Origin of the sequence: Rhizobacter sp., assembly GCA_019635355.1 — a bacterium.
In the GTDB taxonomy this organism is placed as follows: Bacteria; Pseudomonadota; Gammaproteobacteria; order Burkholderiales; family Burkholderiaceae_C; genus Rhizobacter.
The window spans coordinates 4,482,758-4,539,544 of the sequence record JAHBZQ010000001.1; the positions used below are offsets into that span (position 1 = coordinate 4,482,758).

A 56,787-nucleotide genomic window follows, 5' to 3' on the forward strand; every position below is an offset into this window, starting at 1 on the left:
AGGCCGCGGTCTGGATGCGCAGGCCATCGGCAATTGGTGCCGCCAGATGGCCGCGCTCGCGGGGCAGGGTCGCGAGGTCGTGATGGTGTCCAGCGGGGCGGTTGCCGAAGGCATGAAACGCCTCGGCTGGGCTGCACGCCCCAAGGAGATCCATGAGCTGCAGGCAGCGGCGGCCGTGGGGCAGATGGGGTTGGCCCAGATTTACGAAACCCAGCTGCGCCACTACGACATGGGCAGCGCGCAGGTGTTGCTCACGCATGCCGACCTGGCCGATCGCGAGCGCTATCTCAATGCGCGCTCGACGCTCTTGACCCTGCTGCGCCTGAAGGTCGTGCCAGTCATCAACGAGAACGACACGGTCGTCAATGACGAGATCAAGTTCGGCGACAACGACACCCTGGGTGCCTTGGTGGCCAACCTCGTGGAGGCCGATGCATTGATCATCCTCACCGACCAGAAGGGCCTGTATTCAGCCGACCCGCGCAAGGACCCTAACGCGCGCTTCATCCATGAGGCCGAAGCTGGCACGCCGGAGCTGGAGCGGATGGCTGGAGGCGCGGGTTCGAGCATCGGGCGTGGCGGCATGATCACGAAGGTGCTCGCCGCCAAGCGCGCCGCGAGCAGTGGCGCGTCGACCGTGATTGCCTGGGGGCGTGAGCCCGATGTGCTGCTGCGCCTCGCCGCCGGTGAAGCCATCGGCACTGCGCTCACGGCCTCGACCGCCAAGCTGGCCGCGCGCAAGCAGTGGATGGCCGATCACCTGCAGCTTCGCGGTGCCGTCGTGATCGACGACGGCGCGGTCGCCAAGCTGCGCGATGAAGGCAAGAGCCTTCTACCCATCGGCATGGTCGAGGTGCAAGGCGAGTTCGTGCGGGGCGACGTGATCGCTGTGCGCGACAAGTCGGGCCACGAGATCGCACGTGGCTTGGCGAACTACGCCAGCTCAGAGGCCCGCCTGATCGCTCGCAAGCCGTCGAGCGAGTTCGAGCGTCTCCTCGGGTTCACTGGTGAACCCGAGATGATCCACCGCGACAACCTCGTCCTCGCCTGACGGTCAGGACGACGCCGGCTCCGGCGGCCCGTTTTCGTCGAGCGGCGCCGTGTTGGTGTTGCCGGCATCGTCTCGATGGTGCGGCCGCATGCCGGAGCGCAGGTAGCGGTTGTGGTGGTTGTTGCGCGGCAGGAAGCGCGCAAGCTCCGTCAGTGCCATCTGGTACACGTCGCGCTTGAACTCGATCACCAGGTCGAGTGGCACCCAGTAGTCGTTCCAACGCCAAGCGTCGAACTCGGGGTGGTCGGTGGCGCGCAAGTTCATGTCGCTGTCGCGACCCATCAGCTGCAACAAAAACCAGATCTGCTTCTGCCCACGGTAGTGCCCGCGGGCATCACGTCGAATGAAGTGCTCCGGAACTTCGTAGCGCAGCCAATCGCGGGTGCGTGCAACGATGCGAACGTGCTCGGGCGTCAGCCCCACTTCCTCGTGGAGCTCGCGGAACATCGCCTGCTCAGGCGTTTCGCCGTATTTGATGCCCCCTTGCGGGAACTGCCAGGAGTGGGTGCGGATGCGCTTGCCCCAGAAAACCTGGTTCTTCGTATTGAGCAGGATGATGCCGACGTTGGGTCTGAACCCTTCTCGGTCGAGCATAATCAACCTCAAATTCTTTAATTGAATTCATTATTGCACCGGCTTTGCGGGAAGTGTCCCCGCGGGTTTCCCCAGCCCTGCCGTGCAAACCTCCGCTTTTCCCCCGTTTCTTGCCCCGGTTTCCCGCTCATGAAAGCTTCTCAGTTTTTCATTTCCACGCTCAAGGAAGCGCCCGCCGACGCCGAGGTCACGAGCCACAAGTTGATGATGCGTGCCGGCCTGATCAAACGGCTCGGCGCGGGTATCTACAACTACATGCCGATGGGTTTGCGGGTGATCCGCAAAGTCGAAAACATCATCCGCGAGGAAATGAACCGGGCCGGCGCCGTCGAGCTTCTGATGCCGGTGGTGCAACCGGCCGAGCTGTGGGAAGAAACCGGTCGCTTCCAGAAGATGGGGCCCGAGTTGCTGCGCGTGAAAGACCGGCATGAGCGCGACTTCATCATCCAGCCGACCTCGGAAGAGGTGATCACCGACATCGCCCGCCAGGAGCTGCGCAGCTACCGCATGCTGCCGAAAAATTTCTATCACATCCAAACGAAGTTCCGTGACGAGCGCCGCCCGCGCTTCGGTGTGATGCGCGGGCGCGAGTTCACGATGAAGGATGCGTACTCGTTCGACCGCGACGTCGAAGCCGCGGGCAAGAGCTATGACGCCATGTACGCTGCCTACGTGCGCATCTTCGAGCGCATGGGGCTGGTGTTCCGTGCGGTGGCCGCTGACACGGGCGCGATCGGTGGAGACCGTTCGCATGAGTTCCAGGTGATTGCCGACACCGGCGAAGACGCCATCGCCTACTGTCCGGACTCCGACTACGCCGCCAACGTCGAGCTGGCCGAGGCCTTGCCCCTGATTGCTCAGCGCGGTGCGGCAACGCAGGCGCTGGCCAAGACGCCGACGCCGGGCAAGAGCACCTGCGAAGACGTGGCAGAGCTGCTCAAGCTGCCGCTGTCGCAGACAGTGAAGTCGCTGGTGCTCGCCACCGACGAGAAGAACGAACACGGCGAAACGCTGAAGACCACCGTCTGGCTCTTGCTCGTGCGCGGGGACCACAGCCTCAACGAGGTGAAGGCCGGCAAGATCGATGGATTGAAGGAAGGCTATCGCTTCGCGACCGCCGCCGAGATCGACGATCACTTTGGCTGCAAGCCCGGCTACCTCGGGCCGATCGGCCTGAAGAAGCCGGTGCGCGTCATCGCCGATCGCACGGTGGCGGCGATGAGCGATTTCGTCTGCGGAGCCAACGACGCCGACTTCCACTACACCGGCGCCAACTGGGGCCGTGACCTGCCTGAGCCTGACCTGGTGGCCGACATCCGCAATGTGGTTGAAGGCGACCCTTCTCCCGACGGCAAGGGCAAGCTCGCCATGCAGCGCGGCATCGAGGTTGGACATGTGTTCTACCTCGGCACCAAGTATTCGAAGGCGATGAATGCCAGCTACCTTGACGAGAACGGCAAGCCGCAGCTGCTCGAGATGGGCTGCTACGGCATCGGTGTCACGCGCCTGCTGGGTGCGGCCATCGAGCAAAGCCACGATGAGCGCGGCATCATCTGGCCGGTCTCGATGGCTCCCTTCAGCGTCGTGCTGTGCCCGATCGGCTACGACCGCTCCGCCGAGGTCAAGGCTGCTGCCGACCGTCTGCACGACGAACTGCAGGCGCAGGGGGTCGATGTGATGCTCGACGACCGCGGCGAGCGCCCGGGCGCCATGTTTGCCGACTGGGAGTTGATCGGCGTGCCGCACCGCGTGGTGCTGTCCGACCGTGGCCTGAAGGAAGGCAAGGTGGAATACCAAGGGCGTCGCGACGCGCAGGCCACTGCCGTTGCCGCCGCCGATGTGGGTGCCTTCCTGAAAGGCCGGCTCGCGGCATGAGCGTGACGCGCGGGCTGTGCCGGCGGCAGCTGCTCGCCGCAGCAGCCTGGCCGGCCCTGGCGCTCGTGCCTCCCGTGGCCCGGGCCGGCGCACAGGTTGAGGAGCCGATGGCGGATGCGGTGCGCTCTGCCTTGTCGGCGGCGATTGCCAACAGCGCGCCACCGAAGCCGGTGTTCGACAACATCGAAGAGCGCCTCGCCTACCTGAAGTGGCTCGGCGAGATGAGCAACCGGCTGAAGAAGCGCAAGGCAGAGCATGTGGCGCGCGTCGAGTTCCTCGAGACGGTCTGGTACGAGAGCATCCGCGCGGGGCTCGAGGCATCGCTGGTGCTCGGGGTGATCCAGGTGGAAAGCGGCTTTCGCAAGTACGCGATCAGCCGTGTCGGCGCGCGGGGCTACATGCAGGTGATGCCCTTCTGGGCGCGGCTGATCGGCGATGGCGATGCGGCGCGCCTCTTCCACATGCAGACAAACCTGCGCTTCGGCTGCGTGATCCTGCGCCACTACCTCGACCGCGAGCGTGGTGACCTCTACATGGCGCTCGGTCGCTACAACGGCAGCCGTGGGCGACCGGAGTATCCGAACCTCGTGTTCGGTGCGCGCAAGGCCTGGGCCTTCAAGCCGGCCTGAACCTGCCGTTCAAAGCCCGGCCCACGGCTTGGGGTGCGCTTCGGTGACGCCGAGCAGGGACAGCACGCGCTCCACCGAGTCGTCGACCACGTCATCGAGCGTTGAAGGCCGGTGATAGAACGCCGGCAGCGGCGGGAACACGATGCCGCCCATCTCGGTCACGGCCGTCATGTTGCGCAGGTGCGCCAGGTTGTACGGTGTCTCGCGGGCCAGCAGCACCAGGCGGCGCCGCTCCTTGAGCGTGACGTCGGCGGCGCGGCTGATGAGGTTGTCCGACAGGCCGTGGGCGATCGACGCGAGCGTCTTCATCGAGCAAGGTGCCACCACCATGCTCTCGACCGGGAACGACCCACTCGCAATCGCAGCGCCCACGTCGGCCGGGTTGTAGGCCGTGTGGGCCAGGGCCTCCAGCGCCTTGCGGTCCAAACCCAGCTCGTGGTGGGCGTTCAACACACCGGCCGGGCTGATGACGAGGTGTGTCTCGCGGCCGGCGGCCTTCAGGCGCTGCAGGAGCCGCTGCCCGTACACCGCGCCGGTGGCGCCGGTGATGGCGACGACCACGCGGCCGGGCGCAGGAGCGGTGGCCAAGCTCAGGCCTGGGTGCCCAGGACCTGCTGCAGTTCGCCGGCCTGGTACATCTCCATCATGATGTCGGAGCCACCGACGAATTCGCCGTTGACGTACAGCTGCGGGATGGTCGGCCAGTTGGCGTATTCCTTGATGCCTTGGCGCACGCCTTCGTCTTCCAGCACGTTGAAGGTCTTGAGGTCGCTGACGCCGCAGGACTTGAGGATCTGCACCGCTCGGCCCGAGAAACCGCACTGGGGAAATTGCGCCGTGCCCTTCATGAAGAGCACCACGCGGTTGGACTTGACGAGGTCGTCGATGCGTTGTTGAACGTCGCTCATGGTGGTGGTGAGCCGGCCGGCGGCCAGCGAAATCAAATGGGGATAGGCGAGGTTATACGGCAAACCGACCAGGCCGGAGCCTGCCGCGCCACAAGCCCACGCGACTCAGAACGAATAGGAGACGCCGAGTTGCAGGAGCGGCGCAAACCGCAGGTCGCGCACGGTGTCGTCGAGGCTCGATGAGGGGGCTGATTTGCCGAAGCGGGTGGTCGAGCGCGACAGGCCCATCAGGCCCACGTCGGCCGACAGGCCCCAGCCGCCCTTGCTCGACCAACCGGTGTAGCCCAGGCCCAGGTAGGGCTGGGTGCCGGCGTCGCTGCCGTCACCGGCGATGCGCCGGTCGAGCAGCGAGGGGCTGCTCCAGACGGAGCTGCGCGCGCCGAGCAAGACCCCGCTGGTCGCGCGCCAGCCGCCGGATTTGCCGAGCCAGGGGCGGCTCAGGTAGTAGTCGCCCATCAGGCTGAGGGTGTTGACCTTGTGCGGCTCGGCGTCGCCGACGCTCGGGTCGCCGCGTGCAGGCGCGGTGGTGCCGATGGCCAATCGGGCCTTGAGCCCTTCCCAGGCTTGCGCCTGGCTTTGCGGCGTCGCGTCACTGGCGTGCGCGCCTGCTGCCCCGAGACACAGGGTCAACATGGTGAGCCAGTGGAAGAAGGGCGAGCGCATGGCGGCGAGAGACGAACGGGCTGGAATGAAAGTCATGCTACGCCCGTTGCCGGGGGCTTGGTAGCCTCTTACGCCATTTGGTGGAGGCTCAGGCTGGGGGGTGTGCAGCAATGCCGCAACAGTGGCCAGCCGACTGTCTCCTTAGGACCACTGTCCACCGCTGCAACGGCCGATCCCGGCGAGGTCGCAGCGGGTCTCGACGCTGCCAAAGCCGGCAGCGCTCAGCAGGTCGCAGACGGGCTTCGCCTGGTCGTGGCCGTGCTCCAGCAGCAGCCAGCCGGCGCTGGACAGGCGGGACGGGGCGCCCGCGACGATCGTGCGCAGCGCGTCGAGGCCGTCGGCTCCCGAGGTGAGCGCCAGCGTGGGCTCGTGGCGCAGCGCCGGCAGGTGCTCGTCGCCAAGCGCGATGTAGGGCGGGTTGCTCACGACCAGGTCGAAACGCTCGCCTTCGAGGCCCTGCCACCAGTCGCCGAGCCGAAAGCGGATGTCGAAACCCAGGCGTTGTGCGTTGCCCGCGGCCACCTGCAGCGCGGCCCCGCTGGCATCGACGGCGGTGACGATGGCCGCCGGGTGACGGTGCTTGAGCGCGAGTGCGATCGCGCCGCTGCCCGTGCCGAGATCGAGCACGCGAGGCGCGTGCGGGCCTGACTGCAAGAGCGACAGTGCCCAGTCCACCAGGGTTTCGGTGTCGGGCCGTGGGATCAGCACAGCAGGGGTGACCTGCAGCGTCAGGCCGTGGAACTCCTTCTCGCCCGTCAGGTAGGCCAGTGGCTCGCCGGCTGCGCGGCGCTGCATCAAGTGCTCGACCTGCTGGCGCTCCGGCTCGGTCAAGAGGGTGTCGTCGTGCGCCAGCAGCCAGCTGCGCGGGCGTTGCAGGACCTGCCCGACGAGCAGCTGCGCGTCGAGGCGATCGACCCCCATCTCGCGGGCCCGGGTCAGCGCGACGGCGATGCTGCTCACAGCCCCCGCCCTTCCAGCTCGGCCAATTGCTCGGCGGCCCGCGCGGCCTGCAACGCGCCGATCACGTCGTCGAGCTCGCCTTCCATGATGGCCCCGAGCTTGTAGAGCGTGAGGTTGATGCGGTGGTCGGTGAGCCGGCCTTGCGGGAAGTTGTAGGTGCGGATGCGGTCGCTGCGGTCGCCGCTGCCGATCAGGCCCTTGCGGGTGGCGGCTTCCTTGGCGGCGCGTTCACTGCGGTCCTTCTCGCGCAGGCGCGCGGCGAGCACGGCCAGGGCCTTGGCCTTGTTGCGGTGCTGCGAGCGGTCGTCCTGGCATTCGGCGACGATGCCGGTGGGCAGGTGGGTCACGCGGATGGCGCTGTCGGTCTTGTTCACGTGCTGGCCGCCGGCGCCGCTCGCGCGGAAGGTGTCGATGCGCAGGTCGGCCGGGTTGAGCTGGATCTCTTCCGCCTCGTCAGGCTCGGGCATCACGGCAACCGTGCAGGCACTGGTGTGGATGCGGCCTTGCGCCTCGGTGGCCGGCACGCGCTGCACGCGGTGCCCACCCGATTCGAACTTGAGCCTGGCATAGACGTCGTCGCCCTCCATGCGCAGCACCACTTCCTTGTAGCCACCGAGGTCGGAGGTGTTCTGCGACATCACCTCGCTGCGCCAGCCTTGGCGCTCGGCGTAGCGCAGGTACATGCGCAGCAGATCGGCCGCGAAGAGCGCCGACTCGTCGCCGCCGGTGCCGGCGCGGATTTCGATGAACGCGTTGCGGCCGTCGTCCGGATCGCGTGGCAGCAGCGCCGTCTGCAGCTCGCCGTGCAGGCGGGCCAGGTCGGCTTCGGCGCTGGCGATTTCTTCCTGCGCCATCTCGGCCATCTCAGGGTCGGCGAGCATCTCGCGCGCCGAAGCGAGATCGCGCTCGCGCTGCTCGTAGTGGCGGAACCGTTGCACCAGCGATTCGACCTCGGCGTGCTCGCGCGTGAGGCTGCGGAAGCGGTTCATGTCGCTGGCGATCGTCGGGTCGGCTAGCGTGGCGTTCAGCTCTGCCAGCCGCATCGCGAGGCGTTCGAATTGCTGGCGCAGGGTGTCTTTCATGGAGGCTCCGGAAACGGGGGCGGTCGGAGCGGGTGCGCCCGCCATGTGCGGGCAGCCGGGCGCTCCACCAGGGCGGTGGGCGCAGCGTCGCTAACGCTTGGGGTCGAGCGGCTTGTCGTCCAGCGGGTCGTGCACGCTGCCGCGCAGGAAGAGACGCGACACCGTCTGCGCGAGCGCCGGGCGATGCACGTCGTCGGCGGCATGCAGCTCGGCCAGCGCGCCGTGCAACATCTTCTGCGTGAGGCCGCGCGAGAGCGCTTCCAGCACCGCGTCGATGTCTTCGCCCTTGGCGAGCAGTTTGCGCGCGCGGGCGATCTCGGCGGCACGCCAGTCGTTGGCCTGCGCGTTGAGGGCCTGGATCAGCGGCACGGCATCGCGCTGGCCCAGCCAGTGCACGAAGCTCTGCACACCGCTTTCGATGATGGCCTCGGCCTGCTGCACGGCGGCCTGGCGTTTCTCGCCCGCGCTCTGCACGAGCGCCGACAGGTCGTCGACGGTGTAGAGGTAGACGTCGGACAGGCGCGAGACCTCGGGCTCCACGTCGCGCGGCACGGCCAGGTCGACCATGAACATCGGGCGGTGCTTGCGGGCCTTCAGCGCGCGTTCGACGGCACCCAGGCCGATGATGGGCAGCGAGCTCGCGGTGCACGAGATCACGGCATCGAACTCCGCCAAGCGCGAGGGCAGGTCGGCCAAGCGCAGCGCTTCGGCGCCGAAGCGGCCGGCGAGCTTTTCGCCGCGCTCGAGTGTGCGGTTGGCGACGGCCATCGCCTTGGGCTGGCGCGCGGCGAAATGCGTGGCCACGAGTTCGATCATTTCGCCTGCGCCCACGAAGAGGACCTTCGTGTCGCGCAGGTCTTCGAACAGTTGCGAGGCCAGTCGCACCGCCGCGGCGGCCATGCTGATGGAGTGGGCGCCGATCTCGGTCGAGGTGCGCACGTCCTTCGCGACGGCGAAGGAGCGCTGGAACATCTGGTGCAGCGTGGTGCCCAAGGTGCCGGCCGTGCTGGCCTCACGCACCGCCTGCTTCATCTGGCCGAGTATCTGCGGCTCGCCCAGCACCATCGAGTCGAGGCCGCTCGCCACGCGGAAGGCATGGCGCGCGGCGGCGCCGCCTTCGAGCACGTAGGCGTGGTGCATCAGCTCATGGCTGGCCACGCCGCCGCGGGCAGCCAACCAGTCCACCGCCGACGTGACGAGGCCGTTCTCGGCCGCGCAGTACAGCTCGGTGCGGTTGCAGGTGGAGAGCAGGGCGACCTCGGGGCCGCCGGTTTTGCCGGTCACACGCTGGCGGAATTCCTGCAGCGTGGGCGCGAGCTGCTCGAGCGTGAACGCAAACCGGCCCCGCAGATCCAGCGGGGCCGTGGTGTGGTTCAGGCCGAGGGTGAAAACGCTCATGTTTTCGAATTATAAAATTCCAAGCAATTTTGCGGGTTTGTCGCCCGTCAGACCTGGAGCGTGACGCAATGGGCGCCTTGGATGCGCTGTGGCATTTCTTGAATTTCCTCGCGCCGGCCGCCGGGGTGGGTGTCGTGGCGGCATGGGCCGCGAAGGTGTTCTGGTGGCGTGAGCTCAAGGGCGTGTCCGGCTGGCGCATGGCGGCGTGGGCGGTGCCGGCGTCCGCACTGGTGCTCATCGCCGGCCTGCTGTGGCATGGGCAGGATGGGAAGATGAGCACCTACGGTGCGATGGTGATCGTCTGCGCCCTGGCCCTGTGGTGGGCCGGCTGGAAGGAGCGCCGTTAGGCCGCCGCTTCAAGCCTCGGCCAGTGCCGCGCTTTCACGCGTCGCCACTTCGGCCCGCAGCGAGTGCGGGTAGGCCTCGGTGATGGTCACGTCGATCAGCTGGCCGATCAGGCGCGGCTGGCCTGCGAAGTTGACGATGCGGTTGCACTCGGTGCGGCCCATCAGCTCGTTCGCGTCCTTGCGTGACGGGCCTTCGACCAGGATCTTCTGCACCGTGCCGACCATCGCCTGGCCGATGCGGCGCTGATTGGCCTCGATCACCGCCTGCAGGTGCTGAAGGCGCTTCAACTTCACCTCTTGCGGCGTGTCGTCATGCAGCGCGGCAGCCGGCGTGCCGGGTCGCGGGCTGAAGACGAAGCTGAAGCTGCTGTCGAAGCCGATGTCGTCGATCAGCTTCATCATCTTCGCGAAGTCGTCTTCCGTCTCGCCGGGGAAGCCGACGATGAAGTCGCTCGAGAGGCTGATGTTGGGCCGCACCGCGCGCAGCTTGCGCACCGTGCTCTTGAACTCCATCGCGGTGTAGCCGCGCTTCATCGCCATCAGGATGCGGTCGCTGCCGTGCTGCACCGGCAGGTGCACATGGTTCACGAGCTGAGGCACACGGCCGTAGGCATCGATCAGGCGCTGCGAGAACTCGTTGGGGTGGCTCGTGGTGTAGCGGATGCGCTCGATGCCGGGGATCTCGGCCACGTACTCGATGAGGAGCGCGAAGTCGGCGATCTCGCTGGTGTCACCCATCTTGCCGCGGTAGGCGTTGACGTTCTGGCCGAGCAGCGTCACTTCCTTCACGCCCTGGTCGGCGAGGCCGGCCACTTCGACCAGCACGTCGTCGAAGGGGCGCGAGACCTCTTCGCCGCGGGTGTAGGGCACGACGCAGTAGCTGCAGTACTTGGAGCAGCCTTCCATGATCGACACGAAGGCGGTGGCGCCTTCGACGCGCGCCGGTGGCAGGTTGTCGAACTTCTCGATCTCCGGAAAGCTGATGTCGACCTGCGGGCGGCGCTCGTGCCGGCGCTGCGCCAGCATCTGCGGCAGGCGGTGCAGCGTCTGCGGGCCGAACACCACATCGACATACGGCGCGCGCTCGATGATGGCCGCGCCTTCCTGGCTGGCCACACAGCCGCCCACGCCGATCAGCGTGCCCTTGGCCTTCAGGTGCTTCACGCGGCCGAGGTCGCTGAACACCTTCTCCTGCGCCTTCTCGCGCACCGAGCAGGTGTTGAAGAGGATCAGGTCGGCTTGCTCGACGTCGTCCGTCGACTCGTAGCCTTCGGCGGCGTGCAGCACGTCGGCCATCTTGTCCGAGTCGTACTCGTTCATCTGGCAGCCGAAGGTCTTGATGAAGACCTTCTTCGGGGTCGGGCCCTGCATGACGAGCCTCCTCAGGGCTTGACCCAGGCCTGCGCGGCCGGGTCGAACTGCCATGCTTGCGCCTCGGCCAGCGTCTCGGGCCAGGGCTTGCGCGCGATTTCTTCCGGGCGCAGCAGCCACACGTCCTTGATGAGGCCGGTGGTGTTCTCGAAGGTGTAGTTGACCGTCGCCTTCACGTTCACCGCCTCGCCCGACATGACCAGCATGTTGTTGAGGCCGCGGATGCGCGCACCCGGTGCCAGCTGGGCTGGCTTGCCATTGAGCAGGACCTGCGGCGGTGCGCCGAAGGTGATGACGCCGCGCAGGGCGTTTTGCGGGAAGTTGCGCTGCACTTGCGCGGCAGCGGGCAGGGCGAAGGCGATTGCAGCAGTGGCAACGGCAAGACAGCGGTACATGGTGTTGATCCAGTGGCTGTGAAGAGGTGGATTGTGGGAGGCAGGCCCACCAAAGACAACGGCTCCGGGCCGTGATGACCGGGAGCCGCAGGGTAGAACTGATTTGGTGGCGCTTCAGGGATTCGAACCCCGGACCTGCGGATTATGATTCCGTCGCTCTAACCGACTGAGCTAAAGCGCCTGAGCCGCGCATTATAGCCATCACTCGCAGGGCCTCTGTCACCTGCGCACACTCCCACCCATGTTCAGCTTCTTCAAGAAAAAGCCGCCGGCTGCGGAGGCGCCGCCGCCCGCACCCGCCGCACCCGCGGTCGAGCCGCCTCCTCCACCGGAACGCGCGAGCTGGCTCGACAGGCTGCGCGGCGCAGCCCCCGCACCAGCGCCCTTGGCCGAGTCGCCGGTCGTCGCCGCGGAAGCGCCTGCCGTGCCTGCGCCGGAAGAGCGCGCCAGCTGGCTCGACAAGCTGCGCGGCGGCTTGCGCAAGACAGGCACGAGCATCACCCGCGTCTTCACCGGCACGCAGATCGACGATGCGCTGTACGAGGATCTTGAAGAAGCGCTGCTGATGTCCGATGCCGGCGTCAAGGCGACCGAGTTCCTGTTGAACGACCTCAAGCGCCGCGTGAAAGACGCACGCGCCACCGACCCGGCCGCGGTCAAGGGGCTGCTGGCCGATGCCATCGCCGACGTGCTCAAGCCACTGGAGAAAAGCCTCGAGGTCGGTCGCCATCAGCCCACGGTGATGATGGTCGTGGGCGTGAACGGCGCCGGCAAAACCACCAGCATCGGCAAGCTCACGCGTCACCTGGCCGACAGCGGGCAGAAGGTGCTGCTGGCGGCGGCCGACACCTTCCGCGCCGCGGCGCGCGAGCAGCTGGCCGTGTGGGCCGAGCGCGCCGACCGGCCCGGTACGCGGCAGGCGGTCGACATCGTGAGCCAGGAGAGTGGCGACCCGGCGGCTGTGAGTTTCGATGCGGTCGTCGCCGGCAAGTCACGCGGCTGCGACGTGGTGATCGCCGACACGGCCGGCCGCCTCACCACCCAGGCTCACCTGATGGACGAGCTGAAGAAGATCAAGCGCGTGATCGGCAAGGCGCAAGGCGATGCGCCGCACGAGGTGTTGCTGGTGGTCGACGGCAACACCGGCCAGAACGCCCTTTCGCAGGTGAAGGCCTTCGACGACGCCTTGCAACTCACCGGCCTCATCGTCACCAAGCTCGACGGCACGGCCAAGGGGGGTGTGCTCGCCGCAATTGCGCGCGAGCGGCCGATCCCGGTCTACTTCATCGGTGTGGGCGAGAAGCTCGAAGACCTGCAGACCTTCGATGCGCGTGAGTTCGCGCAGGCTCTGTTGAGCTGATCAGCGGATCGAGGGGCCGCCGCCGCGCTGCGGTATGGGTGGCAGCGGTGCCGCTGCGCTGTCCATTTCGTCAAACCAGGTCGACGATGGCGGATCGTGTTGCTCCATGCCGTCGTCGTCGACGACCGCCGCAGCCGGGATGCGCTCGACGGCCGGTGCGCGGCTCGGGGCCACGGCCACGGGCCGCATCGCCGCCGTGGCCGCTGGCGCAGTGGCGGGGGCTTCCACCGGCATGCCGAGGATCGCGTTGCGAGCCCCGGTCGCGTTGGGGATCGCATCTTCACGCCACACGTGCAGCGGAATCTCGGCGGCCTTCAACACACGGTCCATGCGCGCGTGGCGTTGCCGGGTGCTTTCGTTTTCCTGGGCTTCGGGGGCGCGGATGTCGACGATCGCGATCACCTGCGAGACGCTGTCGCACACCACGAGGTCGCCGCACAGCACGCCCACGCGGCGCAGCCATTCCGAATATGAGTGGCGTGTGGGCACTTTGAGGAAGCGCGCCAGCGGCACCTGCGCCAGGATGATGTGCTCCGGCAACCCGGCCCGGAGCGCCGCATAGGCCTTGCGTTCGGGGGTGGTCATCACGCGTGTGGCCTGCGGGTGCCAAGACATCAGCGTGTCCAGGCCTTCCATCGAGCGCACCTTGTTGTTGCGGCGGGATTTGCTGTCGTCAGCACGCTTGGCGCGCTTCTGCCACAACACCCACCCCAGCGCTGCCAGCAACAGCAGCCCGCCGACGATCAACAGCATGTCCATGTCATCACTAACCCGTGTTCGCGAACACTGACCATATCTGGCCGGCCGGGAGCGGTCAACTCGCCCATGCTGCGCCGCACCAGCGCAGCCACGGTCCGCGAGGGATCAGCGCAGGCCGCCGGGGCCGCCCATGCCCTTCATGCCGCCCATGCGCTTCATCATCTTCATCAGGCCGCCGCCTTTCATCTTCTTCATCATCCCCTGCATCTGGTCGAACTGATTGAGCAGACGGTTGACGTCTTGCACCTGTACGCCGGCACCGGCGGCGATGCGGCGCTTGCGGGTGGCCTTGAGCAGCTCGGGCTTGCGGCGCTCGAGCGGTGTCATCGAATTGATGATGCCTTCCATGCGGCGCACGTCGCGCTCGGCACGGTCCATGTCGGCCTGGCCGATGTTCGCGGCCTTGCCGCCCGTCATCTGGGTGGGCAGCTTGTCCATGAGGCCGGAGAGGCCGCCCATCTTCTTCATCTGGCTGATCTGGGCGAGAAAGTCATTGAGGTCGAAGTTGTCGCCCGACTTGAGCTTGTCGGCGAGCTTCTGCGCGGCGGCAACGTCGACGCCCTTCTGCACTTCTTCGACCAGGGCCACGATGTCGCCCATGCCGAGCACGCGGCCGGCGTGGCGCTGTGCGTCGAAGACTTCGAGGCCGTCGATCTTCTCGCTGACCCCGGCGAACTTGATCGGCGCCCCCGTGATCTGCCGCACCGAGAGGGCCGCGCCGCCGCGCGAGTCGCCATCGGTCTTGGTGAGCACGATGCCGGTGAGCGGCAGGGCTTCCTTGAAGGCCTTGGCCGTGTTGATCGCGTCCTGGCCCTGCATGGCGTCGACGACAAAGAGCGTCTCGACCGGCTTCACCGCGGCGTGCAGCTCGGCGATCTCCTTCATCAGCGCTTCGTCGATCGCCAGGCGGCCGGCGGTGTCGACCAGCAGCACGTCGAAGTAATGCCGGCGTGCGTGGTTGAGTGCGGCGGTGGCGATGGCCACCGGCTTGTCGGTGGCGGTGGAGGGGAACCACTCCGCGCCGGCCTGCTTGCTCACCGTCTTGAGCTGCTCGATGGCGGCAGGGCGGTACACGTCGGCCGAGACCGTCAGCACCTTCTTCTTGCGCTTCTCGATCAGGTGCTTCGCGAGCTTGGCCGTGGTGGTGGTCTTGCCCGCACCTTGCAGGCCGGCCATCAGGATCACCGCCGGCGGCTGGGCCGCGAGGTTGATGTCAGCCGGGGGCTTCACCGCGCCCGTCGCCGGGTCGACCTCGCCCATCGTGGCGGCGAGTTCCTTGTTGACGATGCCCACCAGCGCCTGGCCCGGCGTGAGCGAGCCCACGACCTCGGCACCGAGCGCCTTCTCCTTCACACGGGCGATGAAATCTCGCACCACCGGCAGGGCGACGTCGGCCTCGAGCAGGGCCATGCGCACTTCGCGCAGCATGTCCTGCACGTTGCTTTCGGTGATGCGGGCCTGGCCGCGCATCGTCTTGACGAGACGACTCAGACGGTCGGTGAGGGCTGATGCCATGGGGGAGTTGGGTACGCGAGAACCGGGCACCCGAAAGTACACTGTGCCGATGATTTTATCGTCGGGCTCCTCGGAAGCGGCCAACGTTCCAGCCATGTTCGTGTTGTGGGTGCCGAGTGTCTTGGCCCTCGCGGCTTACGCCGCCGCAGTGCTGTGGCGCGACGAGTCGACCGGCCCGTGGGCGCACCGCCTGCTGTTCGTGGGTTGGCTGGCGCACGGTATGGCGACCGCCGTCGACATGGCCGGGATCGGCAGCACGGTGTCGGGCGCGCGCTTCGGTTTTGCGCCGGCGTTGTCGGCTACGCTCTGGCTCGTGGTGGCGGTCTACGCGGTCGAGAGCCGATGGGTGCCGCTGCCTGGTGTGCGGCGCACGCTTGCCGGCCTCGGCCTGATCGCGGTGGCGCTGGCGATGGTGTTTCCGGGGGAATTCCGGCCGCAGGCGGCGTCGAACTGGGCGCCTTTGCACTGGGTGCTGGGCATCGCCTCGTATGGCCTTTTCGGCGCGGCGGTGCTGCATGCGGCGATGCTCGACCGGGCCGAGCGGCAGTTGCGGCTCAAGACCGTGGCCGGTGCGGGCATGCCACTGCTGCGCCTGGAGCGCCTCACCTTCCAGTTCGTCACGGCGGGCTTTGCGCTGCTCACGGCCACCTTGGTGCTCGGCTGGTGGTTCTCGAGCCCCTGGCGTTGGGACCATAAATCGGTGTTCTCGGTGCTCGCCTGGCTCGTGTTCGCCGGCCTGCTGACGGGGCGGCAGGCGTTTGGCTGGCGTGGGCGCCGTGCGGTGCGGGGGCTGTATGCCGGCGTGGTGCTGCTGCTGCTCGCTTACGCCGGGTCGCGCTTCGTGTTGGAAGTCCTCTTGAAACGGCCTGTCGCCTGAGGCGCCCATGAAATTCATCCTGCTGCTGGCCGTGGTGCTCGGAACCATCTGGTTGATGCGCTCTCTGCGCAAGCCGAAGCTGCCACCGCGGCCCGATGCCGCCCCGCCGCCCCCCGCCATCCCTGAAGACATGGTCAGCTGCGCACAGTGCGGCGTGCACCTGCCGCGCAGCGAGTCGCTGCCCGGGCGCGGTGGCGTGTTTTGCAGCGAGGCCCACCGCAGCCTCTTCGAGCGCTCACGGGGCGACTGATGGCCAACCCCTCGCGCAGTGGCGAACGGCGTGCGGCCGAGCGCCGCCGCATGGCGAGCACGCCCAAGCCGAGGCCGGTGGACGAGTCGTGGTTCGGCGCGCTCGGTGTCGATGGCGACACCCAGCTGCGCGGCGAGGTGCCGTCGGCCGACGATGAATCTCGCTACGACGGCAACTGGGCCGCGATGCGCGGCAACGAAGGTGATTCCCGCTTCCTGACCCGCCAGGCCCGCCGCATCATCGGCTCGGGCCAGACGGCCTTCCAGCGCATCTATGGCGCGTTCATCGCGGCGCGGGCCGCCCTGGGCCTGGCGCTGATCGCGACGGTGGCGGTTGCGGGCTTCTTTGCGGTGCGGCCATCGCTGGCCGTGCTGGTGGTGAGCGTCCTCTACGCGGCCTTGTCGGTGTCGACGTGGTTGCTGCCGCGGCTGCGGCGGTCTGCGGCACCCAAGGCCCTGTCGAAGATGGGCAGCCCGCAGTGGCTCGCGACCATCGGTGTCGACATCGTGTGCTTCATCGCGCTGCACGTGCTGTCGCCCGCAGCCACGCTCAACTACGTCGCCCTGCTCGTGTTGCCGGTGCTGATGGCGGGCGTGCTCACGCCACGAACGATGGCGCTGGCCACGGCGGCGATCGTGACGCTGGCGCTGCTCGGCATTGCCGGGTGGGGCGTGGTGTCGGGCGGCGAGGTCACGCTGCTGATGACGCAAGCCGGCCTGGCCGGCAGCGGCTTCTTCGTCATCACCTTGCTCGCGGGCGAGCTGGCGGGCCGCCTGGCACGCGAAGAGTTGACCGCCAAGGGCAGCCTCGAGCTCGCCCGCCAGCAGGCGCAGCTCAACCGCCTGGTGATCGAGGAGATGCAGGAAGGCGTGCTGGTGGTCGACCGCCGCGGGCGCGTGCGCGCGGCCAACCCCGCCGCCCGGGTCTTGCTGGCCCCCGAGGGAATGTGCCGCGAGGCGCCGTTCCAGCTGCGCAACGTCGAGGCCTGGCGCAGCCTGGTCGCGGCCGTCGAGCGCGCCTTTGCCGAGGCCGCCTGGCCGGAAGCCGGCCGCGATGTGGTGCTCGCCTTCGAAAGTGCGCTCGCGCGCACCCTGCGCGTGCGCATGCGCTTCACGCGTCGCCGCGAGCCACAGGCCAGCGAAGAGCTGTGCGTGCTGTTCCTCGAAGACGTGCGCAGCATGCAGGCCCGCACCCGGCAGGAAAAGCTCGCCGCGATGGGCCGCATTTCCGCCGGCATCGCCCACGAGATCCGCAACCCCTTGGCGGCCATTTCGCAAGCCAATGCCTTGATGGCCGAAGACGCCACCACGCCGTCGCAGCGACAGCTCACGCGCATGGTGTCCGACAACGTCGAGCGGCTCAAACGCATCGTCGACGACGTGATGGAAGTGGCGCCGAGCGACGTGCGCGCCACCGGCCCGATCGATGCTGTGTCGCTGATCGCTTCGGTGTGCTCCGAATGGGCGCGCACGAACGGCGTGGTGCTGGGCGACCAGAGCGTGCTGCAGGTCAAGCTGCCCGACGAGCCCGTCGGCGTGGTGTTCGACGCCGACCACCTGCGGCGCGTGCTCGTCAACCTGCTCGACAACGGCTGCCGGCACGCCACCAAGCGGCCGGGCGCGGTGATGCTGCGGCTGTATGTGCGCGACGAAACCCATGCCGTCTTGAGTGTCGCCAGCGACGGTGACCCCATCCCGCCGGAAGTGGAGCGCTACCTCTTCGAACCCTTCTTCTCCACACGAAGCCGGGGCACGGGGCTGGGCTTGTATATTTGCCGCGAACTTTGCGAGCGCTACGGCGCCCGCATCGACTACCGGCTGCGCAGCGCCGTCGAAAGCAACCGCAACGAGTTCTCGGTCGCGATGCGCCGCCAGGCCCTGCCAGAGAACGTTGCCGCCGAAGCACGATTGCAATTGTCCTCATGACGTCATCCCCTTCGCATTTCAGCCTGCTGGTCGTCGACGACGAACCGGACCTGCGCACGCTGTACGAGCTGACCTTGCTGCGGGAGGGGTACGACGTCGAGACGGCGGGAACCGTCGAAGACGCCTGGCTGCACCTGAAGGACCGCACCTACAGCGCCGTCATCACCGACATGCGTCTGCCCGATGGCACCGGGCTCGATCTCCTGCGCCGGCTCGAAGAGGCTGGCCGGCGCGAGAAGGCCATCGTCATCACCGCCTACGGATCCGCCGAGAACGCGGTCGAGGCGCTGAAGGCGGGCGCCTACGACTACCTCACGAAGCCCGTCGACCTGAAGCAGTTCCGCGCCGTCGTGGCCTCGGCGCTCGGGCGTGCACCGGCGGCGTCGCCCACCGTGGTGCCGTCGAGCCTGCCCTCGAGCCACGGCGCTGCACCGGCCGGCGCGCCGCGCGCCGCAGCCCTCGAAGCCGCACCGCCGGCCATCCCCACGAGCCAGGCCATGAACCGCATGGCCGGCCAGTCGCCGGCCATGCAACAGGTGCGCGCACTGGTCGACAAGGTGGCCCGCAGCATGGCGCCGGTGCTGGTCAATGGCGAGTCGGGCACGGGCAAGGAACTGGTGGCACGATCCATCCACGAGGTGAGCCCGCGGGCAGGGCAACCGTTCATCGCGGTGAACTGCAGCGCCATCCCCGAGCATCTGCTCGAAGCCGAGTTCTTCGGCTACCGCAAGGGCGCCTTCACCGGTGCGGCCGACGACCGCGAAGGCTTCTTCCAGGCCGCCAACGGTGGCACGCTGTTCCTCGACGAAATCGGTGACCTGCCGCTGGCGATGCAGAGCAAGCTCCTGCGTGCCATTCAGGAGCGCTCGGTGCGCCCCGTCGGCGCGGTGAGCGAGCAGGCGGTCAACGTGCGCCTTTTGAGCGCCACCCACAAAGACCTGGGTGCCGAGGTGCAGGCGGGCCGCTTCCGGCAGGATCTTTATTACCGCCTCAACGTGATCCAGATCCGGGTGCCGCCGTTGCGGGAGCGCTTGGAAGACCTGCCCGCCATCTGCGAGCGTGTGCTCGAACGCATCTCGCGCGATGCCGGCGTGTGGCCACCGCCGCGGCTCACGCGCGAGGCACTCGCCCACCTCTCGCGATACAGCTTCCCCGGCAACGTGCGGGAGCTTGAAAACCTGCTGCACCGTGCCGTTGCCTTCTCGGGTGGTGAAGACATCGACGTCTCCGATCTCGACGTGCTGGACCTTGCTCTGGACATGCCGGATGCGGTGTCGTCGTCTGCGATCGCGTCGGTGGCGGCTGCGCCCGCCGCCCCGGTGCCCGCGCAGGCGCCGGCACCTGCGCCGCTTCCCACCGACCTGGCAGCCTACCTCGACGAGGTGGAGCGCGACGTGCTCGAACGCGCGCTCGAGCGGTACCGCTACAACCGCACTGCGGCGGGGGCGAGCCTCGGCCTGTCCCTGCGGCAGATGCGCTATCGCATGGCGCGCCTCGGCGTGCATGTGGGTGGTGAGCCCGAAGCGCCCGAGACCGAGCGCGGCGACGACACATGACGACGCCCTCGCAGTCGGCCCGCAAGGGCTGGCTCGACGAGGCCCGGGCGTGCCCGTCCCCCAACTTCGGCCCACGGCCGACCGGCGTCGACATCGACCTGGCGTTGATCCATTCGATCAGCTTGCCGCCCGGCATCTATGGCGGTGACGAGATCGAGCGCCTCTTCACCAACCGGCTCGACTGGGAGGCCCACCCGTACTTCCAGCAGATCCGCGGGCTGGAGGTGTCGTCGCATTTCGTGCTGCGGCGCGATGGCGAGCTGCTGCAGTTCGTCTCGTGCGAAGACCGCGCCTGGCATGCCGGCCGCTCGGTCTGGCGGGGGCGCGAGAACTGCAACGACTATTCCATCGGCATCGAGCTCGAAGGCCTGGAAGGCGAGCAGTTCGAACCGGCGCAGTACGACGCGCTCACCGTGCTGCTGCAGCGCCTGGCGTGCGACTACCCGCTGCAGTGGGTGGTTGGCCACGAGCATGTGGCGCCCGGCCGCAAGCAGGATCCGGGGCCCGGTTTCGACTGGGCGCGTTTGAAGTCGCAGCTCGGCTGGTCCGCTCGGTACTTTCCCGACAACACGTCTCCTGCATTTTGAGGAGGCGCTTGCGAGCGGCGTGAAGCGCAGCCTTGCGCTGTGCGCCATGCGCGGCCAAACACGCCTGCATGCCGCATCAATGCGTGATGTGCGATCACAGGTGGCGCAGTCATCGGCGCTTGCGCGCGAGGCCAGCGCAAGGCCCGCCGAAGGTGTTGCACAGCTGTGTTTCCCCTCTTAGGGTTAGACGCTATCCCTAGTGCTTGAAGGTGGCTGGAGCCCTAGATATAGTGTCCCTTCGTGTTATCCTTCTGTTCCAGAAACACACGCTCATGCTCACCACCATCGCCCCGTTTTCAGGGCCTGCTGCGCAACGCAGCAGCGCACAACGATCGGCGGAGTGCACGGGCCAGCCATGCAAGGCGCTCGACGTAGCGCACCTCGTTCTTACCTGCTCTTCTCGTTCCACGTTCCCGCGCCCCCGTCTCCACGAGGTCGGCCGCAGCTTTTGCTGCTGAGGCCACAAGCCTGCGCCGAGCGCACGAACGAGATCGAACCCCATAACACCGACATGACGACAGGAAACACCATGCAAACCGTTCCCACCACTTCGGCCAGCACGCCTTCGGCTCCCCGCACCGGCGCCGCGCCCGCAGGCGCGCCGGTGTCGGCCTACCAGGGCTACCAGATCATTCGCCGCAACGGCGCTGTCGTCTCGTTCGAGCCCAACAAGATTGCGGTCGCGCTGATGAAGGCCTTCCTGGCGGTGCACGGCACGCAGGGCGCTGCCTCGGCCAGCGTGCGCGAGACGGTTGACGGCCTGACCGAGTCGGTGGTGCGTGCGCTGCTGCGCTCGCGTCCGGGTGGTGGCACCTTCCACATCGAAGACGTGCAAGACCACGTCGAGCTCGGGCTGATGCGCGGCGGCCACCACGAAGTGGCGCGCGCCTACGTGCTCTACCGCGAGCGCCGTGCGCAAGAGCGCGCGAAGCAGGGCGTGCCCGCCGTCGCGGCCGAGCCTGCGCTTTTCGTGACCGACGGCGGCCAGCGTGTGCCGCTCGACATGGGTCGCCTGCAGACGCTGGTCGAGTCGGCCTGCGAAGGCCTCGGCGCCGACGTGAAGCCCGACCCCATCCTCGCCGAGACCAAGCGCAACCTGTACGACGGCGTGCCGATGGATGAAGTGCACAAGGCCGCCATCCTGGCCGCGCGCACCCTGATCGAGAAGGACCCGGGCTACACCCGCGCCACCGCCCGCCTGCTGCTGCACACCATCCGCAAGGAAATCATCGGCGAGGAGCTGCTGCAGTCCGAGATGCAGACCCGCTACGCCGAGTACTTCCCGACCTTCATCAAGAAGGGCGTGCAAGCCGAGCTGCTCGACGAGAAGCTGATGCAGTACGACCTGGCCAAGCTGGGCGCTGCGCTCAAGGCCGACCGCGACCTGCAGTTCGACTACCTCGGCCTGCAGACCCTGTACGACCGCTACTTCCTGCACGTGAACGACGTGCGCATCGAGATGCCGCAGGCCTTCTACATGCGCGTCGCGATGGGCCTGGCGCTGAACGAGATCGACCGCGAAGCCCGCGCCATCGAGTTCTATGAAGTGCTGTCGACCTTCGACTTCATGTCGAGCACGCCGACGCTCTTCAACTCGGGCACGCACCGCTCGCAGCTGTCCAGCTGCTACCTGACCACCGTGGCCGACGACCTCGACGGCATCTATGAAGCGCTGAAAGAGAACGCGCTGTTGTCCAAGTTCGCCGGCGGCCTGGGCAACGATTGGACCAACGTGCGCGCGCTCGGCTCGCACATCAAGGGCACCAACGGCAAGAGCCAGGGTGTCGTGCCCTTCCTGAAGGTGGTGAACGACACGGCCGTGGCCGTGAACCAGGGCGGCAAGCGCAAGGGCGCCGTCTGCGCGTATCTCGAAAGCTGGCACCTCGACATCGAAGAGTTCCTGGAGCTGCGCAAGAACACCGGCGACGACCGCCGCCGCACCCACGACATGAACACGGCGAACTGGATTCCCGACCTGTTCATGCGCCGCGTGATGGAAGGTGGCGACTGGACGCTCTTCTCGCCGTCCACCTGCCCCGACCTGCACGACAAGTTCGGCAAGGCCTTCGAAGAGGCCTACACCGCTTACGAAACCAAGGCGGCCCGCGGCGAGATCAAGCTCTTCAAGAAGATGCCGGCCAAGGACCTGTGGCGCCGCATGCTCTCGATGCTGTTCGAGACCGGCCACCCCTGGATCACGTTCAAGGACGCCTGCAACGTGCGCTCGCCGCAGCAGCACGTTGGCGTGGTGCACAGCAGCAACCTCTGCACCGAGATCACGCTCAACACCAACGAGAGCGAGATCGCGGTGTGCAACCTGGGCTCGGTCAATCTCGTCCATCACCTGAAGGACGGCCCGGACGGCCGCAAGGTCATCGACCACGCCAAGTTGAAGAAGACCGTCGCCACCGCGATGCGCATGCTCGACAACGTGATCGACATCAACTACTACGCCGTCAAGAAGGCCCGCGATTCCAACCTGCGCCACCGCCCGGTGGGCCTGGGCATCATGGGCTTCCAGGACGCGCTGTACGAGCTGCGCACGCCCTACGCGTCGCAAGAGGCGGTGGAGTTCGCCGACCGCTCGATGGAAGCCGTCTGCTACTACGCCTACTGGGCCTCGACCGAGCTGGCGCAAGAGCGTGGCCGCTACTCCAGCTACCGCGGCTCGCTGTGGGACCGCGGCATCCTGCCGATCGATTCGCTGGAGCTTCTGGCCGAGCAGCGTGGCGGCTTCGTCGACGTCGACCGCAGCACCAGCCTCGACTGGAGCCTGCTGCGTGGCCGCATCAGCGAGCACGGCATGCGCAACTCCAACTGCGTGGCCATCGCCCCGACCGCGACCATCTCCAACATCATCGGCGTCAGCGCCTCGATCGAGCCGAGCTTCGGCAACCTCTCGGTCAAGTCGAACCTGTCGGGTGAGTTCACCGTCGTCAACGAGTACCTCGTGCGCGACCTGAAGAAGCTCAACCTCTGGGACGACGTGATGGTCATGGACCTCAAGCACTTCGACGGCTCGCTGCGCCGCATCGACCGCGTGCCCGAAGACCTGAAGGACCTCTACGCCACCGCCTTCGAGATCGAGACGCAGTGGCTGGTGGAAGCCGCCGCACGCCGCCAGAAGTGGATCGACCAGGCCCAGTCGCTCAACATCTACATGGCCGGTGCCTCGGGCAAGAAGCTCGACGAGACCTACAAGCTCGCGTGGCTGCGTGGCCTCAAGACCACCTACTACCTGCGCACGATCAGCGCGTCGCAGACCGAGAAGTCGACGGTCAAAGCAGGCCAGCTGAACGCAGTGTCGAGTGGTGCTTCTTCCTCGATGATGGCCGCGCCGGTCGCCTCTGTTGCGTCGGCCTTGCCGGCTGCATTGAGCGTCGATGCTGAGCCCGCGACCGACGTGAAGTTCTGCGCGATCGACGACCCGACGTGCGAGGCCTGTCAGTGAATTGATGAGTGACGCGACGCGTGTCGCGTCGCACTCATCGAGGCTTTGCGAGTTGCTGTGCAGCATCGAATTTCGATGCGACACAGCAACAGCGAAGCGGCCGCAATGTCAATAAGTGCTTGGTGTTTAGACACAACACTCCGATAATTCAACCGCACAGGAAATCCACCATGTTGGTTTGGGAAGAAGACCTTAAGCCCTCGAGCAATCACAAGACGAACCCCGCGCAGAGCCTCCCCGTTCAAGCGCGTGCGGCCGTGTCGTCTCCGGTCTTCGAAGAGTCCATCGCCCCTGTCGCTTCCGTCTCTTCTTCTGCCAGCGCTTCGGTGAACACCACCGACACGCACCGCGTGAAGGCGGCCGACAAGCGCATCATCAACGGCAAGACCGACGTCAACCAGCTCGTCCCCTTCAAGTACAAGTGGGCCTGGGAGAAGTACCTCGCCACCTGCGCCAACCACTGGATGCCGCAGGAAGTGAACATGTCGCGCGACATCGCGACGTGGAAAGACCCCAACGGCCTGACCGAAGACGAGCGCCGCATCATCAAGCGCAACCTCGGCTTCTTCGTCACCGCCGATTCGCTGGCTGCCAACAACATCGTGCTCGGCACCTACCGGCACATCACCGCGCCCGAGTGCCGCCAGTTCCTGCTGCGCCAGGCCTTCGAAGAAGCGATCCACACGCACGCCTATCAGTACATCGTGGAGTCGCTCGGTCTCGACGAGAGCGAGATCTTCAACGCCTACAACGAAGTCAAGTCGATCCGCGACAAGGACGAGTTCCTGATCCCGTTCATCAACGCGATCATGGACGCCAACTTCCACACCGGCACGCCGCAAAACGACCAGACGCTGCTCAAGTCGCTGATCGTCTTCGCTTGCCTGATGGAAGGCCTGTTCTTCTACGTCGGCTTCACGCAGATCCTCGCGCTCGGCCGCCAGAACAAGATGACCGGTGCTGCCGAGCAGTACCAGTACATCCTCCGAGACGAGTCGATGCACTGCAACTTCGGCATCGACCTCATCAACCAGATCAAGCTTGAGAACCCGCATTTGTGGACGGCCGAATTCAAGGCCGAAATCCGGGCTCTTTTCATGAAAGCAGTCGAGTTGGAATATCGATACGCTGAGGACACCATGCCGCGTGGTGTGCTGGGCCTCAACGCGTCGATGTTCAAAGGTTATCTGCGCTACATCGCCAACCGGCGTGCCACGCAGATCGGTTTGGAAGAGCTCTTCCCGAACGAGGAAAACCCGTTCCCATGGATGAGCGAAATGATTGACCTGAAGAAGGAACGCAACTTCTTCGAGACGCGCGTCATCGAGTACCAATCGGGTGGCGCGCTCTCGTGGGATTGACGTTCTACCGGTAGCAGCAAGCGCGGCAGGTCGTAGTGGCAGATCAAGATTCGCGATGCATTCGATTCACCGACACAGAAGCAGTGAGCAGTGCGTCGCAACCCCATTCACCGGATCGGGGCGCCCCTCCTGGGCAGACTTTCGGACGGTGAATAGCTGCGGAGTGTCGACACGTCGTCGGGGCAACGCAGTGCTTTTTCAACTTGATCAAGGAGAAATGTAATGGCAACTGCAAAGAAACCTGCCGCCAAGAAGGCCGCAGCGAAGAAGCCCGCGGCGAAGAAGGCCGCAGCGAAGAAGCCGGCAGCGAAGAAGGCCGCCGCCAAGAAGCCGGCAGCCAAGAAGGCCGCGGCTAAGAAGCCGGCAGCCAAGAAGGTCGCCGCGAAGAAGCCGGCAGCCAAGAAGGCTGCTGCGAAGAAGCCGGCAGCCAAGAAGGCTGCTGCGAAGAAGCCGGCAGCCAAGAAGGCTGCTGCGAAGAAGCCGGCTGCCAAGAAGGCCGCTGCCAAGAAGCCTGCTGCGAAGAAGGCTGCGAAGAAGCCGGCTGCCAAGAAGCCCGCTGCGAAAAAGGCTGCGAAGAAGCCTGCTGCCAAGAAGGCCGCTGCCGCACCTGCTGCCCCTGCTGCTGCGAAGCCCGCTGCAGCACCGGCGGCCAAGACTGCGCTCAGCCCCGCTGCTGCATGGCCTTTCCCGACGGGCGCCAAGCCCTGAGGCGTTTAGGTCTCTCGACGAAACCCGGCTTCGGCCGGGTTTTTTTGTGCCCCCCAGTCGCTGCGCTCCTGCCCCCGAGGGGCGCCACCCAGCGGCCCGGCGAAGCCGGCTCCGCGGGTGTTGCTCGATAAGCGCTTCGCTGCGCTTGCGCTGTCTTTGCTCGCGCTTAAAGTCCCAGCGCTGCGCGGTCGATGACGTGGTTCTGCCCGCCGCGGCAGGCGATCTTCAGGGCGCCGATGCGGTTGCCCAGTTCGACGCAGCGGGTGAGTTCCCAGCCGCGTTCCAGGCCGTAGAGCAGTGCGCCGCGGAAGGCGTCGCCACAGCCCGTCGGGTCGACGACCTCGGCCGCCTTCACGCCGGCCACGTGCGTGCGCTGGCCCTTTTGCCATACCTCGCAACCGTCGGCGCCCAGGGTCACGATCACACCCTTCAGGTGTGAATTCGACAGCGCCTCGAGCGACTTGCCGGTGCGCTCGCACAGCATGCGGCCTTCGTAGTCGTTGACCGCCACCCAGGTTGCCTGCTGTACGAAGGCGTTGAGCTCGTCGCCATTGAACATCGGCAGGCCCTGGCCCGGGTCGAAGATGAAGGGCACGCCGGCCTTCGAGAACTGCTCGGCGTGCTGCAGCATCGCGTCGCGCCCGTCGGGGGCGACGATGCCGATGGCGATGTCCTTGCGCCCGGACGGCACCGCGGTGAGATGGGCCGACTGCATCGCGCCCGGGTGGAACGCGGTGATCTGGTTGTTGTCCTGGTCGGTGATGATGATGGCCTGCGCGGTGTAGGTCTCCGTCACCGTGCGCACGAACTCCGTGCTCGCTCCCCAGGTCTTGAAGCGGGCCAGGTAGTCCTGCCCGTCGGCGCCCACGGCGGCCATCACGAGCGGCTCACCGCCGAGCTGGCGCAGCGTGTAGGCGATGTTGCCGGCACAGCCGCCGAACTCGCGACGCAACGTGGGCACGAGGAAGGATACGTTCAGGATGTGCACCTGCTCCGGCAGGATCTGCTCGGCAAAGCGCCCCGGGAAGGTGGTGATGGTGTCGAAGGCGAGCGAACCGCAGATGAGTGCAGACATGGAAGAACTCCGTGGAAGGGATGAAGCGGGGCCGGTCGCCTTCAGGGGTAGAAGGCTTCGACGGTGTAGCCGTTGACGCGGCGCGGGTCGGATGATGAAAAGATCAGCTGCAGGTTGGACTCGCTGCCCGGTGCCAGCACCGGCGGGTTGACGCGGAAGTCGCTCGGCGCAAGCGCTCTGCGCGCGAGCAGCTGCTCCGTCGAGTCGGTGAGCTTGAGGTCGATCGACGGCATGGCGAGCATCATCGAGCCGCGGTTGCGCAGCACGAGCGACAGCCGGTAGCCGTTGCCGCCCGGGGCTGGCGACAAGGTGCTGCTCTCGACCACGACGTCGTCGATCCGGCGCGGCGGCTGCAATTGGCACCCGAGCCATTCGCAGCCGAGCGCCAGTGCGGGACGGGTGGCCGGCCAGCGGGCCGCCCACAGATCGCGGAAGTGGTAGCCGGCCTGGCCGACCAGCGAGGCGGCCAGCAACAAGAACAGCAGGCTCAGCAGCACCCGCATGCCCGGGCTGCGCCAGCGCTCGCGCTGCTTGGCCTGTTGCACGAAGCCGGGCCCGCGTCGTGCGGCCTCGATCTGTGCACGCGCGGCCTTCACCGACGAACGAGGAATACCGGTGCCGCCACCGCCCTTGCGCCGTGTCTCGGACTCGAGCGGCTGCTCGTCGAGCAGGGCCTCGTTGAAGCGTGCCTCGGCGAAGTCGCGCTTGTCGCGGGTCTTGACCGCCTGCGCCGGGGTCTGGTCGACGTCGGCCTGCTCGGGCTGGAAGAAGCGTGAGTGGATGCGGTCGTTGTCGCTCAGCTGGAAGACGTCATCGTCATCGGGCGGCTCGGACTGCGGGTCATACGAGGCGGCGACCGATGCGGCCGGCGGTGCGGGTGGAGCCGGGGGCGGCTTCCAGTTGGGCGGCGCGTCACGCTCCAGGTCGAACAGGCCTTCGATCGCGTTGAAGACCTCGTTGCAGCGGCCGCAGCGCACCCAGCCTTCGGAAACCTTGAGCTGGTCTTGAACGACTCTAAAGACGGTGCCGCAGGAGATGCAACGCGTGGCCAGGCTCATGGCGAAATCATGCCATGCCGCATCACACGCGCCGTTGTGCCGTCATCAGGATCCACCCATCCTCGGTGTCGCTGACCTCGAGTGCGCACCAGGGGGCATAGGCCTCCTTCAACTCGTCAGCCTGCCGCTCGAGGATGCCCGCCAGCACGAGGTGACCGCCCGGCCGCACATGGCCACACAACAACGGGGCCAGGAGCTTCAGGGGTGTGGCGAGGATGTTGGCGAGCACGAGGTCGTACTCACCGCCCGCCGCTTCGGGCAGGCCGGCGTTCACGCTCACGCCGTTGGCGCTGGCGTTGGCCTGCGTCGACACCACGGCGGCCGGGTCGATGTCGACCGCGTCGATCTGCTGCGCGCCGTGAAGCGCGGCGCCGATGGCGAGGATGCCCGAGCCGCAGCCGTAGTCGAGCACGCGCGGCCAGGGCGCGGCGTGCTGCGCGGTCCAGCGCAGGCACATGCGGGTGGTGGGGTGCGTGCCGGTGCCGAAGGCGAGGCCGGGGTCGAGGCGGATGAGTGTCTTCGCCTGCGCGGGCGGCTCGTGCCAGCTCGGCACGATCCAGAAGTCCGGCGTGATCGGGACGGGAGCGAATTGCGATTGCGTGAGCCGCACCCAGTCTTGATCAGGTACCGCCTGCAGCGATTGCACGTGCACGTCTTGCGCCCACTCCTGCGCGAGCAGCAGCGTGGCCGCTTCGGTGGCGGTCTCTTCGTGCTCGAACAGCGCCTTCACCACCGAGCGTTGCCAGCCCCCACGCGGCGCCGGCATGCCGGGCTCGCCGAAGAGTGCCTGCTCGTGGGCGGTGTCAGCGTCGGCGTCTTCCACCGAGACCGACAGCGCCTCCAGTTCGTCCATCAGCGCATCGGAGACGGGCTCCACCAGCGCTTCGGGCACGACGAGCAGCAGTTCCAGCATGGCTCAGCGCTTGTGCTGGGCCATCCAGCCCTCGAGGTAGTGGATGCTCGTTCCACCCTCGACGAACTTCGCATCGGCCATCAACTCGCGGTGCAGCGGGATGTTGGTCAAGATGCCTTCGACCACCGTCTCCGACAGCGCGATGCGCATGCGCGCCAGCGCCTGGTCGCGCGTGTCGCCGTGCGTGATGATCTTGCCGATCATCGAGTCGTAGTTGGGCGGCACGAAGTAGTTGGTGTACGCATGCGAGTCGACACGCACACCAGGCCCGCCCGGCGCGTGCCAGGTCGTGATGCGGCCGGGCGACGGGGTGAACTTGTACGGGTCTTCGGCGTTCACGCGGCACTCGATGGCGTGGCCGCGCATCTCGATCTGGCGCTGCGTGAAGGGCAGCTTCTCGCCGGCCGCCACGCGGATCTGCATCTGCACGATGTCGACGCCGGTCACGAGCTCGGTCACCGGGTGCTCCACCTGCACGCGGGTGTTCATCTCGATGAAGTAGAACTCGCCGTTCTCGTAGAGGAACTCGAAGGTGCCGGCACCGCGGTAGCCAATCTTCTTGCACGCGGCGGCGCAGCGCTCGCCGATGCGTTCGATCACGCGGCGCGGGATGCCCGGCGCCGGCGCTTCCTCGATGATCTTCTGGTGGCGGCGCTGCATGGAGCAATCGCGCTCGCCCAGCCAGACGGCATTCTTGTGCTCGTCGGCCAGCACCTGGATCTCGATGTGGCGCGGGTTCTCGAGGAACTTCTCCATGTAGACCGCCGGGTTGCCGAACGCGGCACCCGCTTCGGCCCTGGTGGTCTGCACCGCGTGCAGCAGCGCGGCTTCGGTGTGCACCACGCGCATGCCGCGACCACCGCCGCCGCCGGCGGCCTTGATGATCACCGGGTAACCGACGGCCCGGCCGATCTTGACGATCTCCTTCGGGTCATCGGGCAGGGCGCCTTCGGAGCCCGGCACGCAGGGCACGCCCGACTTGATCATGGCCTGCTTGGCCGAGACCTTGTCGCCCATGATGCGGATCGACTCGGGCGTCGGGCCGATGAAGGTGAAGCCGCTTTGCTCCACACGCTCGGCGAAGTCGGCGTTCTCCGAGAGGAAGCCGTAGCCGGGGTGGATGGCTTCGGCGTCGGTCACCTCGGCGGTCGAGATGATCGCCGGCATGTTGAGGTAGCTCTGCGATGAGGCGGCCGGGCCGATGCACACGGCCTCATCGGCGAGCTTCACGTACTTGGCGTCGCGGTCGGCCTCGGAATAGACGACCACCGACTTGACGCCCATCTCGCGGCAGGCGCGTTGGATGCGCAGTGCGATCTCGCCGCGGTTGGCGATGAGGATTTTCTTGAACATGGCCCGCGCCTTATTCGATGACGAACAAGGGCTGCCCGAATTCCACGGCCTGGCCGTTCTGCGCGAGGACCTGCGTCACCGTGCCGGCCTTGTCGGCCTCGATCTCGTTCATGATCTTCATCGCTTCGATGATGCAGATCGGGTCGCCTTCCTTGACCACCGTGCCAACCGTGGCGAAGGGCTTGGCGCCCGGGCTCGCGGCGCCATAGAAGGTGCCGACCATCGGCGACTTGACGACGTGCCCGGTCGGGGCAGCCGGGGCTTCAGGCGCGGCGGCGGCCACCGGGGCTGCCACAGCGGCAACCGGCGCGGCGGCCACTTGCGGCGGCGCGGCCTGGTAGACCACCGGCTGGGTGGCGACCACGGCGGCGGCCGGGTCGCTCTTGACGATGCGCACCTTGCCGTCGGCTTCGGTGATCTCAAGCTCGGAGATGTTCGATTCAGACACCAAGTCGATCAGCGTCTTCAGTTTGCGCAGGTCCATGTGTTCTCCAACTCCTGTCGTTATGGGGCGGCGTCGGTCGCCGTCGAGGGCGACGTGCCGGTGTCGGCCTGGGCTCTAGGCCTTCTTCGGGCCGCGCTTGAGCGCATGGCCCAGGGCCAGGCGGTATCCATCGGCGCCCAGCCCGACGATCACGCCTTCGGCGAGATCGGAAAAATAAGAATGGTGGCGGAAGGGCTCGCGGCGGTGCACATTCGACAGGTGCACTTCGATGAACGGGATCGCCACTCCCGCGAACGCGTCGCGCAGCGCCACGCTGGTGTGCGTGAAAGCGCCGGGGTTGATGATCACGAAGTCGGTGCCATCCGTTCGCGCGGCGTGCACCCGGTCGATCAGCGCGCCTTCATGGTTGCTTTGGAAGCTGTCCAGCTTGGCGCCAGCATCGGCGGCGATCTTCGCAAGTTCTGCGTTGATCTGATCCAAAGTCGTCGAGCCATAGACCGCCGGCTCGCGTGTGCCGAGCAGGTTGAGGTTGGGGCCGTGAAGGACGAGGATTTGCATGAAGCTGGACTCGCTTCAAAAGCGAAGGCCGAACTTTACGCGTTTTTGAGTGCTGATCCGCGCATGAAGGCAATTTATTGCCCGGAGGCGAACTTTTCAGCCCATTGGGCGAGGTCTTCAGGCTTGAGCAGGCCCAGTTTGCGGAAGATGGCGTTTCCTCGGGCGTCGAACGCCACACTGAAGGGCAGGGCGCCACTCGGGTTGCCCAAGGCGCGGTTCAGGTCGACACCGGTCAGCCCGGCCAGGCCGATCGGAAAGCTGATCGGCAGCTTGCCCAGAAACTCCCGCACAGGGGTCGGGCTGTCGACGGCGAGGCCCACCACCTGCCAGCCTTTGGCCTTGTGTTCTTTATAGAAGGCGTCGAGCAGCGGCATCTCCTTGACGCACGGCGCGCACCAGGTGGCCCAGAAATTCAGCACCAGGGGCTGGCCGCGCAGGGTCGACATCACCAGCTCGCCGCCCTCCGGTCGGTCGAAGCGCTCTTGCCAGAAGGCTTGCTCGGCACCGGCGGCGCCCTCGGTCTCGCGGTGGCGCCACCAGGCCCAGCCGGCACCGGCTGCCGCGCCGGCCAGGGCCACACCGCCGGTCAAGAGTGCGTGGCGGCGGTTCATGGGGCGCTCCCGTCCAGCAGCCGGCGCAGCGCCGCGAGGTCACCCCGTTCGGACTGGCCCCGCGCATCGGGCTTCAGCGCACCGCGCACGTCGTCATGGTCGAGGATGCTCATGTGCACCGTCACCGCTTCGCCCAACTCGGGGCTCACGCTGCTGACGGTCAGCACGTCGATCGGCTCGCCGCGCGGGCCGCTGAGCGTGCCCACGTCGTAGTCGACACGCTTGTCGATCAGCGTCAGCTCGGCCTGCTTGGAGTCGTCGCAATAGAGCTGCAGGTGCACACTGGAAAGCCGGGTCGCCGTGCCACGCCAGACGGCGCCGGTGAGGTGCGGTCGCATGTCCTGCAGGCGCTCCATCCACAAGAGCGCCACCTTGCGCAGCGCGAGCAGCTCACCCGGCTGGGTGTCGGCGCAGAAGAGGTCGATGTACGAGCGCACCTCGTCTTCCACCTCGTCGTTGTTTGGCAGGTCAACCGATCGCACGCTGCCTCGGCCGAGCAGCTTGGCCGCGCGGCGTTTGGCCGGGCCGTACTCCATGCCTTCTTCGACGATGAGGCGTGCGGCCGTGCTGGCCACTTCGGCGCTGAGTGGGGTACCCATGTGCGGGATTCTAGGAAGCCGGCGCCCGCGGGCTCAGGGCAATTCCACGGCGCCCATGCGGGCGACCACGGTGCTGGCCCGGCCCATCACGTAGGCCGAGTTGGGCCGCTTCTCGAAGCGCTTGGGCGCCGGCAGCATCACCGCCAGCCGGGCGGCGGGGTAGGCGCCGAGCTTGTCGGCATCGACGTGGAAGTAGTGGCGCGCCGCGGCCTGCGCGCCGAAGAGGCCTTCGCCCCACTCCACGTTGTTGAGGTAGATCTCGAGGATGCGCCGCTTGGAGAGCATGCCTTCGAGCATGAAGGTGATGACGAACTCCTGGCCCTTGCGCAGGAAATTGCGCTCGCCGCTGAGGAAGAGGTTCTTCGCCAGCTGCTGGGTGATGGTGGAGCCGCCGACGATCTTGGGTGTGGCCTTGGGCTTCTCGGGCGGTGGGCGGTTGCTGCGCGCGGCCTGCTTCGCCTGGCGTTCGTTGACACGCTCGGCCTGCGCTTCGGCGCGCAGGTTCTTCTCCCACGCCTTTTCCAGGGCCTCCCATTCGACGCCGCTGTGCTCGGTGAAGCCCGCGTCTTCCGAGGCGATCACCGCGCGCTTCAGGTGGTCGGAGATGCGCTCGTCGTCCACCCATCTCTGGCTCCACAGCAGCTGGTGCTGGGCGGCGACGATGCGGCGCATTTCCGAGCGCTGGAAGGTGGTGGACTGCGGGTCGACGACGCTCATCATCCCGATGCGGGCGAGGAAATAGACCTGCAGCGACACGCCGCACACCAGCACCAGGCCGAGCACCCGCAGCAGATGCCGCAACGCGCCGCTCATGTGGATGCCAGCCGGGCGCGCAGCGCCGCAAGCACCGGTGCCGTCTCGGGTGCCACGCCGCGCCAGAGTTGGAAGGCTTCGGCCGCCTGCTCCACCAGCATGCCCAGGCCGTCGCGTGCCGCGGCGCCGTGCTGCACGGCCCATTGCAGGAAGCCCTGGGCCGCGGGGCCGTACATCATGTCGAGCGCCAGGCCGCCGGGCTTCAGCACGCTGGCATGAACCGGAATGGCCGCGCCCTGCAGGCTGGTGGCGGTGGCGTTGACGACCGCATCGAAGGCCTTGCCGGCCGCCTGCAGGCGACGGGCGGACAGCGTCACGCCATGCGCATACGCCAGCTCGGCATGCCGCCGCACCAGCGCCTCGGCCTTGTCGAGGCTGCGGTTGGCGACCACGATCTCTTGCGGGCCGGCTTCGATCAGCGGCCCCAGCGCGCCGGCTGCCGCACCACCGGCGCCGACCAGCAGCACACGCCGGCCTTTCAAGACGATGCCGGCGTTGCGCTCGATGTCGCGCACGAGGCCGATGCCGTCGCTGTTGTCGGCGTACCAGCCGTCGGCGTCGAAGCGCAGCACGTTGGCGGCCTGGGCCAGCGTGGCACGCGGGCTTCGGCGCGTGGCCAGGCGGTAGGCGTCGATCTTGAACGGCACCGTCACGTTGCAGCCACGACCGCCGCCTTCGGCGAAGGCGCGTACCGTGGCCTCGAAGCCATCGAGCGGGCACAGCAGCCGGTCGTAGGCCACGGCCTGCCCGGTGGCCTGCGCGAACTGGGCGTGGATGAAGGGTGACTGGCTGTGCTCGACCGGGTTGCCGGCGACGACGTAACGATCGGGAAGGTTCACGGCTTGACGGGGGCGGCGACCGAGGTTTCGAAGCCGTCTTCGCGCGAGAAGCGGAAGCGCGTGTGGACGACCAGCTGGTCGGCCTGCTTCTTCATCGCGGTCGTGAAGGAGCCGAAGGGTGCGGCGGCCTGCACGATGGAGATGGCGCGCTTGTCGAGCAGCTTGTTCTGCGAGCTGCGCACGACCTCGGTCTCGACGATGCGGCCGGCGGCGTCGACGGTGATGATCATCACCAGCTCGCCATACAGCTTCTTGCCCTGGTACTCGGGGAAGTTGCGCGTGCCGCGGTCTTCGATCTTGCGGCGCAGCTGGTCGTAGTAGATCGCGTAGACCTCTTCGCGCGTCGAGGGGCTGATGTAGCGCTTTCTCGGCCGGGCGTTCTCTTCGTTGATGCGCTTTTCGATCTCGGCCAGCAGCTGCAGCAGCTGCTTGCGGTGCTCTTCCTGCGCGCGCTCCTGCGGGCTGCCGGCGCGCCGGGGGTCGGGCTGGGGCAGCGAGGCCAGCTCACGCCGCACCATCGCCAGGCGCTGCTGCTGCTCTTCCTGCAGCTGCTCGATCTGCTTGCGGGTGTCTTCGGCGGCATCGCCGATCTCGGTCACGGCGGCGCTCGGCAGCGGCGAGGTGGCACGGCCACGGTCCACGTCGCCACCACCGGCCAGGTTGCGCTGCGCGAGGGCCTGTGCCTTGGTCGGCGCTTCGGTCGAGCGCGAGTTGACGAGGATCACCTCCAGCGGGGTGTCTTGAAACGCGCGGGTGAAACCTTCCGGGTCGACCGCCGGCCACGCCAGCAACCCGACGTGCACGACGACCGAGACGGTGAGAGAAACCTGCAGGACCGAAAACTTGGCCATGAAGAACCGTTAAACCGAGGGCGACGATGCTACCGCGCTGGCGCCGGCGGCTTCCTCGGTTGCATCCCCTTGCACATCGATCGCGAGGGTGAGCGGTCCGGCGGCTTCGGCCTCTTCGATCTCGGCGTCTTCGACCACCGCGTCATCGGCCGTGGTCGACGGGTCGTCGAGGCGCTGCAGCACGCTGGCGTGCACGTCGAGCGTCAAGAGGTCGGTGCCGGTGATGCGCACGCGCACGAGTGCACCGCGCGGCAGCCGCTCGGCGCCCACGGCCTTGAAGACGAGCGGCAGCGTCTCGGCGCGCACGAGGCCGTCTTTCATCACCGCCGCGTCGAGATCCTGCAAATCGTGCTGGGCCAGGTAGCGCAGCGTCCAGTAGCGTTCGAGGCCCGACTGGAAGCCGTTGTACGCGGTGTAGGCGGCGTCGAAGCTCGAGATGATCGAGAACAGCGCAGCATCCTTCGGCTTGAACGGCGCGGCCAGCGCGGCGGTGCGGCCGTGGCGTGCGCAGGCGATGATCTGCCACTGGTTGACGAGGTCGACGTAACGGCGCAGCGGCGACGTGGCCCAGGTGTATTGCGCGACGCCCATGCCCGCATGCGGCGCGGCCTTGGTGCCCATGCGCACCTTCACACCCGGCGCCATGCTGGCCTGGCTGCGGTAGATGCCGGGCACGCCCAGGTCGTTGAGCCAGCCGCCCCAGGTGCTGTTGGCGAGGATCATGGCCTCGGCCACGATCAGGTCGAGCGGGGCACCGCGGGTGCGGGTGCTGATCAGCACTGTTTCGTCGCCCTGCGGCTCGCGGCCCTCGTTTCCTTCGAGGCGGAAGTTGTAGTCGGGGCGGTTGAAGTTTTCAGGCTTGCCACGCACCACTTCGCGGGCGGCCTTCAGGTGCCGCGCGAGGCGGAAGGCGAAGGCCAGCTCCGCCGCGTGCGGGTAGTCGGCGGGTGCTGCGCCGGTGAGCGAGGCTTCGGTGATCACCGCGTCGAGCTGGTCGTGGCGCAGGTTGCTCACGATGGGCACGCGTTCCAGCTTCGTCTCGCTGCCCTTCACCTCGAGCGTGGCTTCGTCGTAGCTCACGTAGAGCGACACGGCCGGGCACTCGCGCCCTTCGAGCAGTGTGTAGGCCTGCACCACGTCGTCGGGCAGCATGGTCAGCTTGTAGCCCGGCATGTAGACCGTCGACAGGCGATCGCGCGCCACCTTGTCGACCGCGCCTTCGGGCGTGATCGCGAGGCCCGGCGCGGCGATGTGGATGCCGAACACCACGGTGCCGGTGCCCAGGCCCTGCACCGAGAGGGCATCGTCGATCTCGGTGGTCTGCGAGTCGTCGATCGAGAAGGCCTGCACGTCGGCCACGGGCAGCTTGTCCTTGATCTCGGGCGCGCTGAGCGCGGGGAAGGCGGTGCCCTTCGGGAAGTTCTCGAAGAGGAAACGCTTCCAGTGGAACTGGTAGGGCGAGTCGATGGCGCCCGCGGCCTTCAGCAGGTCGAGCGGGGCGGTGTGCGAGAGCTTCGCGGCTTCGACCACCGCCTTGTACTCGGCGGCGTTCTTGTCGGGCTTGAAGAGGATCTTGTAGAGCTGCTCGCGCACCGGCGCCGGGCACTGGCCGGCCACGAGCTCTTGGGCCCAGGCATCGATCTGTGCAGCCAGCTGCTTCTTGCGCTCGATGCCGAGCAGCGCGGCTTTCACGATCTCTTCCGGTGCCTTCTTGAACTGGCCCTTGCCGAGGCGGCGGAAGTAGTGCGGCGCTTCGAACAGGCGGAAGAGCGCCGCGGCCTGCTGCGCAGCGCTCGCCTTGTCGTTGAAGTAGTCGCGGGCCAGGTCGGCGAAACCGAAGTCGCTGTCGGGCGCGAATTCCCAGGCGAGGTCGAGGTCGATGTCCTGCGCGAGGCGTTGCCCTTCGGCCAGCAGCTCGGACGGAGACGGCTGCTCGAACTTGAGCAGCACGTTGGCGGATTTCACTTTCACGCGCTTGCCGGAGTCGAGCTCGATCTGCATCGAGGTGTCGGCTTCGGACATCACGCGGCCGGCGTGGAACTTCCCGGCGTCATCAAACAATGCGTACATGGGGCGGGATTGTCCTTCAGGGAGAAGGCCCGAGTTCCAGGAAGTGCAGCAGGTGCGGCAGGTGCTCGTCGAAGTCCGACAGCGCATGGTCGCTGCCCTCGACGATGCGCAGGTGGCCGCCGCGGTAACGCTCGCTCATCTCGCGCCAGCTCAGCACCTCGTCGCCGGTGGCGATGACGGCGAAATAGCGCGCGGGGTCGGCGAGCCGGCCGGGGGTCATGTCTCGCAACTCGTCGACGTATTCCGGCCGGAAGAAGAAGCGATCGTCGCTGTGCCAGGCGGTGGTTTCGCCGATGTGGCGGGCGAGGTCGCGTGCCGGGTCGACCGCGGGGTTGAGGAGCACGGCCTTGCAGCCCAGGCGCTCGGCCATCACCGTCGCGTAGAAGCCGCCGAGCGAACTACCGACGACGGCCATGCGCTCGCGCGGCCACCGGCTCACGCCGTGCTCGAGCATGCGCACCGCCTCGCGCGGCGAGGGCGGCAACTGCGGGCACCACCAGGTCAGGCGTGGGGCGTGTTCGCGCACCCAGGCGGCCATGCGCGTGGCCTTGGCCGACTGCGGCGACGAGCGGAAACCGTGCAGATACAACAGATGGGTCGGGGTCATGGGAACCGGGCCACGCCGGGCTGCTCGAAGCGAGTCGCGCGGGTGAGACGACGGACACAAGAAGGGGCCCCGCAGTGTGCCCGACTCCGCAATCTCACCCGGTGCCGCGGGTGCTTGGCACGCCTAAACTGGCCCGCGCCTGCCCTTTGCTGGATGCCCTTTCCCGATTTCGCTTCCCGACTTCGTTTCGCAAGGATTCTTCGTGAACGTTTCTCCCGCTGGTCTTGCCGTTCGCCCGCTCGGGCTCGTTCTCGCGATTTCATTGATGCTGCAGGCCTGCGCCACGCCTGCCCCCACGACCAACGGCACCGGCAAGCCCACGCCGCCGGAGAAGGCCAACACCCGTGCCGTGCCGGCGCCCGTGGCCGGCGCGGCACCCGTGGCCCAAGCCGCCGCGGCGGCCGCCTCGGGGGCCGCCTCCGGCGTGGCCGGCGCACCGGCCGCACGGCCCGAGCCCGGCGCGCCCAAGCCCTTCGACGAGGTGATCAAGGGCGCCACGCAACAGTCGGGCTTCGTGCCCATCTGGCGCAAGGACGACAAGATCTGGCTCGAGATTCCCGCCGAGCGGCTCGACCAGCCCTTCCTGCTCTCGGTGAACGTGGCCGGCTCGGTCGGCGAGCGTGGCTTGTATGCGAGCCAGATGGGCCCGTCATGGCTGGCCACCTTCCGCAAGATCGGCACCAGCCAGATGCAGCTGATCGCGCTCAACACCGCCTTCGTCAGCAGCACCACCGCCCTGAAGCCGGCGGTGGAGCAGGGCTTCTCGCACAGCCTGCTCGGCTCGGCGGCCATCGCGAGCGCCCCGCACCCGCAGCGCAAGTCGGTGCTGATCGACGCCGGCTTCCTGCTCACCGACATCCCCGGTTACTCGACGCGCATCGAGGCGGCGTTCCGCCTGCCGTATTCGCTCGACCGCGGCAATTCCTTCTTCGAGAAGACGCGCGTGAGCGACGAGATGACGACGGTCAACGCCCGCGTGCATTTCGCCACCCCGCGCATTCCGGCGCCGCCCGCGGTGCCCAGCCCCACGCCTGGGCCCACCCCGCCGTCGACCGTGCCCGACGCGCGCAGCATGTTCGTGGCCTTCGTCTACAGCTTCACCAAGCTGCCGCAAGACCCGATGCCGGCCCGCAAGACCGACCCGCGCCTGGGCCATTTCTTCACTGGCGTCACCGACCTCGGCACCGACCTGAAGGCCAACCCGCGGGTGCACCACCTGAGCCGCTGGCGCCTCGAAAAGCGCGACCCGAATGCCGCGCTGTCGGAGCCCAAGCAGCCCATCGTCTACTGGCTCGACAAGAACATCCCGCCCCAGTACCGCAAGGCCGTCGAAGCCGGCGTGCTCGAGTGGAACAAGGCCTTCGAGAAGATCGGCTTCAAGGACGCCATCGTCGTGCGCCACCAGCCCGACGATGCGGAGTGGGACAACATGGACGCGCGGCATGCGTCCATCCGCTGGTTCGTTGGTGCCGACGTGGGCTTTGCCGTCGGGCCGCACCACGCCGACCCGCGCACCGGCGAGATCATCGACGCCGACATCGGCATGAGCGACGTGTTCGGCCGCAGCGCGCGGCGCTTCGTCGTCGAAGACGTGGGCACGAGCGCCGCGCCGGTTCACCAGCACGACGCCTATTGCAACTACGCCCGCGAGAGCGCGGCCGAGATGAATTTCGCGCTCGACGTGCTCGAAGCGCGCGGCGACATCGCACCCGACAGCCCCGAGGCCGAAGCCTTCGTGCAGGCCGTCATCAAGGACACCGTGATGCACGAGGTGGGCCACACGCTCGGCCTCAAGCACAACTTCAAGGGCTCGACGGTCGTGCCGCGCGAGAAGCTGCAAGACAAGGACTTCACCGAGAAGAACGGCATCTCGGGCTCGGTGATGGACTACAACGCCTACAACGTGGCGCTGCGCGGCGAGAAGCAGGGTGCGCTCAACAACACCACGCTCGGGCCCTACGACTACTGGGCGATCGAATACGCCTACAAGCCGATCGCACCGGCCGACGAAGCGGCCGAGCTGGCCCGCATCGCCTCGCGCAGCACCGACCCGCTGCTCGCCTATGCCGACGACGCCGATGCCGGCGGCCTGCCGGGCAACGATGGCATCGACCCGCTGGTCAACCGCTTCGACCTCGGCGACGACCCGCTCGCATACTACGTGCGGCGGCTGCAGCTCTCGCGCGAGTTGTGGGAGCGTGTGCAGGAGCGCGGCGCGCAGCCGGGCGACGAAGCCTTGCGCCAGCGGCGCATCCTTCTGAGCGGCTTCCGCCAGCTGAGCCGGGCGAGCGAACTCGTCGGCAAGTACGTGGGTGGCATGTACACCGTGCGCGACCTGCCGGGCACCACGCGGCGTGCGGCCTACGTGCCGGTGGAGCCGGCCAAGCAGCGCGAGGCGCTCAAGTTCCTGGCCGACGGGGTGTTCAACGCCGACAGCTTCCGCTTCAAGCCCGAGTTCGTGGCGAGCCTCTCGCCCGACTACAACGAGTGGGACCGCGGCGGTCCGGTGAACATCCCCGCGGCGGTGCTGCAGGTGCAGACGGTCGCGATGGACCGCCTGCTCAACCCGGGCACGGCCTCGCGCCTGCTCGACCTGCCGTCCTACGTGCCGAATGCCAACAAGCGCAACATCATTTCGCTCGCCGAGGTGTACGACACCTTGCAAGGCGCGGTGTGGAGCGAGCTCAAGACCGGTCGCGAGATCGACCGCCTGCGCCGCAATCTGCAGCGCGAGCACCTGAAGCGTGTGCAGAACCTGCTGGTGCGCGGCTCGGCCTCGCTGCCGCCCGATGCGCTGAGCCTCTTGCGCATGCAGGCGGTGGAGCTGCAGGCGCAGCTCAAGCGCGCGTCGGGCAACGGCAGGCTGTCAGTCGAGAGCCGGGCTCACCTGCAGGATTCGTTGTCGCAACTCACCGAAGCGCTGCGTGCCTCGATGATCCGGAGTTGATCGTCAGGACGCGAGCGCGGTCAGCAGTTTCTGGTGGATGCCGCCGAAGCCGCCGTTGCTCATGCACAGCACGTGGTCGCCGGGCTTCGCGGCACGCCGCACGGCGGTGACGAGCGCGTCGATGGTGTCGGCCACGATGGCCTTGTCGCCCATCGGCGCGAGGGCTTCGCGTGCGTCCCAGCCGAGGTTGGCCTGGTGGCAGAAGGAGAGGTCGGCCTCTTCCAGCGCCCAAGGCAGCTGCGCCTTCATCGCACCGAGTTTCATGGTGTTCGAGCGCGGCTCGAAGACGGCGAGGATGCGGTCCACGCCCACCTTGCGGCGCAGGCCATTGATGGTGGTGCGGATGGCTGTCGGGTGGTGGGCGAAGTCGTCGTAGACCTTCACGCCGCCAGCTTCCCCGCGAAGCTCGAGGCGGCGGCGCACGTTCTCGAAGCTGGCGAGCGCAGCGCCCGCCACTTCGGGTGACACGCCCACGTGTTCGGCGGCGGCGATGGCGGCCAGCGCGTTGAGCTGGTTGTGCTCGCCGAGCAGCTGCCAGTCGACACGCGCGATCTTCAGGCTGCCGCGCAGCACGTCGAAGGCGTGCGGCTCACCGCGAGCACGCAGCGCGCCCGGCGTTTCCTTGCGAGTGCCGAAGCGCACTACCTCGCTCCAGCATCCCCGCTCCAGCACACGCTGCAGCGACTCTTCGCGCGCGTTGACGACGAGCCGGCCCGAGGGCGGCACGGTGCGCACGAGGTGGTGGAACTGGGTCTCGATGGCGGCCACGTCGGGGAAGATGTCGGCGTGGTCGTACTCGAGGTTGTTGAGGATGGCGGTGCGCGGCCGGTAGTGCACGAACTTGCTGCGCTTGTCGAAGAAGGCGGTGTCGTATTCGTCGGCTTCGATGACGAAGGTCTTGCCTGTGCCGAGTCGCGCTGAGACGCCGAAGTTCTGCGGCACGCCACCGACGAGGAAACCGGGTTCGAGGCCGGCCTTCTCCAGCATCCACGCGAGCATCGAGGTGGTGGTGGTCTTGCCGTGCGTGCCGGCCACGGCCAGCACGTGGCGGCCCTGCAGCACGTTGTCCGACAGCCATTGCGGGCCGCTCGTGTAGCGCGCGCCGGCATCGAGGATGGCTTCGACGAGCGGGTTGCCGCGCGAGACCACATTGCCGATCACGTAGAGGTCGGGGTTGAGCTTGAGCTGGTCGGCGCCGTAGCCTTCGATGAGTTCGATGCCGAGCGCGCGCAGCTGGTCGCTCATCGGGGGGTACACGCCGGCATCGCAGCCGGTGACGGTGTGGCCGGCTTCGCGCGCGAGGGCGGCGAGTCCGCCCATGAAGGTGCCGCAGATGCCGAGGATGTGAATGTGCATGGGCGCGATTCTAGGAGTCGGGGTCACGTCGACCTCACAATCCCCGGGCATGAACTGGATCGCCACCCACCCCTGGGCGTACCCCGCGCTGGAGACGCTGCACCTCATCGGCGTGGCGCTGCTGCTGGGCAACCTGGTGCTGTTCGAGATGCGGGTGTGGGGCGCACAACCGAGCCTGGCGGTGCGGCCACTCGCGAGGCTCGCGTTGGGTGCGGCGCTCGCCGGCTTCGCGCTGGCCGCCGTGACGGGCACGGTGATGCTGGCCAGTCAATGGGCCGAGCTGCAGGCGAACCGCGCGCTGTGGCTGAAGGCGGCGCTGGTGATCGTGGCAGGGGCGAACGCCGCGGCGTTTCATCTGCGCGGCGGGCTCGACAAGCTCGACCTCGTGGCCCGCGTGCAGACCGCGCTGTCGATGGGGCTTTGGCTGCTTGTCGTAGCCTGCGGCCGGTTCATCGCCTATGTCTGACATGTGGAGACCTCCATGCAACGACGTCTGATCCTGGTGGCCGGCGCCGGTGTCTGCGTCATGCCGGTGTGGGCCCATCACGGGTGGAGCAACTTCGATGCCGAGCGGCCGATCTATCTCGAAGGCAAGGCGGCCAAGGTGGCGTGGCGCAACCCGCATGCTGAAGTGGAGTTGGAGTTGGCGTCGCCGCTGACGCTGCCGTCCGATCTCGCGAAGCGGCCGGTTCCCCCGCAGTCGGCCGCGGTCGACGCAGCGGCCATCCTCGCGAAGACGGTCCTGCCCACGCGGCGCGACAAGCGCTGGGAGCTGGAACTGGCGCCCTTGTCGCGCATGCAGGCCTGGCAGGTGGCCGAGATCAAACCCGGCACGCCGCTCTCGGTGGTGGCCTACACCTTCCCGGGTGAGAAGGGCGAAGCCATCGCGCGGGTGGAGTACCTCTTCGTCGACGGCAAGGCCTACGCCTTGCGGTCGTCGCCGGCCTGAACGGCGTCAGGCCTTGAGGGCTTCGCGGGCCGCCTCGACGGTGGCCGCGATGTCGGCGGCGCTGTGCGCCGAACTCACGAAGCCGGCTTCGTAGAGCGCGGGCGCCAGGTACACACCACGGTCGAGCATGGCGTGGAAGAAGCGGTTGAAGCGCTCCTTGTCGGTCGCCATCACGGCCGGGTAGTTCTGCGGCAGGGTGGCGCCGAAGAAGAAGCCGAACATACCGCCTTCGCTGTCGACGACGAAGGGCACGCCAGCTGCTTTCGCGGCGGCGTTCAAGCCATTGACCAGCGTGCGCGTGCTGGCCGAGAGTGCGTCGAAGAAGCCAGGCTTCTGGATCTGTTTGAGCGTGGCGAGGCCGCAGGCGGTCGCGACCGGGTTGCCCGAGAGCGTGCCGGCCTGGTAGACCGGGCCCAGAGGCGCGAGCTTTTCCATCACCGCGCGCTTGCCGCCGAAGGCCGCGAGCGGCATGCCGCCACCGATGACCTTGCCGAAGACGCTCATGTCGGGCGCGAAGCCGGGGATGGCCTTCGCGTAGAGGCTCTGGGCGCTGCCGAGGGCCACGCGGAAGCCGGTCATCACCTCGTCGAACACCAGCAGCGTGCCATGCTTCGTGCACAGCTCGCGCAGGCGGGTCATGAAGGGCACGCTCGCGCGCACGAAGTTCATGTTGCCGGCGATCGGCTCGATCATCACGCAGGCGAGGTCGGCGCCATGCAAATCGAAGGCTTGTTCGAGTTCGGCGACGTTGTTGTATTCGAGCACCAGCGTGTGCTGCACCACCTCGGGCGGCACGCCGGCACTCGTCGGGTTGCCGAAGGTGGCCAAGCCCGAGCCGGCCTTGACCAGCAGCGCGTCGGCATGCCCGTGGTAGCAGCCTTCGAACTTGATCAGCTTGTGCCGGCCGGTGGCGCCGCGGGCGAGGCGGATGGCGCTCATCGCCGCTTCGGTGCCGGAGCTCACGAGCCGCACCTGCTCCATGCTCGGCACGAGCTTCAGGATCTCTTCGGCCAGCTCGATTTCGCGCTCGGTCGGCGCGCCGAAGGAGAAACCTTCGAGCGCCGCCTTCTGCACGGCCTCGAGCACCTCGGGGTGGCTGTGGCCGAGGATCATCGGGCCCCAGGAGCCGATGTAGTCGATGTAGCGCTTGCCTTCGGCGTCGAAGATGTAGGCGCCCTGGGCACGGCTGATGAAGCGCGGCGTGCCGCCCACGGCGCGGAAGGCGCGCACCGGCGAATTGACGCCGCCCGGGATGACGCGCTGGGCGCGTTCGAAGAGCTGCGCGTTAGTGGACATGGCGCGGGTCCTTCGGGGCCTGGTCACCTTCGTCGCCCTCGGGGGCTGCGCCGTCGGCGCCTTCTTCGGCGGGCGGCAGCGCCCAGAAGAAGCGGTCGGGGATCACGTTGCCCATGCCGGGGCGGAAGCCGGCGTCGAGCGCCTGGTCGAGGAAGGCGAGCGATTCACCGACCGCGGCGTGCAACTCGCTGCCAGAGGCCAGCAGGGCGGCGAGGGCGGCGGAGAGGGTGTCCCCCGCGCCGACGAAGCTCACTTCGAAGCGCTCGAACTTCTCGCCGGTGATCGCGCCCTGGGGCGAGGCGAGCACGTTGTCGAGGAACTGGTCGGGCAGCGGCACGCTCGTCACCAGCACGAAGCGGGCGCCATGCTGCGACGCGGCCACGGCCAGCTCGCGCGGCGAGGCCGGGCGGTCGCCGCTCCACTCGGGCAGGAGGAAGTCGGTCAGCGTCTGGTGGCTGCCCACCAGCACTTCGGTCTGCGGCAGCACCAGCTCGCGAAAGGCGTCGAGGTAGGCGACCTGCGCGTCTTCGTCCACCCACGACAGGTTGGGCATGTAGGCGACGAGGGGCACCTCGGGGTAGTCGGACAGCACTTCGGCCACCGCGCTCACGCTTTCGGCCGTGCCGAGGAAGCCCACCTTCCAGGCGGCGATGGTCACGTCTTCCAGGATGCTGCGCGCCTGCTCGACCAGGACGTCGGGGTCGAGTGCTGTGTGATCGAACACTTCGGCTGTATCCCGCAAAACGACTGCGGTCACCACCGGCAGTGCATGGGCGCCCATGGCGGCGATGGTGACGACGTCACCCGCCAAGCCTCCGGCCCCGCTGGGGTCGCTGGCGTTGAAGCTCATCACACAGGCCGGTGCGGGCGCGTCGTGGGGGTTGTCGGTGCTGGTGTCCGCGGCGGTCGCGTCGTTCGTCGTCATGGGGCGTTCATCCGGAATTCAGGGTATGCCAGCACTTCTAGAAATATGTGAGGAATGTGGCGTATGTGCCCACAAACTAACGCCTTTTTGGCATTTTGCGTGGCTACAATCAATTTTCATTGTAGTGAGCGATTAAGAACTAACGTGAGCAAAGACGCCAGCGCGACACGTACTTGGATGTGTCTGATTTGCGGTTGGATCTACGACGAAGCGGCTGGAGATCCTGATCACGGGATTGCCCCAGGAACCCCCTGGGAGTCAGTGCCCATGAACTGGACGTGTCCGGAGTGTGGCGCCCGCAAGGAAGATTTCGAGATGGTCCAGATCTGAGGTTCCGGACCGCGTTGGGATGATCTGACAGTGTCGACCCGAAGCCGTTGAGGAGACAACCCGGTGAGCAATGACGCCCCTGCTGGCATGAAGGTGCTGGTCATCGACGACAGCAACACCATCCGCCGCAGCGCAGAGATTTTCCTGAAGCAGGGTGGCTATCAGGTCCTGCTGGCTGAGGATGGTTTCGATGCCCTGTCCAAGGTGAACGACCACGCGCCCGATCTCGTCTTCTGCGACATCCTGATGCCGCGGCTCGATGGCTACCAGACCTGCGCCATCATCAAGCGCAACCCCAAGTTTTCAGCGGTGCCGGTGATCATGCTGTCGTCCAAGGACGGCCTGTTCGACAAGGCCCGCGGCCGCATGGTGGGCTCCGAGGCCTACCTGACCAAACCCTTCACGAAAGACCAGCTGCTGCAGGCGGTAGAGCAGCACCGCAGGTCCGAATGAGCATGAGTGATGGCGGGCGCATCAGGGCGCCGGCCGAGATGGAGTAGCGAGCATGGCGATCAAGAAAATTCTGTTGGTGGACGACTCGAAGACCGAGTTGCATTTCCTCTCCGAGCTGCTGACGAAGCGCGGCTACTCGGTGCGCACCGCTGAAGACGGCGAAGACGCGATGCGCCGCCTCGGCGAAGACAAGCCCGACCTCATCCTGATGGACGTGGTGATGCCCGGCCAGAACGGCTTCCAGCTCACCCGCGCCATCACACGCGACCCGCGCTTCACCGACGTGCCGGTGATCATGTGCACGAGCAAGAACCAGGAGACCGACAAGGTCTGGGGCATGCGCCAGGGTGCACGCGACTACATCGTGAAGCCCGTCGACGCCGACGAGCTGGTGGCCAAGATCAAGGCGTTCGACTGAGTCTCCCCAACCCCACGTCATGCAGGCAGGTGTGAATGGCCAATAAGGAAGCACTACGCGAACTGCAAAGCCGCCTCGCCGAAAGGTTGAAGGCGGCTCAGTCGCAAGAGCGCGGGAGATCCTGGCTGGCCGTGGAGTGTGCGGGCCACGGGTTCCTGTTCCCGCTGCAGGAGGCGGGCGAAATCTTCCCGTTCGCGCCGGCGGTGCCCGTGCCCTACACCAGCCGCTGGTTCCTCGGTGTGGCCAACCTGCGCGGCAAGCTGCACGGCGTGGTCGACCTGGCAGGCTTCCTGGGCATCCGCGGCAACGAGGCCGCGCGCGACCAGTCCTGGTTTGTCGCCTTCAACAACGACCTGAACATCAACTCCGCGCTGATGGTGGACCGGCTCTCCGGCCTGCGCAGCATGGAGCAGCTCAAGCCCGAGGCCGACGACGGCCAGGCCAAGCCGGCGTTCGTGGGCAAACCGTACCGAGACGAGAACAACCGCCTGTGGCGCGAGCTGAACCTCGCGGCGCTGGCGAACGAGTCGGCATTTTTGAGAATCGCGGGCTGAAGCGTGTTGGGCGCTTCGACCTTCTGACAGTCACTTTGAGACACGACGGAACGAGGAACATATGAGCTTCCTGGACAAGATCAAAAGCTTTGGCAAGGGCCGCGATTCCAACGCGTTGGATGACAACCCGGTCATTCCTCTCGATGACGTCATGACACTGGATCGGTCGTCGATGGACGGTGCCAGCACGGCCACCGCCACCGAGGCGCCCACCCGCACGGCCCACATGGACTCGTCCATCATCACCGAAGCGGCCCCGTCCGAGATCGCCGACTTCTCCGAGACCCGCCTGCCCGCCGGCATGGGCGAGGAGGCCAACGCCACGGGCCTGCCGATCATCGGCAAGCAGCCCGTCGCGACGCAGCAGCGTGTGCTGCTGGGCCTGGTGGCGGTCGGTCTGCTGGGCCTGGTCGGCATGACGCTGTACTCGTTCAACTCCGCGGCCAAGGGCTCAGCGCAGGTGGCCGCGTCTGGCCAGGCGCTGATGCAGTCGCAGCGTCTTGCGAAGTCGGTGTCGCAGGCACTGATCGGCTCGGCGGCGGCCTTCCCCGAGGTGAAGGAGTCGACCGAAGTGCTGGCCAAGAGCGTGCGTGGCCTGGCCAAGGGCGAAGGCGGCCTCGATGCCGCGCCGTCGTCGGTGCAGGAAGCGCTCGCGCCGATGGTGCCGCTGGTCGACCGCGCCGAAAAGAACGCCAACACCGTGATGGGTCAGCAGAAGATCCTGACGCAGGTGGGCAAGGCGCTTCGCACCATCAACCGCCAGTCGTCCGACCTGCTGGAAATCGCCGAAACGGTGTCGTCGCTCAAGCTGCAGCAGGAAGCCTCGCCGGCCGAGCTGTCGGCCGTCGGCCAGCTCGTGATGTTGACGCAGCGCATCGGCAAGTCGGCCAACGAATTCCTGACCATGGAAGGCGTGTCGCCGGAAGCCGTGTTCCTGCTGGGCAAGGACTTGAACTCCTTCCGTGAAATCGCCGACGGCCTGCTCAACGGCAACCAGGAGCTGCGCCTGCCGGGCACGAAAGACCCGCAGACCAAGGAGCGCCTGCAGGCCCTGCTGAAGCAATACGAAGAGACCCGTGCGGAAGCCGGCTCGATTCTGGGCAACCTGCAGGGTCTGGTCTCGGCGCGTGAAGCGCAGGCCTCGATCATTCAAGACAGCGAACCGCTGCGTAAGGGCCTGGAAACCGTGCAGGACCGCCTCGGCGTCGTGACCGGCTTCAGCGCCATCGCCGTGGTGGTGATCGGCCTCTTCGCCGCAATGATTGCCATCGGCGGTTACGGCTTGGTGCGCTTGTACGTGAACGATCAGGCGCAACGAGCCCAGGTCGCGAAGGCGCAGCAGATGGAAGCCGAACGCCAGGAGCAGGAAGCCAAGCGCGTGAACGACGCCAACCAGGCCGCCATTCTGCGATTGATGAACGAACTGCAGACGGTTGCTGAAGGTGACTTGACCCAGCAAGCCACCGTGACCGAGGACATCACCGGCGCTATCGCGGACTCGGTGAACTACACGGTGGAAGAACTTCGAACCCTGGTGTCGCAGGTGCAGGGCACGGTGGGCCGGGTGACCGAAACGACGCAGCAGGTGGAAGCCACGTCGACCGAACTGCTGGCCGCTTCCGACGAACAGCTGCGCGAGATTCGCGAAACCGGCGAGTCGGTGCTCCAGATGGCAAACCGAATCAACGAAGTGTCGGCACAAGCCCAGCAGACCGCCCAGGTGGCGCGCCAGTCGCTGCAAGCTGCCGAAACCGGTCTGACCGCGGTGCAAAACACGATCGGCGGTATGAACTCCATCCGCGACCAGATCCAGGAAACCTCCAAGCGGATCAAGCGACTCGGCGAGTCGTCGCAGGAGATCGGTGAAATCACCGAACTGATTTCCGACATTACGGAACAGACGAACGTGCTGGCACTGAACGCCGCCATTCAGGCAGCGTCCGCCGGTGAAGCCGGCCGAGGCTTCTCGGTGGTGGCGGAAGAAGTGCAGCGACTCGCAGAACGCTCCGGCGACGCAACCCGCCAGATCGCGGCCCTGGTGAAGACCATTCAGACCGACACCCAAGACGCGGTGGGCGCCATGGAACGTTCCACGCAGGGTGTGGTGGAAGGTACCCGACTGTCCGACGCGGCCGGTAACGCACTGGGCGACATCGACCGCGTGTCACGCCAGCTCGCCGAGCTGATTCAGCAGATTTCCTCACAGGCGTCTCGGGAAGCCGAATCTGCGAACGTGGTGGCTGCCAACATCCAGCACATCTTCGCGGTGACGGAGCAGACCGGTGAAGGTACCCGCTCCACCGCCCAGATGGTGCGTGAGTTGTCCCGTACTGCTGAAGAACTGAAGCAGTCGGTGGCACGGTTCAAGATCAGCTGATCGCAACGAAGACAGCGCCGTGGTGCAAGCCGCGGCACCCGACTCGACACTAGGCACGACGGAAAGCCACGCGACGATGAGCGAGACCATGAGCGAGATGACCGACGACCTGAGTGCCTTGGCGTGGGTGCACGAGGAGCTTCGGCGCTCCCTCGACAACGCCCACAAGGCCCTGCGTCGGTTCGTCAAGGAATCGGAGTCGATGAGCGGCTCCGACGTCGACGCGGTCGACCCTGCCGTGCTGCGCACCGCACGCCAGCAGATCCACCAGGGCGTCGGCGCCCTCGAACTCGTCGGCCTGCCCTCGGTGGCCGTGGTGCTGCGCGCCAGCGAAGCCGCGGTGCAGCGCTTCGTCGCCAAGCCCGAGAAGATCACCGAAGCCGATGTCGATGCCATCGAGCTGGCCTCGTTCGCGCTGCTCGACTACCTGCAGCGCATGCTGTCGGGCAAGCCCGTCTCCTCGCTCGCGCTCTTCCCGCGCTACCAGGCGGTGCAGGCGCTGGCCGGTGCCGAGCGCATCCACCCCGCCGACCTGTGGAGCCACGACTGGCGCTGGCTCGACCTGGGCAAGGACACGAGCGCCGCGCCTCGTGCGCTCGACCAGCAGGCGCACGATGACTTCGAGAAACAACTGCTGCCGCTCCTGCGCGGCAACAACCCCAAGGCCGCCAGCGCGCTGAGTGACCTGTGTGCCGGCCTGGGCCTGGGCGCCACCAACCTGCCGGCCGCCACGCAGTGGAAGCTGGCCGCGGCCTTCTTCGAAAGCCAGGCCACCGGCCTCTTGAAGCCTGACCTCTACAGCAAGCGCGTGGCCTCGCGCCTGCTGGCCCAGCTGCGCGCCTTCGAGCGTGGCGGTGCCGACGTGTCGGAGCGCCTGTCGCAAGACATGCTCTTCTTCTGCGCCCAGAGCGCCTCGCCCGGCGATGGCCGCAAGGCCCCGCGCCTGGCCGCGGCGCGCCAGGCCTACGGCCTTGCGCAGCACGTGCCGGCCGACTACGAAGTCAACCGGCTCGGCCGTTTCGACCCGGCGCTGATCGCGCAGGCGCGCAAGCGTGTCTCGAGCGCCAAGGATGCGTGGTCGGGCGTGGCGGGTGGCGAAATGCACCGCATGGGCGGCCTCTCCGAGCAGTTCTCGCTGGTCGGTGATTCGCTCAAGCGCCTGTACCCCAACGGCGAGCAGCTCGCCGACGAGTTGTCGAACGCCATTGCCCAGACCCAGCAGTCGGGCGCCGCGCCGCAGCCGCCGCTCGCGATGGAAGTCGCCACCAGCGTGCTCTACCTCGAAGCCTCGCTGGAAGATGGCGACTTCGACAACCCCGACGAAGGCAAGCGTGTGAGCCGCCTGGCCCAGCGCATCGCCTCGGTCCGCGCCGGCCACACCCCCGACCCGCTCGAAGCGTGGATGGAGGAGCTGTACCGCCGCGTCTCCGACCGCCAGACCATGGGCAGCGTGGTGCAGGAACTGCGCGCCTCCCTGTCGGAAGCTGAAAAGCACATCGACCAGTTCTTCCGCAACCCGGCCGATCGCCCGGCGCTCGCGCCGGTGCCGTCGCTGCTGTCGTCGATGCGTGGCGTGCTGTCGGTGCTCGGCATGGACCAGGCCGCACATGCGGTGCTGCGCATGCGCGACGACGTCGATGGCCTGCTCGCCACCGAAGTCGACCCGCAGCAGGTCGTGCAGTCGGGCACCTTCGATCGCCTGGCGAGCAACCTCGGCGCTCTCGGCTTCCTGATCGACATGCTCAGCGTGCAGCCGCAGGTGGCCAAGTCGCTGTTCGTGTTCGACGCGCAAGCCGGCACTCTGAGCCCGCTGATGGGCCGCAGCGCCGCGGCGCGCCAAGCCACCAACCTCGTCGTGCCGGCCGCCGCGCCGGTGGAGCCGCGCCTCATCGAGCAGGCCCAGTCGCTGGCCTTTGCCGCCGTGAGCGACCGTGTGCCGCTCGACGAAGTGGCGCGCGACCTGGATCACCTGTCGCAGGAAGCCAAGGCGGCTGACCAGCCTGAGCTGCTGGCCACCGTCGAAGAAGCCAAGGAAGCCATCGAGCACGCCGCCAGCCCCGAGGAAGTGGCGGCGGTGCGCGAAGAGCTGTCCGACAAGCTGGCCGATTTCGTGCACACCGCCAGCGGCCCGATTCCGCTCGACGAAGCTCCCGTCATCATCGCGAAGGCTCCGCCTCCGCCGCCCCTGTCGCCCACGCCCACCAGCATGGCGACCGATCTCGGCGACGACCCCGAGATGCGCGAGATCTTCCTCGAGGAAGCGCGCGAGGTCATCGACACCGCACGCACCGCACTCGGTGCGCTGGAGCATTCGCCCGCCAACATCGAGCAGCTCACGACCGTGCGCCGCGCCTTCCACACGCTGAAGGGCAGCTCGCGCATGGTGGGCCTGAAGGAATTCGGCGAAGCCGGCTGGGCCTGCGAGCAGGTCTACAACAGCTGGCTGGCCGAGCAGAAGGCGGCGGACCCGAGCCTCTTGGGCTTCACCGGCAACACGCTCGACTACTTCGCCGACTGGGTCGAAGCCATCGCACGCCAGCAGCCCGCAGGCTTCACGTCGGCGCCGGTCAAGGCGGCTGCCGATGCGCTGAGCCGTGGTGAGCCGATCCCGGCCGTGGCGGCCTCGCCCGCCAACGACCTGGAGATGGTGTCGCTCTCGTTCCCCGCCGACCTGCCGAGCGCGAACGACCTCGAACTCAAGGCAGCACCGGCCCCGGTGCCGGCCGCAGCACCCGTGGCCGCCCCGGCGCTGCCCGAGGTGTCGTTCGACCTCGACCTGGGATCGTTCGACGACCCAAAACCCCTCGCGGCCGCTGAGGCCGCGACTCCGGCGCCTGGCATTGAGCTTCGCTCGCTGGAGCTGCCGGACAGCTTCGACGAGCAGACCGTCATCGAGCCCGCACCGGCCGCCGAGCCCTTGCCGGCTGCCGAGTCGGTCGAAATGATCGAGTTGGAGCTGGACGACAAGCTGTTCGCGGCCGATGCTCCCGCGTCGTTCGCCCCGGAAGCTGCGCCCGAAGTGGCGCTGCCCGAAGTCACCGTGCCGGTGGTGAGCCTGCCGGAAGTGACCGTCGCCGAGACACGTGAGCCTGCGCCGGTCGAAGAGCCGGCTGCGGCGCCGTCCGACGACGACCAGGTGAAGGTCGTGGGCGACCTGCGCATCAGCATTCCGCTCTTCAACATCTACCTGAACGAAGCCGACGAGCTGTCGCGCCGCCTCACCACCGAAGTGGCCGAGTGGGCGATGGAGCTGCACCGCCCGGTGGGCGAAGTGCCGATCGCGCTCGCGCACTCGCTGGCGGGCAACTCCGCCACGGTGGGGTTTGCCGACCTGTCGCACCTCGCGCGCCTGGTCGAACACGCCCTCATGCGCTCGCAGGCCATCGGCTCGGGCACACCCGAGGAGGCACGCCTCTTCGTGGACGCGTCGGAAGAAGTCCGTCGCCTGCTGCACCAGTTCGCCGCTGGCTTCCTGAAGCCCGTGGCGCCGGAGCTGCTGCAGCGTCTGGCCGATCATGAGATCAGCTCCGCACGCCGCCTCGAAGCGGCCAACGCGGCGGAGATCGTGGAACCCGTGGCTCCGGTGGAAGCGCCGCCGGTGCTGCTGCAAGAACCTGCCGAGCCGCCGCCCGCGCCGCGCTCGTCGCGCCCTGTGCCGCTGGAGCATGGTGACGATGCGCTCGTCGCCCACGTCGACAGCAGCTTCGGTGGCCTCGACACCAACGTCGGCTCGCTCGGACAGGCCGAGTTCAAGACGCTGGCGCCGCTGCCGGTGGAAGACACCGCCCGTGCGGCGCCGGTGCGTGCCGACGCGCTCGACGGCGAAGACGACATCGACGCCGTCGACGCGGTCGACGCCGAACTCTTCCCGATCTTCGAAGAAGAAGCCGAAGAACTGCTGCCGCAGCTCGACAGCAAGCTGCGCGAATGGGCCCGCCGCCCGACCGACAACGGCCCGGCCGCTGCCTGCATGCGCACGCTGCACACGCTCAAGGGCGGTGCTCGCCTCGCGGGCGCCATGCGCCTTGGCGAAATGGCGCACCGGCTGGAAACGGCCATCGAGCACCTGCTGGCACAAAGCGCCGTCACGCCGGCCGACGTCGAGTCGCTGCATGCCCGCTCCGACGCGCTGTCGACCGTCTTCGAAGCGCTGCGCTCGCGCGATGCGCAGGCCTACGCCGAAGCCGAAGACTCGCTGCATGCGGCCTTGTCCGACGAGCCGGTCGCCGCGCCCGTCGTCGCCCCGCTGGTGCAGCCGGTGGTGGCACCCGCCGTGTTGCCCCCCGTGGCCGTGATCGAAACGCCGGTGCAGGCTGTCGAGCCGGTGGCGCCGGCGCCTGTGGTGGCACCCGTCGCCGCGGCACCAGCGCCAGTGACCCCCCGCGCCGCGCCTGCTGCCGAAGCGGCCGCACCGGCACGCGATGTGGACTGGTCGCGTTTCTTCGGCGCCGCCGAAACCGACGCGACGGCCACCCCCACCGGCGACCGCAACGTGGCTGCGTCCAACGCGGCCGTGCGTGTGCGCGGCCCGCTGCTCGAACGTCTCGTGAACCAGGCCGGTGAGGTCTCCATCACGCGTTCGCGGATCGAGTCGGAAGTCGGCAACATGCGCGGCTCGCTCAACGACCTGACCGACAACCTGGAGCGCCTGCGCGTTCAGCTGCGCGACATCGAGTTCCAGGCCGAGACGCAGATGATCTCGCGCCAGGAAGCCGCCAAGGCCGCGCACGAAACCTTCGACCCACTCGAGTCCGACCGCTTCACCCGCTTCCAGGAACTGACCCGCATGATGGCCGAGTCGGTGAACGACGTGGCCACGGTGCAGCGCACGCTGACCCGCACGCTGGAAACGACCGAAGACGAGCTGGCTTCGCAGGCCCGCCTGACGCGCGACCTGCAAGACGACCTGCTCCGCACTCGTATGGTGGAGTTCGAATCGTCGTCCGACCGTCTCTACCGCGTGGTGCGCCAGGCCGCCAAGGAAACCGGCAAGCAGGTGCGTCTCGACATCGTCGGCGGCTCGATCGAAATCGACCGAGGCGTGCTGGACCGCATGACGCCCGCCTTCGAGCACCTGCTGCGCAACTGCGTGACGCACGGCATCGAATCGCCTGAGGCGCGCGCTGCCGCCGGCAAGGACGCGACCGGCAACATCGTCGTGGCCCTTCACCAGGAAGGCAACGAAGTGGCGGTGGAGTTCCGTGACGACGGCGCCGGCCTCAACCTCGCCCGCATCCGCGACAAGGGTGTGGCGATGGGCCTGCTCAACCCGGGCGAAGAGCACAGCGCTGGCGACCTCGCCAACCTGATCTTCACGCCGGGCTTCTCGACCGCCGAGACGGTGACCGAACTCGCCGGCCGCGGCGTCGGCATGGACGTGGTGCGCTCCGAAGTGAACGCGATGGGCGGCCGCATCGAGACGGCCACCGCCGCGGGCCAAGGCACGAGCTTCAAGCTGGTGCTGCCGTTGACCACCGCCGTGACGCAGGTGGTGATGGTGCGCAGCGGCTCCACCGTCGTGGCCCTGCCGGCCACGCTGATCGAGATCGTGCGTCGTGCCAGCGCCAAGGAGCTTGAAGAAGCCTACGCGAGCGGTAGCTACACCCTCGGCGAGCGTTCGCTGCTCTTCTTCTGGTTCGGCTCGTTGCTGCAGGAAAGCGCGCTCAGCCAGGAGCCGGTGGGCCGCACCCGCCCGGTGGTGGTGGTGCGCTCGGCACAGCAGCGCATCGCACTGCACGTCGACGAAGTGCTGGGCACGCAGGAAGTGGTGGTGAAGAACCTCGGGCCGCAGTTGTCGCGCCTGCCGGGTCTTGCCGGCATGACGCTGCTGGCCTCGGGCGCGGTGGCGCTGATCTACAACCCGGTGGCGCTCGCCACGCTGTACGGCGAAAGCGCACGTGCCGCGACGGTCGCCGCGCTGCGCTCGCCGAACCAGCCCGTCGCCCCGACGGTGGAAGAGGCTGCCGCACAAGCCGCACCGCTCGTGCTGGTGGTCGACGACTCGCTCACCGTGCGCCGCGTGACGCAGCGCTTGCTGGTGCGCGAAGGCTACCGCGTGACGCTCGCGAAGGACGGCATCGAAGCCCTCGAATGCCTGGCCGACGAGCTGCCGCAGGTGGTGCTGAGCGACATCGAAATGCCGCGCATGGACGGCTTCGACCTCGTGCGCAACATCCGCGGCGACACCCGCCTGCGCGCGTTGCCGGTAATCATGATCACCTCGCGCATCGCGCAGAAGCACCGCGACTACGCCGCGGAGCTGGGCGTCGACCACTACCTCGGCAAGCCGTATTCGGAAGAAGACCTGCTCGCCCTGATCGGCCGCTACACGGCCATGCCTGCGCCGGTGTGAGCCGGCTCCGGTGAGTCTCTCAAGTCGCCATGTCGGAACTGGTCGACCACCTCGCAGAGCTCACCGGCTTTCGTGACCGCGACATCCTCGATGTGACGCTGGTGGGCGCCTTGCGCGACCTGCTGCGTCCTCGGGTGGTGACCATCTACCGCGCGGTGGGCGATGCCGGCAACGAGCGCTGGATCACCCGTGCCCGCCTCGGCGAAAACGACGCCGTGGCGACCGCCGACCCCGCCTGGGCCGACGTCGAAAGCTTGCCGCCCCTGGCGCTCTACCCCGAGCGCCTGCAGGCGATGAAGGGCCAGGCCACGGTGGTCACCGTGCCGGGCCGACATTCCCTGAGCCTCTTCCCCGTCAGCACCGACCGCGAAGTCGTGGGCGTGATGGAGATCGAGACGCTCGACCCGCTCTCCGACGAGTCTCGCCGGCTGGTGGGCAGCATCCTGCGCATCTACCGCAACTTCCAGGCGCTGCTCGACTACAGCGAGCGCGACACGCTCACCGGCCTGCTCAACCGCAAGACCTTCGACGAGAGCTTCCTCAAGGCGACGAACGAGTCCACCGGCATCCCGATGGCCGCGGACGGCCGGCGGCTCCCGACCGCGAGCCACCGCCATTGGCTGGGCGTGATCGACATCGACCATTTCAAGTCGGTCAACGACAACTACGGTCACCTGATCGGCGACGAAGTGCTGCTGCTGCTGTCGCGCCTGATGCGCAGCAGCTTCCGTTTCCACGACCGGCTCTATCGCTTCGGTGGCGAGGAGTTCGTGGTGCTGATGCGCTGCGCCAACGAGCAGGATGCGGCGCTCGCGCTGGAGCGCATGCGCAGCAACACGGCGAGTTACCCCTTCCCGCAGGTGGGGCAGATCACCATCAGCATCGGCTTCACCGAAGTGAAGCCCGGCGACACGCCGAGCGCCGCGTTCGAGCGTGCCGACAAGGCGGTGTATTTCGCCAAGAGCCACGGCCGCAACCAGGTGCAGAGCCACGCTGAGTTGGTGGCGCGCGGCGACTTGGAAGACGAATCCAAGATCGGCGACGTCGAGCTGTTCTAGCGGCTCTTCGCTTTCACCACTGCATAGCGTTCCAGCGTCTTCGCACGCGCCTCGTCGTGCATCACGATGGGCTCGGGGTAGTGGTCACCCAGCCGCACACCCGCTTCTGCCAGCTCGATGGGCCTCGTCAGCCACGGCGCATGGATCGCCTTGTCCGAGAGCTTCGCAAGCGTCGGCAGGTAGCGCCGGATGAACTTGCCCTCGGCGTCGAACTTCTCGCTCTGGCTCACCGGGTTGAAGATGCGGAAGTAGGGCTGCGCATCGCAGCCGGTCGACGCCGCCCATTGCCAGCCGCCGTTGTTGGCGGCGAGGTCGAAGTCGATGAGCTTCTCGGCAAAGTAGCGCTCGCCCCAGCGCC

Annotated in this window: 51 protein-coding genes and 1 tRNA gene (2 of these 52 only partly in view); 23 read left to right on the plus strand and 29 right to left on the minus strand. The window is 67.4% G+C overall.

The annotated features are described in order from the left end of the window. On the plus strand, nt 1–1,051 hold the 3' portion of the coding sequence (locus tag KF892_20855; GenBank protein MBX3627472.1) for a glutamate 5-kinase. It extends 68 nt beyond the left edge of the window; 1,051 of the gene's 1,119 nt are visible here — the last part of the coding sequence; its start codon lies off the left edge, out of view; the stop codon is at nt 1,049–1,051. Nucleotides 1,052–1,054: 3 nt separating this feature from the next. Here KF892_20855 and KF892_20860 read toward each other — a convergent pair whose 3' ends face one another. Continuing rightward, nucleotides 1,055–1,645 carry an RNA pyrophosphohydrolase gene (locus KF892_20860; protein ID MBX3627473.1) on the minus strand — a complete coding sequence of 197 codons (591 nt, stop codon included), beginning with the start codon at nt 1,643–1,645 and terminating at the stop codon, nt 1,055–1,057. A 129-nt stretch (nt 1,646–1,774) separates the two neighbouring features. Between KF892_20860 and KF892_20865 the strand changes: the two genes are divergently transcribed. Next, on the plus strand, nt 1,775–3,520 hold the full coding sequence (locus KF892_20865; protein ID MBX3627474.1) for a proline--tRNA ligase: 1,746 nt from the start codon (nt 1,775–1,777) through the stop codon (nt 3,518–3,520). Beyond that, nucleotides 3,517–4,149: a lytic transglycosylase domain-containing protein gene (locus KF892_20870; protein MBX3627475.1), complete on the plus strand. Its 633-nt coding sequence runs from the start codon at nt 3,517–3,519 to the stop codon at nt 4,147–4,149. Before KF892_20865 ends, KF892_20870 begins: the two co-directional genes overlap by 4 nt. Before the next feature lie 9 nt (nt 4,150–4,158). Here KF892_20870 and KF892_20875 read toward each other — a convergent pair whose 3' ends face one another. The 6 genes from KF892_20875 to hemA all read right to left on the minus strand — a co-directional run bounded on the left by KF892_20875 (nt 4,159) and on the right by hemA (nt 9,160). Next, nucleotides 4,159–4,854: a UbiX family flavin prenyltransferase gene (locus tag KF892_20875; GenBank protein ID MBX3627476.1), complete on the minus strand. Its 696-nt coding sequence runs from the start codon at nt 4,852–4,854 to the stop codon at nt 4,159–4,161. Further along, nucleotides 4,740–5,057 (minus strand): Grx4 family monothiol glutaredoxin, encoded by a 318-nt coding sequence (grxD, locus tag KF892_20880; protein MBX3627477.1) that lies wholly within the window; start codon nt 5,055–5,057, stop codon nt 4,740–4,742. The genes KF892_20875 and grxD overlap by 115 nt, the downstream gene beginning before the upstream one ends. A gap of 105 nt (nt 5,058–5,162) precedes the next feature. Then, complete coding sequence (locus KF892_20885; GenBank protein MBX3627478.1) at nt 5,163–5,756, minus strand: hypothetical protein; 594 nt, start codon at nt 5,754–5,756, stop codon at nt 5,163–5,165. Between the two features lie 105 nt (nt 5,757–5,861). Then, the gene (gene prmC / locus KF892_20890; protein ID MBX3627479.1) at nt 5,862–6,680 is read right to left on the minus strand and encodes a peptide chain release factor N(5)-glutamine methyltransferase; all 819 of its coding nucleotides are present in this window, start codon (nt 6,678–6,680) and stop codon (nt 5,862–5,864) included. Then, nucleotides 6,677–7,762, minus strand: a complete 1,086-nt coding sequence (gene prfA, locus KF892_20895; GenBank protein MBX3627480.1) for a peptide chain release factor 1 — start codon at nt 7,760–7,762, stop codon at nt 6,677–6,679. The genes prmC and prfA overlap by 4 nt, the downstream gene beginning before the upstream one ends. A gap of 90 nt (nt 7,763–7,852) precedes the next feature. Then, nucleotides 7,853–9,160 (minus strand): glutamyl-tRNA reductase, encoded by a 1,308-nt coding sequence (gene hemA, locus KF892_20900; GenBank protein ID MBX3627481.1) that lies wholly within the window; start codon nt 9,158–9,160, stop codon nt 7,853–7,855. A 68-nt stretch (nt 9,161–9,228) separates the two neighbouring features. Between hemA and KF892_20905 the strand changes: the two genes are divergently transcribed. Beyond that, on the plus strand, nt 9,229–9,507 hold the full coding sequence (locus KF892_20905; protein MBX3627482.1) for a hypothetical protein: 279 nt from the start codon (nt 9,229–9,231) through the stop codon (nt 9,505–9,507). Nucleotides 9,508–9,516: 9 nt separating this feature from the next. On the opposite strand, the gene miaB is transcribed toward KF892_20905, so the two are convergent. The 3 genes from miaB to KF892_20920 all read right to left on the minus strand — a co-directional run bounded on the left by miaB (nt 9,517) and on the right by KF892_20920 (nt 11,454). Beyond that, on the minus strand, nt 9,517–10,878 hold the full coding sequence (miaB, locus tag KF892_20910) for a tRNA (N6-isopentenyl adenosine(37)-C2)-methylthiotransferase MiaB (protein MBX3627483.1): 1,362 nt from the start codon (nt 10,876–10,878) through the stop codon (nt 9,517–9,519). Between the two features lie 11 nt (nt 10,879–10,889). Continuing rightward, the gene (locus KF892_20915; protein ID MBX3627484.1) at nt 10,890–11,273 is read right to left on the minus strand and encodes a hypothetical protein; all 384 of its coding nucleotides are present in this window, start codon (nt 11,271–11,273) and stop codon (nt 10,890–10,892) included. 104 nt (nt 11,274–11,377) lie between these two features. Continuing rightward, a tRNA-Met gene (locus KF892_20920) sits at nt 11,378–11,454 on the minus strand. A 60-nt stretch (nt 11,455–11,514) separates the two neighbouring features. Here KF892_20920 and ftsY point away from each other — a divergent pair. After that, nucleotides 11,515–12,633: a signal recognition particle-docking protein FtsY gene (ftsY, locus tag KF892_20925; GenBank protein ID MBX3627485.1), complete on the plus strand. Its 1,119-nt coding sequence runs from the start codon at nt 11,515–11,517 to the stop codon at nt 12,631–12,633. Here the strand turns inward: ftsY and KF892_20930 are convergent, their stop codons facing one another. Together KF892_20930 and ffh are read right to left on the minus strand one after the other, a co-directional pair. Then, nucleotides 12,634–13,392, minus strand: coding sequence for a DUF2726 domain-containing protein (locus KF892_20930; GenBank protein ID MBX3627486.1), 759 nt, complete (start codon nt 13,390–13,392; stop codon nt 12,634–12,636). It lies immediately after the preceding gene. Between the two features lie 105 nt (nt 13,393–13,497). Next, nucleotides 13,498–14,907, minus strand: a complete 1,410-nt coding sequence (gene ffh / locus KF892_20935; GenBank protein ID MBX3627487.1) for a signal recognition particle protein — start codon at nt 14,905–14,907, stop codon at nt 13,498–13,500. Nucleotides 14,908–14,956: 49 nt separating this feature from the next. Here ffh and ccsA point away from each other — a divergent pair, with 49 nt between their 5' ends. The 8 genes from ccsA to KF892_20975 all read left to right on the plus strand — a co-directional run bounded on the left by ccsA (nt 14,957) and on the right by KF892_20975 (nt 25,622). Then, complete coding sequence (ccsA, locus tag KF892_20940) at nt 14,957–15,784, plus strand: cytochrome c biogenesis protein CcsA (GenBank protein MBX3627488.1); 828 nt, start codon at nt 14,957–14,959, stop codon at nt 15,782–15,784. Nucleotides 15,785–15,791: 7 nt separating this feature from the next. Next, the gene (locus tag KF892_20945; GenBank protein ID MBX3627489.1) at nt 15,792–16,034 is read left to right on the plus strand and encodes a hypothetical protein; all 243 of its coding nucleotides are present in this window, start codon (nt 15,792–15,794) and stop codon (nt 16,032–16,034) included. Then, the gene (locus KF892_20950; protein MBX3627490.1) at nt 16,034–17,959 is read left to right on the plus strand and encodes a histidine kinase; all 1,926 of its coding nucleotides are present in this window, start codon (nt 16,034–16,036) and stop codon (nt 17,957–17,959) included. Before KF892_20945 ends, KF892_20950 begins: the two co-directional genes overlap by 1 nt. After that, entirely contained in the window at nt 17,956–19,515 is a 1,560-nt protein-coding gene (locus KF892_20955; GenBank protein MBX3627491.1) for a sigma-54-dependent Fis family transcriptional regulator, read from the plus strand. Before KF892_20950 ends, KF892_20955 begins: the two co-directional genes overlap by 4 nt. Further along, nucleotides 19,512–20,102: a 1,6-anhydro-N-acetylmuramyl-L-alanine amidase AmpD gene (gene ampD / locus KF892_20960; protein ID MBX3627492.1), complete on the plus strand. Its 591-nt coding sequence runs from the start codon at nt 19,512–19,514 to the stop codon at nt 20,100–20,102. Before KF892_20955 ends, ampD begins: the two co-directional genes overlap by 4 nt. Before the next feature lie 529 nt (nt 20,103–20,631). After that, complete coding sequence (locus KF892_20965) at nt 20,632–23,553, plus strand: ribonucleoside-diphosphate reductase subunit alpha (GenBank protein ID MBX3627493.1); 2,922 nt, start codon at nt 20,632–20,634, stop codon at nt 23,551–23,553. Nucleotides 23,554–23,723: 170 nt separating this feature from the next. After that, a complete protein-coding gene (locus tag KF892_20970) occupies nt 23,724–24,914 on the plus strand; it encodes a ribonucleotide-diphosphate reductase subunit beta (GenBank protein MBX3627494.1) in 1,191 nt (396 codons plus the stop codon). Between the two features lie 222 nt (nt 24,915–25,136). Further along, nucleotides 25,137–25,622 carry a histone H1-like DNA-binding protein gene (locus KF892_20975; protein MBX3627495.1) on the plus strand — a complete coding sequence of 162 codons (486 nt, stop codon included), beginning with the start codon at nt 25,137–25,139 and terminating at the stop codon, nt 25,620–25,622. A gap of 166 nt (nt 25,623–25,788) precedes the next feature. Here KF892_20975 and KF892_20980 read toward each other — a convergent pair whose 3' ends face one another. The 13 genes from KF892_20980 to KF892_21040 all read right to left on the minus strand — a co-directional run bounded on the left by KF892_20980 (nt 25,789) and on the right by KF892_21040 (nt 37,414). After that, nucleotides 25,789–26,697: a carbohydrate kinase family protein gene (locus KF892_20980; GenBank protein ID MBX3627496.1), complete on the minus strand. Its 909-nt coding sequence runs from the start codon at nt 26,695–26,697 to the stop codon at nt 25,789–25,791. A gap of 41 nt (nt 26,698–26,738) precedes the next feature. Further along, a complete protein-coding gene (locus KF892_20985; protein MBX3627497.1) occupies nt 26,739–27,755 on the minus strand; it encodes a zinc-ribbon and DUF3426 domain-containing protein in 1,017 nt (338 codons plus the stop codon). Between the two features lie 22 nt (nt 27,756–27,777). After that, entirely contained in the window at nt 27,778–28,668 is an 891-nt protein-coding gene (gene prmA, locus KF892_20990; GenBank protein MBX3627498.1) for a 50S ribosomal protein L11 methyltransferase, read from the minus strand. A gap of 3 nt (nt 28,669–28,671) precedes the next feature. Continuing rightward, on the minus strand, nt 28,672–30,021 hold the full coding sequence (gene accC, locus KF892_20995) for an acetyl-CoA carboxylase biotin carboxylase subunit (protein MBX3627499.1): 1,350 nt from the start codon (nt 30,019–30,021) through the stop codon (nt 28,672–28,674). Nucleotides 30,022–30,031: 10 nt separating this feature from the next. Then, nucleotides 30,032–30,505, minus strand: coding sequence for an acetyl-CoA carboxylase biotin carboxyl carrier protein (locus KF892_21000; protein MBX3627500.1), 474 nt, complete (start codon nt 30,503–30,505; stop codon nt 30,032–30,034). Between the two features lie 75 nt (nt 30,506–30,580). Continuing rightward, nucleotides 30,581–31,024 (minus strand): type II 3-dehydroquinate dehydratase, encoded by a 444-nt coding sequence (gene aroQ / locus KF892_21005; GenBank protein ID MBX3627501.1) that lies wholly within the window; start codon nt 31,022–31,024, stop codon nt 30,581–30,583. A gap of 74 nt (nt 31,025–31,098) precedes the next feature. Further along, complete coding sequence (locus KF892_21010; protein ID MBX3627502.1) at nt 31,099–31,635, minus strand: TlpA family protein disulfide reductase; 537 nt, start codon at nt 31,633–31,635, stop codon at nt 31,099–31,101. Next, complete coding sequence (locus KF892_21015; protein MBX3627503.1) at nt 31,632–32,234, minus strand: hypothetical protein; 603 nt, start codon at nt 32,232–32,234, stop codon at nt 31,632–31,634. Before KF892_21015 ends, KF892_21010 begins: the two co-directional genes overlap by 4 nt. A 33-nt stretch (nt 32,235–32,267) precedes the next feature. Then, entirely contained in the window at nt 32,268–33,047 is a 780-nt protein-coding gene (locus KF892_21020; GenBank protein MBX3627504.1) for a transglycosylase domain-containing protein, read from the minus strand. Next, nucleotides 33,044–33,886: a shikimate dehydrogenase gene (gene aroE / locus KF892_21025; protein ID MBX3627505.1), complete on the minus strand. Its 843-nt coding sequence runs from the start codon at nt 33,884–33,886 to the stop codon at nt 33,044–33,046. Before aroE ends, KF892_21020 begins: the two co-directional genes overlap by 4 nt. Next, the gene (locus tag KF892_21030; protein MBX3627506.1) at nt 33,883–34,737 is read right to left on the minus strand and encodes a TonB family protein; all 855 of its coding nucleotides are present in this window, start codon (nt 34,735–34,737) and stop codon (nt 33,883–33,885) included. The genes aroE and KF892_21030 overlap by 4 nt, the downstream gene beginning before the upstream one ends. Before the next feature lie 9 nt (nt 34,738–34,746). Beyond that, on the minus strand, nt 34,747–36,807 hold the full coding sequence (locus KF892_21035) for an RNB domain-containing ribonuclease (protein ID MBX3627507.1): 2,061 nt from the start codon (nt 36,805–36,807) through the stop codon (nt 34,747–34,749). Nucleotides 36,808–36,823: 16 nt separating this feature from the next. Then, nucleotides 36,824–37,414 (minus strand): esterase, encoded by a 591-nt coding sequence (locus tag KF892_21040; GenBank protein ID MBX3627508.1) that lies wholly within the window; start codon nt 37,412–37,414, stop codon nt 36,824–36,826. Nucleotides 37,415–37,616: 202 nt separating this feature from the next. Between KF892_21040 and KF892_21045 the strand changes: the two genes are divergently transcribed. Then, complete coding sequence (locus KF892_21045) at nt 37,617–40,361, plus strand: zinc-dependent metalloprotease (protein ID MBX3627509.1); 2,745 nt, start codon at nt 37,617–37,619, stop codon at nt 40,359–40,361. Nucleotides 40,362–40,364: 3 nt separating this feature from the next. Here the strand turns inward: KF892_21045 and mpl are convergent, their stop codons facing one another. Further along, nucleotides 40,365–41,717: a UDP-N-acetylmuramate:L-alanyl-gamma-D-glutamyl-meso-diaminopimelate ligase gene (gene mpl / locus KF892_21050; protein ID MBX3627510.1), complete on the minus strand. Its 1,353-nt coding sequence runs from the start codon at nt 41,715–41,717 to the stop codon at nt 40,365–40,367. A gap of 49 nt (nt 41,718–41,766) precedes the next feature. On the opposite strand from mpl, the gene KF892_21055 reads away from it, so the two are divergent. Together KF892_21055 and KF892_21060 are read left to right on the plus strand one after the other, a co-directional pair. Then, complete coding sequence (locus tag KF892_21055) at nt 41,767–42,183, plus strand: hypothetical protein (protein ID MBX3627511.1); 417 nt, start codon at nt 41,767–41,769, stop codon at nt 42,181–42,183. Between the two features lie 15 nt (nt 42,184–42,198). Beyond that, a complete protein-coding gene (locus KF892_21060; GenBank protein ID MBX3627512.1) occupies nt 42,199–42,666 on the plus strand; it encodes a hypothetical protein in 468 nt (155 codons plus the stop codon). A 6-nt stretch (nt 42,667–42,672) separates the two neighbouring features. Here KF892_21060 and hemL read toward each other — a convergent pair whose 3' ends face one another. Together hemL and KF892_21070 are read right to left on the minus strand one after the other, a co-directional pair. After that, nucleotides 42,673–43,962: a glutamate-1-semialdehyde 2,1-aminomutase gene (hemL, locus tag KF892_21065; GenBank protein MBX3627513.1), complete on the minus strand. Its 1,290-nt coding sequence runs from the start codon at nt 43,960–43,962 to the stop codon at nt 42,673–42,675. After that, nucleotides 43,952–44,812: a bifunctional hydroxymethylpyrimidine kinase/phosphomethylpyrimidine kinase gene (locus KF892_21070; protein ID MBX3627514.1), complete on the minus strand. Its 861-nt coding sequence runs from the start codon at nt 44,810–44,812 to the stop codon at nt 43,952–43,954. The genes hemL and KF892_21070 overlap by 11 nt, the downstream gene beginning before the upstream one ends. Nucleotides 44,813–45,064: 252 nt before the next feature. Here KF892_21070 and KF892_21075 point away from each other — a divergent pair, with 252 nt between their 5' ends. From KF892_21075 to KF892_21105, 7 genes are all read left to right on the plus strand, one after another. Then, nucleotides 45,065–45,217, plus strand: coding sequence for a rubredoxin (locus tag KF892_21075; protein ID MBX3627515.1), 153 nt, complete (start codon nt 45,065–45,067; stop codon nt 45,215–45,217). An 87-nt stretch (nt 45,218–45,304) separates the two neighbouring features. Further along, entirely contained in the window at nt 45,305–45,670 is a 366-nt protein-coding gene (locus tag KF892_21080; GenBank protein MBX3627516.1) for a response regulator, read from the plus strand. A 52-nt stretch (nt 45,671–45,722) separates the two neighbouring features. Then, the gene (locus KF892_21085) at nt 45,723–46,088 is read left to right on the plus strand and encodes a response regulator (protein ID MBX3627517.1); all 366 of its coding nucleotides are present in this window, start codon (nt 45,723–45,725) and stop codon (nt 46,086–46,088) included. A 35-nt stretch (nt 46,089–46,123) separates the two neighbouring features. Further along, entirely contained in the window at nt 46,124–46,642 is a 519-nt protein-coding gene (locus tag KF892_21090; GenBank protein MBX3627518.1) for a chemotaxis protein CheW, read from the plus strand. Nucleotides 46,643–46,703: 61 nt separating this feature from the next. Next, nucleotides 46,704–49,019, plus strand: coding sequence for a type IV pili methyl-accepting chemotaxis transducer N-terminal domain-containing protein (locus KF892_21095; protein MBX3627519.1), 2,316 nt, complete (start codon nt 46,704–46,706; stop codon nt 49,017–49,019). A 76-nt stretch (nt 49,020–49,095) separates the two neighbouring features. Then, the gene (locus KF892_21100; GenBank protein MBX3627520.1) at nt 49,096–55,371 is read left to right on the plus strand and encodes an Hpt domain-containing protein; all 6,276 of its coding nucleotides are present in this window, start codon (nt 49,096–49,098) and stop codon (nt 55,369–55,371) included. A gap of 29 nt (nt 55,372–55,400) precedes the next feature. Continuing rightward, nucleotides 55,401–56,429, plus strand: coding sequence for a GGDEF domain-containing protein (locus KF892_21105; GenBank protein ID MBX3627521.1), 1,029 nt, complete (start codon nt 55,401–55,403; stop codon nt 56,427–56,429). On the opposite strand, the gene KF892_21110 is transcribed toward KF892_21105, so the two are convergent. Continuing rightward, nucleotides 56,426–56,787, minus strand: the 3' portion of a protein-coding gene (locus tag KF892_21110) for a deoxyribodipyrimidine photo-lyase (protein MBX3627522.1). Its footprint extends 1,105 nt past the window's final position; the window shows 362 of its 1,467 coding nt (coding positions 1,106–1,467); its start codon lies off the right edge, out of view; the stop codon is at nt 56,426–56,428. The genes KF892_21105 and KF892_21110 overlap by 4 nt on opposite strands.

Coding starts and splice junctions, on each gene's coding strand:
- KF892_21075 (MBX3627515.1), top strand. CDS start 45,065: ATGTGTCTGATTTGCGGTTGGATCTACGACGAAGCGGCTGGAGATCCT.
- KF892_21015 (MBX3627503.1), bottom strand. CDS start 32,234: ATGGGTACCCCACTCAGCGCCGAAGTGGCCAGCACGGCCGCACGCCTC.
- ampD (MBX3627492.1), top strand. CDS start 19,512: ATGACGACGCCCTCGCAGTCGGCCCGCAAGGGCTGGCTCGACGAGGCC.
- KF892_21010 (MBX3627502.1), bottom strand. CDS start 31,635: ATGAACCGCCGCCACGCACTCTTGACCGGCGGTGTGGCCCTGGCCGGC.
- KF892_21095 (MBX3627519.1), top strand. CDS start 46,704: ATGAGCTTCCTGGACAAGATCAAAAGCTTTGGCAAGGGCCGCGATTCC.
- KF892_21000 (MBX3627500.1), bottom strand. CDS start 30,505: ATGGACCTGCGCAAACTGAAGACGCTGATCGACTTGGTGTCTGAATCG.
- KF892_20870 (MBX3627475.1), top strand. CDS start 3,517: ATGAGCGTGACGCGCGGGCTGTGCCGGCGGCAGCTGCTCGCCGCAGCA.
- ccsA (MBX3627488.1), top strand. CDS start 14,957: ATGATTTTATCGTCGGGCTCCTCGGAAGCGGCCAACGTTCCAGCCATG.
- KF892_21080 (MBX3627516.1), top strand. CDS start 45,305: ATGAAGGTGCTGGTCATCGACGACAGCAACACCATCCGCCGCAGCGCA.
- KF892_21020 (MBX3627504.1), bottom strand. CDS start 33,047: ATGAGCGGCGCGTTGCGGCATCTGCTGCGGGTGCTCGGCCTGGTGCTG.
- accC (MBX3627499.1), bottom strand. CDS start 30,021: ATGTTCAAGAAAATCCTCATCGCCAACCGCGGCGAGATCGCACTGCGC.
- KF892_21085 (MBX3627517.1), top strand. CDS start 45,723: ATGGCGATCAAGAAAATTCTGTTGGTGGACGACTCGAAGACCGAGTTG.
- hemL (MBX3627513.1), bottom strand. CDS start 43,962: ATGTCCACTAACGCGCAGCTCTTCGAACGCGCCCAGCGCGTCATCCCG.
- KF892_20945 (MBX3627489.1), top strand. CDS start 15,792: ATGAAATTCATCCTGCTGCTGGCCGTGGTGCTCGGAACCATCTGGTTG.
- KF892_20970 (MBX3627494.1), top strand. CDS start 23,724: ATGTTGGTTTGGGAAGAAGACCTTAAGCCCTCGAGCAATCACAAGACG.
- KF892_21100 (MBX3627520.1), top strand. CDS start 49,096: ATGAGCGAGACCATGAGCGAGATGACCGACGACCTGAGTGCCTTGGCG.
- KF892_20860 (MBX3627473.1), bottom strand. CDS start 1,645: ATGCTCGACCGAGAAGGGTTCAGACCCAACGTCGGCATCATCCTGCTC.
- KF892_20975 (MBX3627495.1), top strand. CDS start 25,137: ATGGCAACTGCAAAGAAACCTGCCGCCAAGAAGGCCGCAGCGAAGAAG.
- KF892_20950 (MBX3627490.1), top strand. CDS start 16,034: ATGGCCAACCCCTCGCGCAGTGGCGAACGGCGTGCGGCCGAGCGCCGC.
- prmA (MBX3627498.1), bottom strand. CDS start 28,668: ATGCTGGAACTGCTGCTCGTCGTGCCCGAAGCGCTGGTGGAGCCCGTC.
- ftsY (MBX3627485.1), top strand. CDS start 11,515: ATGTTCAGCTTCTTCAAGAAAAAGCCGCCGGCTGCGGAGGCGCCGCCG.
- hemA (MBX3627481.1), bottom strand. CDS start 9,160: ATGAGCGTTTTCACCCTCGGCCTGAACCACACCACGGCCCCGCTGGAT.
- KF892_21030 (MBX3627506.1), bottom strand. CDS start 34,737: ATGGCCAAGTTTTCGGTCCTGCAGGTTTCTCTCACCGTCTCGGTCGTC.
- KF892_20955 (MBX3627491.1), top strand. CDS start 17,956: ATGACGTCATCCCCTTCGCATTTCAGCCTGCTGGTCGTCGACGACGAA.
- ffh (MBX3627487.1), bottom strand. CDS start 14,907: ATGGCATCAGCCCTCACCGACCGTCTGAGTCGTCTCGTCAAGACGATG.
- KF892_21040 (MBX3627508.1), bottom strand. CDS start 37,414: ATGACCCCGACCCATCTGTTGTATCTGCACGGTTTCCGCTCGTCGCCG.
- KF892_21055 (MBX3627511.1), top strand. CDS start 41,767: ATGAACTGGATCGCCACCCACCCCTGGGCGTACCCCGCGCTGGAGACG.
- KF892_20965 (MBX3627493.1), top strand. CDS start 20,632: ATGCAAACCGTTCCCACCACTTCGGCCAGCACGCCTTCGGCTCCCCGC.
- KF892_20980 (MBX3627496.1), bottom strand. CDS start 26,697: ATGTCTGCACTCATCTGCGGTTCGCTCGCCTTCGACACCATCACCACC.
- KF892_20885 (MBX3627478.1), bottom strand. CDS start 5,756: ATGACTTTCATTCCAGCCCGTTCGTCTCTCGCCGCCATGCGCTCGCCC.
- KF892_20915 (MBX3627484.1), bottom strand. CDS start 11,273: ATGTACCGCTGTCTTGCCGTTGCCACTGCTGCAATCGCCTTCGCCCTG.
- KF892_21070 (MBX3627514.1), bottom strand. CDS start 44,812: ATGAGCTTCAACGCCAGCGACCCCAGCGGGGCCGGAGGCTTGGCGGGT.
- KF892_20930 (MBX3627486.1), bottom strand. CDS start 13,392: ATGGACATGCTGTTGATCGTCGGCGGGCTGCTGTTGCTGGCAGCGCTG.
- grxD (MBX3627477.1), bottom strand. CDS start 5,057: ATGAGCGACGTTCAACAACGCATCGACGACCTCGTCAAGTCCAACCGC.
- KF892_21060 (MBX3627512.1), top strand. CDS start 42,199: ATGCAACGACGTCTGATCCTGGTGGCCGGCGCCGGTGTCTGCGTCATG.
- miaB (MBX3627483.1), bottom strand. CDS start 10,878: ATGCAGGGCCCGACCCCGAAGAAGGTCTTCATCAAGACCTTCGGCTGC.
- KF892_20985 (MBX3627497.1), bottom strand. CDS start 27,755: ATGAGCCTGGCCACGCGTTGCATCTCCTGCGGCACCGTCTTTAGAGTC.
- aroQ (MBX3627501.1), bottom strand. CDS start 31,024: ATGCAAATCCTCGTCCTTCACGGCCCCAACCTCAACCTGCTCGGCACA.
- KF892_20905 (MBX3627482.1), top strand. CDS start 9,229: ATGGGCGCCTTGGATGCGCTGTGGCATTTCTTGAATTTCCTCGCGCCG.
- KF892_20865 (MBX3627474.1), top strand. CDS start 1,775: ATGAAAGCTTCTCAGTTTTTCATTTCCACGCTCAAGGAAGCGCCCGCC.
- prfA (MBX3627480.1), bottom strand. CDS start 7,762: ATGAAAGACACCCTGCGCCAGCAATTCGAACGCCTCGCGATGCGGCTG.
- mpl (MBX3627510.1), bottom strand. CDS start 41,717: ATGCACATTCACATCCTCGGCATCTGCGGCACCTTCATGGGCGGACTC.
- KF892_21105 (MBX3627521.1), top strand. CDS start 55,401: ATGTCGGAACTGGTCGACCACCTCGCAGAGCTCACCGGCTTTCGTGAC.
- KF892_21035 (MBX3627507.1), bottom strand. CDS start 36,807: ATGTACGCATTGTTTGATGACGCCGGGAAGTTCCACGCCGGCCGCGTG.
- KF892_21090 (MBX3627518.1), top strand. CDS start 46,124: ATGGCCAATAAGGAAGCACTACGCGAACTGCAAAGCCGCCTCGCCGAA.